The following is a 56093-nucleotide window of genomic DNA, read 5'->3' on the forward strand; positions in this document are numbered from 1 at the left end:
CTGGCCGACGTCACCGCGCTCGCGGCCGGCGCCCAGCACACGCTCGCCCTGCTCCAGGACCACACCCTGCGCGCCTGGGGCGCCAACGACAAGGGGCAGATCGGCGACGGCACCACCACCCAGCGCAACACCAGCGTGCCCGTTCCCGGCACCGCCGGCATCGAGGCCGTCGCCGCCGGCTCCGCCCACAACCTGGCCGTCCTGGCCGACGGCACCGTCCAGGCCTGGGGCGCCAACGACAAGGGCCAGCTCGGCGACGGCACCACCACCCAGCGCAACGCGCCCGTCCAGGTGCTCGCCAAGTCCGGCAGCGTCTCCATGGTCGCCGCGCCCTCGAACGGCAACTTCAGCCTCGCCCGCTGACGAGTGCTGACCGGCACCGACGAGTGCTGCCGACTCCGCCGACCCTGTCTGCTCCGCCGACCCTGCCGACCCTGCCGACCGATCGACAACCAGCTGATGTGGAAAGGCTGTTCATGACGACCACCCCCGCCGGCGGCCGGTGCCGCCGACTGCTGCGCCCCGCCCTCTCGGCCGGTCTGGCCGCCCTCACCGCGCTGAGCCTGGCCGCCGTTCCCGCCGGGACGGCGCACGCCCAGGAGAAGCGGCTGAAGTCCTGGGGCAACAACCGCGCCGGACAGCTCGGCGACGGCACCTGGACCGACTTCCGCACCACCGCCACCACCGTGCTCGGCCTCACCAGCGCCGAGGTCGTCAAGATCGCCGCCGGTGGCGGCGGCTCCGCGACCGGCCACGGCCTGGCGCTGCTCACCGACCGCACCGTCCAGTCCTGGGGCGCCAACGGCTCCGGGCAGCTCGGCGACGGCTCGGTGTTCAGCCACAACGCCCCCGGACAGGTCGTCAACCTCGCCAACGCCCGCGACATCGCGGCCGGCGGCTGGCACAGCCTCGCCCTGCTCGACGACCAGACCGTGGTCTCCTGGGGTCGCAACAACTACGGTCAGCTCGGCAACGGCACCAACAGCGACAGCAGCGTCCCGGTCCGGGTCGAGGGCCTCAACAAGGTCGTCGCGATCGCCGCCGGCCTGAACCACAGCCTCGCGCTGCGCGAGGACGGCACCGTCTGGGCCTGGGGCTACAACATCAACGGCCAGCTCGGCGACGGGACTTCGGCCAGCCGCAACGTCCCCGCCCCGGTCGGCGGCCTGACCGGCGTCACCAGGATCGCGGCCGGGTGCAACCACAACCTCGCCCTGGTCGGCCCGCCCACCGGCGGCACCCGGCCCACCAGCGGCAACGCCGTCAAGGCCTGGGGCTACAACGCCACCGGGCAACTCGGCGACAACAGCACCCTCAACCGCTACACCCCCGTCGACACCCAGGGCATCTGGCTCGGCGGCGTCTCGCAGATCGCGGCCGGCTGCAACCACAGCCTCGCCGTCACCGACAGCGACAACAAGCTGAAGGCCTGGGGCCAGAACACTTCCGGCCAGGTCGGCGACGGCACCACCGACTACCGGATCACCCCCGTCCCCGTGCCCGGCCTCAAGGGCATCCAGCTGGTCGCGGGCGGCCGCGAGCACACCGTCGTCCTACTCGGCGACAACACCGTCCGCTCCTGGGGCGCCAACGGCTCCGGCCAGCTCGGCAACGGCACCACCACCGAGAGCTCCACCCCCGTCACCACCCTCACCGCCCTCACCGGCGTCGACAAGCTCGCCGCGCCCGTCGGCGGCGACTTCAGCCTCGCCAACTGAGGCCCCGCGCCAGGACGTCGAGCGGCCCGCGCCATGCCGGCGCGGGCCGCTCAGACGCGTCGGGAGTGAAGTCTGTTGCCGGGCAAGGGCGGTGGGTCTTCGGAAGAGGCGGGCGGCGTCTGGGCGGGCGGCCCTCCGCTGTGCCACCCTGCTGGGGACGGGCCGGGAGACGGTTCGGCGGCCGATGTCGGGGGGCATGGTGGGAACGATCGGCGTGGTGTGCGCGGTGGTCGGACTGATCGGGGCCGGGCTGCTCCGATGGCTGCCCGTCCGGGGCCGGGCGGGTGGGCTGACGGCGGCCGAGGTCGCCGGCGTGCGGGGCGGTCCGAAGGCCGCGCTGGGCGTCGCCGTGGTGGAACTGCGGGTCGCGGGCGTGCTCGACGCCGGTCGGGACGGCCGCCTGCGCCGCCTGAAGCACAGCGGACCCGGCCGGAACGAGAGTGCGGTGCACCGGGCGGTGCGGGCGTCCCTCGGCCGGACCCTGTCGCCGGCCGACGTCGCCGTCACCCCGGCCGTGCGGCGGGCCGGTGACGAACTCCGCACCGACCTGGCCGGTCGCGGCCTGCGCTGCGGCCGGGCCCGACTGGCCCTCGCCGGGCTGCTCGCCCTCGCCGCCGCCGGCACGGCCGGGGCCGTCGCGGTACGGGGAGACCTCGGGACGGGCCTGCCGCCGGCCGTCCTCGCCCTCGCCGTCCTGGCCGCCCCCGCGCGGACCCTGGCCGGACACCGCCTGCTGCGCCGGTTGCGCCGCCGCCACCCCCTGCCCGCCACCGCCGCCGACGCGGCCCCCGAGGAGACCGGCCTGCTGGTCGCCCTGCACGGACGCCGCGCCCTGCGCCTGCTGCAACCGGAGTTCGCCGCCCGCACCGGCCTGCTCGGCGGCCGCACCGCCCGGGAGACCGTCGCCCGCACCGGCGGCGGCCCCTACGAGGGCGCCGGCACGGCGGGCACCTTCTCCGGTGACTTCTGATCCCCGCAAGAGAGTTGACGGTGCGTCGGACGGCCGGGAAGCGGCTTGACGGGCGACCGGTGACTCCATAGAAAGGGACTGCCACGAACTACCTCTGGGGGCAGGCATGGTGAGTCTCGACGACCCGGCGGCGTTCACCCGGTACGGGGCGGTCCTGTTCGACTGCGACGGCATGCTCGCCGACACCCGCCCCGCGCACTACCTCGCGCTCGCGGCCACCCTGGAACCGCTGGGCGTGCTCATCGGCCGCCCCTGGTACGCGCGGTACGCCGGGGCCTCCACCGCCGAGACGCTGCGCGCCGCGCTCCACCCCCTCGAACCGGGACCGGAGTTGATCGCCCGCCTGGTGGCCGAGTGCGGCGAGCGCTACACCGAACACCTCCCCGCCGTCCGGGAGATCACCCCGGTGACCGCCCTGGCCCGCACTCTCTTCGGCCACCTCCCCCTCGCCGTCGCCTCCGGCGGCACCCGCCGCACGGTCGAGGCAACCCTCCACCACCTCGGCCTGGACGCCCTGTTCACCACCGTGGTCACCCGCGACGACGTCGACTGGGGCAAACCCGCCCCCGACCTTTTCCTCCTTGCCGCCGAACGCCTCGGCGTCGCCCCGACCCGCTGCCTGGCCCTGGAGGACACCGACCGGGGCCTCCTCGCCGCCCAACGCGCGGGCATGGCCGCCCTGGACGTCCGGACGGGCCGGATCGGCCGCGCGTGAAGCGGCCGGCGCAGGCGTCGGCCAGTACTTCGACCGCTACGGCCACCACCCCGGCGGACCTGTGCGGCCCCACTACCGGCTCGATGTCCTGACGGCCCGTGAGCTTCCACCCGCGGCGGAGGAATCGATCAGTGCGGGGCGGGGTGGGGCAGGCCCAGGCGGGCGGCGAGGTACGGGGCGGTCGGGGAGGCGGGGGTGGCGGCGATCTCGGTGGGGGTGCCGGTGGCGAGGACGCGGCCGCCGCCGGCGCCGCCGGACGGGCCGAGGTCGATGACCTGGTCGGCGCCGGCGATCAGGTCGAGGTCGTGCTCGGCGACCAGGACGGTGGCGCCCGCGTCGACCAGGCGGTGCAGTTGGGCGGTGAGGACGGCGCTGTCGGCGGGGTGCAGGCCGGTGGTGGGCTCGTCGAGGAGGTAGAGGGTGCGGCGGCGCTGCGCGTGCTGGAGTTCGGCGGCGAGCTTCACCCGCTGGGCCTCGCCGCCGGAGAGTTCGGGGGCGGGCTGGCCGAGCCGCAGGTAGCCGAGGCCGACCTGCTGGAGGGTGGTCAGGACCCGGGCCGCGGCCGGGACGTCGGCGAGGAAGTCGGCGGCCTCGTCCACGGTGCGGGCCAGCACGTCGGCCACGGTCGAGCCGCGGTAGGTGATCTCCAGGGTCTGCGGGTTGTAGCGGCTGCCCGCGCAGGCCGGGCAGGGGCTCCAGGCGGTGGGCAGGAACAGCAGCTCGACCTCGATCGCGCCCGCGCCCTCGCAGGTCGGGCAGCGCCCGGCCGCGACGTTGAACGAGAACCGCCCGGGGCCGTAGCCGCGCGAACGGGCCTCCTCGGTGGCGGCGAACAGCTTGCGGACGGTGTCGAGCAGCCCCGTGTAGGTGGCCAGGTTGGAGCGCGGGGTGCGGCCCAGCGGCGTCTGGTCGAAGGTCACCACCCGGCCCACCACCGCGTCCTCGGCCACCCCCGCCCCGCCCGAGGCGGCCGCTGCGCCCGCCGCGCCCAGCAGGGTGCTCTTGCCCGCGCCGGACACCCCCGTCACGGCGGTCAGGACACCCAGCGGCACGTCCACGTCCACGCCGCGCAGGTTGTGCCGGGTGACGCCGCGCAGGCGCAGCACGCCCGAGGGGGTGCGGCCGCGCGGGGCGGGCGGGGGCGGCGGGTCGAAGAGGTGGCGGCGGGTGGCGGAGTCCGGGACCTCGCGCAGCCCGTCGACCGGCCCGCTGTACAGCACCCGGCCGCCGCCGGTGCCCGCGGCCGGGCCGACATCGACCAGCCAGTCCGCGCCGCGCACCACCGCCATGTCGTGCTCGACCACGAACACCGAGTTCCCGGCCGCCCGCAGCTGTGTCAGGACGTGCCGCAGCGCCTCGGTGTCGGCCGGGTGCAGGCCCGCCGAGGGCTCGTCCAGGACGTACACCACGCCGAACAGCCCGGAGCGCAACTGGGTGGCCAGGCGCAGGCGTTGGAGTTCCCCGGTGGAGAGGGTGGGGGCCGGGCGGTCGAGTGAGAGGTAGCCGAGGCCGAGGCGTTCCAGGGCGGCCAGCCGCTCCGCCAGGTCGGCGGTGAGCAGGCCGGCCGGGCCGTCCTGGGCGGTGAACGGGCGCAGCCGCTCGGCGAGTTCGGACGCCGGGAGCGCAGCGAGGCCGGTGATGTCGAGGCCGGCGAAGGTGACGGCCAGGGCCTCCGGGCGCAGCCGGTGGCCGCCGCAGAGCGGGCACGGGGACTGGGCGAGGAAGGCGGCGGCCTTCGCCCGGGCGCTCTCGCTGCGGGACTCGGAAAACGCTTTCAGCACCAGGCGGCGGGCACTGCTGTACTTGCCCTTGTAGGGCCGCTGGACCCGGCCGGGCTCGCGTTCCGGATGGACCGTCACCACCGGCTGCTCGTCGGTGAACAGGATCCACTCCCGGTCGGCGGCGGGCAGTTCGCGCCAGGGCCGGTCCAGGTCGTACCCGAGCGCGCCGAGCAGGTCCCGCAGGTTCTTGCCCTGCCAGGCGCCCGGCCAGGACGCCACCGCGCCCTGCCGGATCGAGCGGCTGTCGTCCGGGACGAGCGAACGCTCCGTCACCCGGTGCAGCACGCCCTGCCCGTGGCACTCCGGGCAGGCGCCGGCCGGCGTGTTCGGGGAGAAGGCGTCGGAGTCCAGCCGGGCCGCGCCCGGCGGGTAGTCGCCGCAGCGCGAGAGCAGCATCCGCAGCAGGTTGGACATGGTGCTGACGGTCCCGACGGTGGAGCGCGAGGACGGCACCGAGCGGCGCTGCTCCAGGGCCACCGCGGGCGGCATGCCGGTGACCGCGTCCACCTTCGGCGCCTCGACCTGCCGCAGCAGCCGCCGCGCGTACGGGGAGACCGACTCCAGGTAGCGGTGCTGGGCCTGGGCGAACAGGGTGCCGAAGGCGAGCGAGGACTTCCCCGAGCCGGAGACGCCGGTGAACGCCACCACCGCGCCGCGCGGCACCGCGACCGTCACGTCCCGCAGGTTGTGCACGCGGGCGCCGCGCACCCGCACCATGCCGTCGTCGAGGGAGTCGGAGCCGTTGCCGGTGGAGTTCACCGCGCCACGTTAACCCGTCGGCGGGCCGTCAGCTCGGAGCGGCACGAGTCTGAAACTTTCTGCAATCAATTGCCGTCGATGGGCGAGGAGCCGGGTGCTTCAGGGAGAGATATGGGCAGATTTGCGGGGGATGGTTAACCGGCAAGTGTGTCCGGCAGGTGTGAAAGCCAATGCAAGGAGGTGAAATTTCTTTCACTCATGTCTTGACGGGGCGTCGGATCGGGGTGGATGGTCTTCCCGTTCCTCAAGTCCCCCACCACCTTGGGAGATCCGACGATGACCACTGTCCGGAGAGACCGCACCGGCCGGAGAGCCGCGCCCGCCGCCGCCGCGGCGGCCGGGGCGCTGCTGCTCGGCGTGCTGCTGCCGCTGGGCGCGCAGGGCACCGCACAGGCCGCCGCCGCCCCCAACGGGGGCGACGTGATCGCCAACCTGTTCCAGTGGAACTGGAACTCGGTCGCCGCCGAGTGCACGAACGTGCTCGGGCCGAAGGGCTACGGGGCGGTGCAGGTCGCCCCGCCGCAGGAGTCGATCTCGGTGCCGGGCCACCCCTGGTGGGAGGTCTACCAGCCCGTCTCGTACGCCCTGAACAGCCGGATGGGCACGGACGCCCAGTTCCGCGCCATGGTGACGGCCTGTCACGAAGCGGGCGTGAAGGTGTACGCCGACGCCGTGATCAACCACATGGCCGGCAGCAACCAGAGCGCCACCACCGGGTACGGCGGCTCGGCCTTCAGCCCGGCGGCATACAGCTACGCGGCGGTGCCCTACGCCAAGTCGGACTTCCACGGCTCCCCGCCGTGCCCCAACGCCGACCTCGGCATCACCGACTGGAACAACGCCACCCAGGTCCAGTCGTGCCAGCTGCTCAACCTGGAGGACCTCGACACCGGGAGCGACTCCGTCCGCGGCAAGATCGCCGGCTACCTGAACACGCTGCTCGGCGCGGGCGTCGACGGCTTCCGGGTGGACGCGGCCAAGCACGTCGCCCAGGCCGACATGGGCAACATCGTCTCCCGGCTGAACGACACCAAGTGGGGCGGCCGCCCGTACGTCTACCAGGAGGTCATCCCGGGCGGCAGCGGCCAGCTCGCGCCCGCCGCCTTCGAGGGCAACGGCAGCGTGCTGGAGTTCACCTACGCCGCCAAGCTCGGCGAGCAGTTCAACGGCAACATCGCCAACCTGAGGACGTTCGGGCAGAGTTGGGGCTTCGAGCCGAGCGACAAGTCCGCGGTCATGGTGACCAACCACGACCTGGAACGCGACAGGACCACCCTGACGTACAACGACGGCGCCAAGTACGAGCTGGCGCACATCTTCGAACTCGCCTGGGGCTACGGCACCCCGCAGGTGTACGCGGGCTTCCGGTTCAACAACAAGGCGGACTCGCCGCCCGCCGACGGCAACGGCTTCGTCACCGACGTCAACTGCGCCAACAACACCTGGACCTGCACCGACCGCGACCGGGGCATCGCCAACATGGTCGGCTGGCACAACGCCACCCGCGGCGAGACCGTCGCCAACTGGTGGGACAACGGCAACAACGCGATCGCGTTCAGCCGCGGCAGCAAGGGCTGGGTCGCCGTCAACAACAGCGGCTCCGCCGTCACCCGGTCCTTCGGCACCGGCCTGGCCGCCGGCACCTACTGCGACGTCATCCACGGCGACCTCAGCGGCACCGCCTGCACCGGCCCCACCGTCGCGGTCGACGGCTCCGGCCGGGCCACCGTCACCGTCAACCCCGGCGACGCCGTCGCGCTGTACGCCGCGACCACCGGCACCGCCGGCCCCAGCCCCAGCCCGTCGCCGAGCGCCTCGCCCAGCACCTCGGCCTCGCCCAGCCCGTCGGCCTCGCCCAGCACCTCGGTCTCGCCGAGCCCGTCGGCCTCGCCGTCCAGCGGTACCGTGACCGAGCTGTTCAACGAGACGAAGACCACCGTGACCGGGCAGAACGTCTACCTGGTCGGCTCGATCCCCCAACTCGGCGACTGGGCCCCGGCCGCGGCCGTCCCGCTCTCCCCGGCCGGCTACCCGGTGTGGAGCGGCAGCGTCCAACTGCCCGCGAACACCGCCTTCGAGTACAAGTACATCGTCAAGGACGCCGCCGGGAACGTCACCTGGGAGAGCGGCGCCAACCACACCGCCAACACGGGAGCCAACGGCGGTACGCTGAACGACAGTTGGGGAAGCGTCGGCGGTCAGGTGACGGTGAACTTCGCCGAGACGAAGACCACCGTCTACGGCCAGAACGTGTACCTGGTCGGCTCGATCGCCCAGCTCGGCAGCTGGAACGCCGGTGCGGCACTGCCGCTGTCCAGCGCTTCCTACCCGGTCTGGAAGCTGGCGCTGAACCTGCCCGCGAACACCGCCTTCGAGTACAAGTACATCGTCAAGGACGCCGCCGGGAACGTCACTTGGGAGAGCGGCGCGAACCGCACCGGCAGTACCGGGGCGTCCGGCGGCATGACGCTCAGCGACACCTGGAAGTAGCGCCAGGGGTGCGTCACCTGCCGTCGGAGAGGCCGAGGGCCTGGAGGTCCACGCCGCCGTAGGCGTCGGTGACGTAGACGTTGGTCAGCCGGGGGCTGCGCCAGTTCAGGCTCCGGCCGGCCGAGAACGGCAGGTAGTAGGCGCCGTCGGTGACCTTGTGGTTCGCCTTCCGGTACAGCTCGGCGGCCTTCGCCGGGTCGGTCTGCAGGGCGGCCTGGTCGAACCAGCCGTTGATCTCCGGGTCGTTGATCCCGGGCAGGTTGTAGTTGCCGGTGCTCCTGATCCGGCGGCCGTCGGAGAGTTCCTGGAGGAAGGCCGCGCCGGACGGGTAGTCGGCGAGCCAGCCGTTCAGGACCAGCCCGTAGCTCTCCGCCTTGACCTGCTCGGGCGCGCCCGCGGTGGCGGAGTACTGGGCGGTTTTGAAGGTCGTGACCGTGACGGAGATCCCGACCGCCCGCAGCGAGTCCTTCAGCGCCGTCGCGGCCGCCGCGTCCCTGCTGTTGTCGGCCCGCACGGCCAGCGTGGCCGAGAACCCGTCCGGCTTGCCGCAGGCCGCGAGTTCGGCCTTGGCCTTCGCCTGGTCGGGCTGGCCGGCCCGGAGCCCGAACGGGTCGTAGTCGTCCCAGCCGGTGACGGTCGGCGGCAGCATCGAGCCGGCCGGGTCGCCGGTCTCCGGCCCGCCGCGCGCCGTCCGCATCGCCCCGGTGTCGGCCGCGTACAGCACGGCGTTGCGGCAGTGCTGGTTGTCGAACGGCGCGACCGCCGGGACCAGCGCGATGTAGCGCAGCGCGCCCGAGAACGGGTCGTCGGTGTTGGCCTTCAGCGCGTCGTCGGCCAGCACCTTCGCCCGGGTGGCGGGCTGCAGGCCGTTCTGGCCCAGGTCCAGGTCCAGCTGGCCGGAGAGCAGTTGGGCATCCAGGGCGTCCGCCGTGCTGACCACGGACAGCTTGACCCGGTCCGGCAACGCCCTGCGCAGCGGGTCGGTGGCCCGGTCCCAGGCCGGGTTGCGCTCCAACTCGTAGGCGGTGCCCGGCTGGACGGTGCGGAACCGGTACGGCCCCGAGGCCAGCGGTTTCTTCGCGTAGTCGGCCTTGGTGTCGGCCTGCTGCGGGACGGGCGAGGTGCTGCCCAGCGTCAGCAGGTAGCGGAAGTCCACGTTCGCCGCGGCCAGCGTGAACACCAGGGTCAGGTCGTCCGGCGTCCGCACCGACTTCAGCCCCAGCTTGTCCGGGGCCGAATCGCTGTACGGGCCACGGTAGTTCTGGCCCTGGTCGAGCGCCTCGACCAGCGCGGTCGGGCCGCCGGTGAAGGTGTCGGCGTCGAAGGGCCGCTCGATCGCGTACTTGACGTCCTTCGAGGTGATCGCCGTGCCGTCCTCGAACTTCAGCCCCGGCCGCAGCCGCACGGTGTACGTCCGGCCGTCCGCCGAGATCTCCGGCGGCCCGGCGGCCAGGTCCGGCACCACCTCGGCCCCGGCCTGTCCCGGCTTCCCCGCGTACGTGAACAGCGTTCGGGCGTACAGGCGTTGGAAGTTCCAGGTCGATCCGTAGTAGCTGTTCGCCGGGTCGAGCGAGTCCAGGTCCAGCGTGCTGCCGAGGTTGAGCGTGCCGCCCTGCCGGTCGGACGGGGCCAGCACCTGGCCGATCGCGGCGTTGTACGCCCGGGTGGCGGCCGCCTTCGTGCTCGCCGGAGCGGCGCTGCCACCACCGCTGCCGCCGCCCGGGTCGGTGTGGTCCGGCAGGGTGGCGATCACGATCGAGGTCGGCACCACCACGGCCAGCACGCCGAGCGCCCCGAGCAGCAGCGGGCGCCGCCGCTTCGTCGCCCCGGCGGCGGAGAGCGGCGGCCGGGCGGGCGGGGAAGCGGGCGGGGAAACGGGTGAGGAGGTGAGTGGGGAAGCGGGCGGGAGGTCGCGCGGCGCGAACGGGTTCGCGTCCCGGGGCGCGGGAACGGGAGCCGGGGTCGGGGTCGGGGTCGGGGTCGGATCCGGAACAGGTGTCGGGGCCGGTCCGGGCGGGGCGCCGGGCGTGGACCAGGGGGTGTGGCGGACGACGGGGCCCGGGGCCGGGACGGGGGCGGCGTCGCGGACGGTCGGGTGGTGCGGCGGCTCCGGGACGGGCGGCGGCGCCGGCACGGGGGCCGGGGACGCCAGGGCGGCGGTCAGCGTCCGGGCGGTCTGATCGGCCGTCAGGCGCAGCACCGGGTCCTTGACCAGCAGGCCGAGCAGGGCCGGGCCGAGCGCGCCCGCGTGCCGGGCGGCGCGCGGCGGCTGGGTCAGGATCGCCACGTACAGGGCGGTCAGCGTGCCGGCCGCGAACGGGGCCTCGCCCTCGACGGCGGTGTACAGGGTGGCGCCGAGTGACCACAGGTCACCGGCGGGCGCGGCGGGCTTGCCGTCGAGCTGCTCCGGGGCCATGTAGGCGGGCGTGCCGAGCAGGGTGCCGGAGCTGGTCAGCGCGACGGTGGCGTCCGCGATGCTGGCGATGCCGAAGTCGGTCAGCACCACCCGGTTGCCGCTGAGCAGGATGTTGTCGGGCTTCAGGTCCCGGTGCACCACGCCCGCCGCGTGCGCGGCCGCCAGCGCGTCCAGCACGGCCAGGCCGATCGCGGCGACCCGGGCGGCGGGCAGCCGCCCCTCCTCGCGGACGGTCGCGGCCAGCGAGGCGCCGACCACGAACTCCATCACGATCACTGGGGCGCCCTCGTGCTCGACCACGTCGAACACCGTGATGATCCCCGGGTGGTTGAGGCCGGCCGCGACCCGCGCCTCCCGCAGCACCCGCTGGAGCAGCAGCTCCCGCTGCTGTTCGTCCAGCCCGACCGGGAACAGGATCTCCTTCACGGCCACCTCGCGGTGCAGGGTCTCGTCCCGCCCCCGCCACACGCGGCCCATCCCGCCCCGCCCGACCGGCTCGATCAGCCGGTACCGTCCCCCGATGAGCCTGCCGTCCTCGACCGTCACGGCACCCACGATATCGGGACCCGACGAGCTGACGGGCCGTCATGATCACATCGTGACCGGCAGTCGAGGGGGCGGCGGGCGAGGCGGTGACGGTCGGTCCGGGGCTCAGCGCCGGTGGGTGCGGCGGCGCTCGCGGTGCAGCTCGACGAAGACCGCGACCTTGGCGCGCAGTGCCCACGGGTCGACCGGCTTGGGGATGAAGTCGACGGCCCCGGCGGCGTAGCCGCGCATCGAGTGGTCGGGGTCGCCGCCGATCGCGGTGACGAAGATGATCGGGATGTCCCGGGTGCGGGCCCGCCGCTTGATGTGGGCGGCGGTCTCGTAGCCGTCCATGCCGGGCATCTGCACGTCGAGCAGGATGACGGCGTAGTCGTCGGGGTCGAGCAGGGCGCGCAGCGCGTCCGGGCCGGAGGCGGCGGAGACCAGTTCGTGCCCGTTCGGGCCGAGGACGGCCTCCAGCACCAGCAGGTTCTCCGGCCGGTCGTCCACCAGCAGCACCTTCGGCGGCGGCCCCGGCTCCGGGTGGCGGACGCGCGGGGCGGGCAGCCCGGCGGTGTCCGCGCCCTGCTGCTGCTCGACCAGGGTGAGCTGGCGCTCCAGCACCGCGCAGCGCGCCTCGGCGAGCGCGGCGTGCTCCCGGGCCCGCGCCAACTCCTCGGCGAGGCGCGTCACTTCGAGGGCCAGCGCGTCGCGTTCGGCGAGCAGGGCGGAGCCGGTGGCGGTGCCGCCCTGGCCGGTGGCGGCGGGGGAGATGGTGGCCGGATCGGTGGCGGCGAGGGAGGTGTCGGCGGGCGTTCCCGCGTCCCGGTCGGCCTCCAGGCGGTCGAGCCGGGCCTCCAGGTCGGCGATCGACTGCCGGGTGTCGTCCAGTGCGTGGTCGAGCTGCTCCTCGCGCGCCCCGGCCTGCCGGGCCTCCCGGTCGGCGGCGTGCAGTTGGCCCTCCAACTGCTGGACGGCCCGGCCGATCGAGGCGCTGGTGCGCAGCGCGGCCCGGTGCTGCTGCTGGAGGCGCGCGCGGGCCGCCTCGTCGAGCCGGACGTTGCGGTCGTCGGCGAGGTTGCGCAGCAGTTCCTCGACGAACTCCCAGGGCGCGATCCGGCTGCCCGCCAGGTAGCGGGAGAGCGTCCCCGGGTTGAGGTAGCTGCGGCTGGCGTACCGGCGCACCGACACCCCGAGGGCGAGGAAGAGCCGACGCAGCGATTCGGCGAACTCCCGGCACTCCCGGTTGAGTTCGGCGTCCAGCGGCTGGAGCCCGCCGCCGTCCCGTCCGCCGTGCGGCCCCTGCGGGTCCGGGGTGTCCCGTCGCTCCTGCGCGTCCTGCGCACCCTGCCCGTCCCGCCCGCCGTGCGCGTCCTGCCCGTCCTGCCCGCCGTGCGCGTCCTGCCCGTCCTGCGCGGCGAATGCCGTCACCGGTACCTCCACCCGTTCCACCCGACCGTTCCGAAAGCAGCAGCCTGCCCTACCCCCGGCGCGTTGCGCGGGCCGCAACGCCTCCGGGGCGAGACCGGCGACAATACGGCAACGGGAGGTCGATTGACGATCAGTCAAATGTGCTGGAAGTGGCTGGAGTTGCGTCCGACCGCAGCGCGGTCAGCGGTGCGCCGCAGCGCAGGTTCCACCGCCCGGAGCGGCCGCTCAGCGAGGTCACCGTCAGCGGGGCGACGTCCAGGCGCCAGAACGCGGCGGGTGGCAGGGTCAGGGCGTGCACGGCGGCGGCGCGGACGACGGCCGGTTCGGCGACGGCGAGCAGGCGGCCCGAGTCGGCCGGGAGGGCGTCCAGCCAGGCGCCGACCCGGGCCAGCAGCGCGGTGACGCACTCGCCGCCGGGCGGGGCGAAGGCGGGGTCGGACAGCCAGGCGCCGATCGACTCCGGCTCGGTGGCGGCGAGTTCGGCCAGCGGGCGCCCCCGCCAGGCGCCCGCGTCCAGGTCGGCGAGGGCCGGATCGACCTGCGGCGACAGGCCCAGCGCCTCGGCGGTGAGTCGGCAGCGCGCGGACGGGGCCGTCAGCACCCGGTCGGCCCGGGGTGCGGCCAGGGCCCGGGCCGGGGCCAGTTCGGCAGCCGTCGGCGGCAGGCCGTCGCCGAACCGGGCCTCGCGCGCCGACGCGCCGAGCGCCGGTGCGACCAACATCACCCGGACCGTCACGGGCCCTCCCTCAAAGGATCATTCGTCCACGTCTTGGTGGCGTGATGTGCCGCGCCCCTTGGCGGGCCCGCCCGGAACGGTACCTTCTCGGCGGTACAACCCCATATCGACGACGGTGCGTGGAAGTCCGGTGAGAGCCCGGTACGGTCGCGCCACTGTGAACCCGGAAGCCGCCCCGGCGGCCGACGGGAAGTCAGACCCACCTCCGTCGTTCACGCTCCACGCGATCGGGACGCGAGTTCCCGCAAGGAGGTCCACCCCGCCATGGCTCACCCCGTCGCGCCCGCCGCCGTCACCACGCCGGCCATCACCCCCCTCTCCGTCAAGGCCGTCGCCCCGTGGGCGCTGTTCTTCGGCGTTCTGCTGCTCACCGTGCTCTACTTCGTCGGCGCCGAACAGGGCGCCACCTCGCTGATCTCCGGCGAGACCGTGCACGAGTGGGTGCACGACGGCCGCCACCTGCTCGGCTTCCCCTGCCACTGACCACGGGGACAGCGAGCACCTGAGATGAAGAACCACACCGTCCGCGACCTGCTGGTGCGCGGCATGCTCGCCGGACTCGGCGCCGGCGTCCTGGCCCTGATCGTCGCCTACCTGCTGGGCGAGCCCCGGATCGACGCGGCGATCGCCTTCGAGGACTCCCACGCCCACGAGCACGGCGAGGAACTGGTCAGCCGCACCCTGCAGTCCACCGCGGGCCTGGCCACCGGCATCCTGCTCTACGGCCTCGCCCTCGGCGGCATCGCCGCCCTCGCCTACTGCTTCGCCCTCGGCCGCACCGGACGGATCGGCCCCCGGGCCACCGCGCTGCTGCTCTCCGGCGCCGCCCTGGTCGCCGTCTACCTCGTCCCGTTCCTCAAGTACCCGGCCAACCCGCCGTCCGTCGGCGACCCGGACACCATCGGCCACCGCACCCTGCTCTACTTCCTGATGATGCTGCTGAGCGTGCTGCTCGCGGTCGCCGCGATCGCCGCGGGCCGACAGCTCGCCCCGCGCCTGGGCAACTGGAACGCCACCCTGGCCGCCGGTCTCGGCTACGCCGTGCTGATCGGCCTCGGGTACGTCCTGCTGCCCGCGATCAACGAGGTGCCGGAGGACTTCTCCGCCACCCTGCTCTGGCAGTTCCGCACCGCGGCCCTCGCCATCCAGCTCACCCTCTGGCTCTCCTACGGCCTGCTCTTCGGCCACCTCGCGGAGCGCCTCCTGCTCCCGAAGCCCGCCCGGACCACGCAGGCACCCACCGAGGCGGCCCCCGTCGCCGACTAGCCCACCCCGCAGGGCCGTTCCCGCCGTCACGGAGGGGGAGCGGCCCTGCGGCGTGCGCACGGCGTATCGCGGCGTACTGTCGGCGGCCTCCGCCATGGGTGCGCCGCGGAACCGGGCGGCGGTGCGGGGCGTCCCCATGGCGGACGGACGGAGCGAGGGAGGGCGCGGATGGTGGCGGCCCGGTATCTGTACCTGGTGCGGCACGGGGAGGCGTTGGCCGACGAGAGCGGGTTGTCGGCGAACGGGCGGCGGCAGGCCGCGGCGCTCGGGCGGCGGTTGGCGGGGCGGCCGATCGAGGCGGTGCACCACGGGCCGGCGGCCCGGGCGGCGCAGACCGCGCAGGTGGCCGCTGCGCAACTGGCGGGGGTCGGGACGGTGGTGGCCGAATGTGCCGGGGACTACGTGCCGCACCTGCCGGAGCGGGCCGAACTCCCGTCCGACAGCGCGGACTTCCTCCTCGGCTTCCTCTCCTGGGCCACGCCGGAGGACGCCGCGACCGGCCGGGCACTGGCCCGGGAGGCGGAGCGCCGCTTCACCGGACCGGTCGCCGGGGAGCGGGAGCGCCACGAACTGCTGGTCACCCACAACTTCCTGGTCGGCTGGCTGGTCCGGCACGCCCTGGACGCCCCGGCCTGGCGCTGGCTCGGCATCAACCAGGCCCACACCGGACTGACCGTGATCCGCTACGCCCCGGGCCGCCCGCCCGCCGTCCTGGTCCACAACGACCAGCGGCACCTGCCGCCGGACCTGGCTTGGACGGGCTTCCCGCCGGAGCAGCGGATCTGACGCCCCCGGGGCGCCGCCGGCTCAGTCCTCGGTGCGGCGCAGCAGGTAGCTGTCCATGATCCAGCCCTTGCGCTCGCGCGCCTCGGCCCGCAACTCCTTGATGCGGTCGGCCTGTTCGGCGAGCGGACCGGAGACCAGGATCTCGTCTTCGGTGCCCAGGTAGGCCCCGTAGTGGATGTGCACGCCCGCCGGGTCGATCCGCGCGTAGGCGTCCTGCCCGTCCAGCATCACCACGGCGTCCTCCGCGCCCGGCCCGAAGCCGTCGGCGGCCAGCCGCCGCCCCGTGGTGATCCGCACCGGCCGGGCGGTGCGGGTCAGCGTGGTGCGGTGCCGGGCGGCCAGCACCGAGACGCTGCTGATGCCGGGGACCACCGTGTACGCGAACTCCGTCCGGCCGCGGGCCAGGATCCGGTCCAGCACCGCCGTCACGCTGTCGTACAGCGCCGGGTCGCCCCAGACCAGCAGGGCGCCGGTCTGCCCGTCCGCCAGCTCCTCGGCGACGGCCCGCTCGACCAGGTCGGCCCGCCGGTCGCGCCACTCCTCGACGGCCTCCCGGTACGCGGGCGTGGACCGGTCGCGGGCCGGGTCCACCAGCTCGACCACCCGGTGCCCGGGGCGGCCGTGCTCGGCGATCATGTCCCGCCGCAGGCGGATCAGGTCCTGCCGCTCCTCGGGCTTGTCCAGGAGCAGGAACGCGTCGGTCCGGCCGATCGCCTTGACCGCCTCCAGGGTGAGGTGGTCCGGGTCGCCCGCGCCGATGCCGATGACGAGAAGGGTACGCATGCGGGTGATTCTGCCCGCTCGGTCGGCGCACGGGGCACGGGGGGCTCGGCGCACGGGGCACAGGGGTGGGGACGGAGGCGGCCCCGGACGTGTCGTGGCCGGGCGGCGGGGCGGCCGTGTGGTGGACTGGAGGTCGGCCGGTGCGCGGGGCTGGGCTCCGGCGGCCGGTCGTGCAGCGCCCGGACAGGAGCCACTCTCATCAGCAGTCGTCCGACGGGGCCCGGGCCCGAGCCGGTGCCGGCCACGCGTGCGGCCTCGCTGGCCGCCGCAGTCGTGCTGTACGCGCTGGTGGTCGTCCTGCAGGTCACCACCGACAGCTGGCACATCCCCTCGGTGCTGGTCGCGGTGCCCGCCGTGGCGGCCCTCGGGTCCGGGCCCGGCACCATCCTGGCCGCCGCCGCCGTCGCGGTCGCCACCCGCTGGGCCTTCGCCCTCGGCGAGCCCGGCCGGACCGCCACCGCCGTCGGCACCACGGCGGCCGTGCTCGGGATCGCCGCCCTCGGCTGCTTCGTGGTCCGCCGCCGGGAGCAGGCCGCCGCGCTGCTGGTCAGCATCACCTCGGTCGCCGAGAGCGCCCAGCGCGCCGTGCTGCGCCCGGTGCCCGCCGCCGTGGGCCCGGTCTCGATCGCCGCCGGGTACCGGGCCGCCGCCGAGCACGCCGGGATCGGCGGGGACTTCTACGCGGTCGCCGACACCGCCTTCGGGCTGCGGGCGCTGATCGGGGACGTCCGGGGCAAGGGCCTGGACGCCGTGACCACCGCCGCCGTCGTGCTCGGCGCCTTCTACGAGGCCGCCCACGACGAACCCGGCCTGGCCGCCCTCGCCGGGCGGCTCGACACCAGCCTGCGCCGCTTCCTCACCGACCCCGAGGCCTTCGCCACCGCCGCCCTGGTCGCCATCGGACCGGACGGCGCCACCTGCGCCCTGTCCTGCGGCCACCCGCCCCCGCTGCTGCTGCGCGGCGCCACCGCCGCCGAACTCCCGGCCGCCCCGGGCCTGCCGCTCGGCCTGGGGGTGCTGGCCGGGGGCGGCCCGGAGCCCGGACCGGCCGTCCGGCTGCGCCCCGGCGACGCGCTGCTGCTGTACACCGACGGGCTCACCGAGACCCGCGACCGGGCGGGCGCGTTCTACCCGCTGCTGCCCCGGCTGACCGCCCGCCCCGTCCCGGCCGCGCCGCAGGCCGTCGTGGACTGGCTCCAGCAGGACGCCGAGCGCTTCGCGGGCGGGGTGCGGGACGACGACTCGGCGCTGCTGGTGCTGGCCTGGGAGCCACCGGGGGACCGGTCGTGAACGCGTCCCGCCCCCGGTTCCGGACCCGGCCCCGGACTCAGTCGAACAGGGTGGGCCCGAGCGGGTGCCAGCCCGCGGGGCCGGGGAGCTGTGCGGCGGGCTCCGGGCCCCAGCTGCCGGGGGCGTAGCGCAGCGGCGGGTCGGTCGGGTCGAGGACGGGGTCGACGATCCGCCAGCACTCCAGGACGGCGGGGTAGAAGGCGAACGGCTCGGGGTCGCCGCTGACCGCGCCGCCGAGGATCGTCTCGTAGGGCTGTTCGAGGCGGCCGAAGAGCTTGGTGTAGTCGACGCCGATCGGCACCTGGACCGGCCCGTGGCCGTCCGCGCCCTTGGCGACCAGCAGGTCGGCGCGGATGCCGGTGTCGCCGTCGATCCGGAACCGGACCAGGTTGGGCGGGGCGTGGCCGTCCTGGCCGCGGAAGAGTTCCAGCGGCGGCCGGCGGAGCTCGACCACCACCTCGGTCGCGGAGACGGCCAGCGACTTGCCGCTGCGCAGGTGGAAGGGGACGCCGGCCCAGCGCCAGTTGTCGACGTACAGGGTGGTGGCGAAGTAGGTCTCGGTGACGGAGTCCGGCTTCACCCCGGGCACGTCGAGGTAGCCCTCGTACTGGCCGCGCACCGTGACGGCCGGGTCCATCGGGCGGACGGCGTGCAGGACCCGCCACTTCTCCAGGCCCTGGGCGGCGTAGTTGTCGCTGCTGGGCGGGTCCATGGCGAGCAGGGCGAGGACCTGCAGCAGGTGGTTCTGGACGACGTCGCGCAGGCAGCCGACGGCGTCGTAGAACGAGCCGCGGTCGGCGACGTCGAAGTCCTCGGCCAGGCTGATCTGCACGTTGTCGACGTAGGAGCGGTGCCAGATCGGGGCGAGCAGGGTGTTGGCGAAGCGGGCCACCATGAGCGACTCCACGGCGGCGTTGCCGAGGAAGTGGTCGACCCGCAGCAGGTGGTTGTCGTCGAAGTACCGGCCCAGTTCCTGCTGGAGCTCGCGGGCGGAGGCGGAGTCGTGGCCGAAGGGCTTCTCGACGACGAGGCGGGCGTCGCGGTTCAGGCCGGCCCGGGCGAGGGCGGCGGCGACGGTGGTGAACAGGCCGGGCGGGATCGCCAGGTAGTGGGTGGCGAAGCCGCGCCCGGCCAGCGCCGCCTTGAGCCGTTCGAAGGTCGCGTCCTCGGCGAAGTCGCCGGTGACGATGGACAGTCCGGCGGCGAAGCGGTCGAACACCTGCTCGTCGACGGTGGTGCCGGTGGCCTCGACGGCCGCGCGGGCGTGCCGGCGCAGCCGCTCGTCGTCCCAGTCGCCGACGGCGACGCCGACCACCGGGCAGGGGAGCCGCCCGGCGGCGCTGAGTTGGTAGAGCGCGGGCAGCAGCATCTTGCGGGCGAGGTCGCCGGTGATGCCGTAGAGCACCAGGACGTCGGAGGGTTCGAGCCGGGACGGGGGCAGCGCGGTGGCGGTCATGCGGGCGGGATCCGTTCTGATCGGCGACAAGGAGAGCGGGGGTCAGGGCCGTTCCGCGGGGACGGGGGCCTCGGTGTCGTGGCCGAAGCGGTGGGCCAGGTCGTCCTGGATCTGCTCGCTGTCCCGGCCGCGGGTCTCGGGCAGGTAGCGCCGGACGAAGACGAAGGCCCCGGCGCAGATCGCGGCGAAGATCCAGAAGGTCTGGCCCTGGCCGAGGCTGTTGGCCAGCGGCAGGAAGGCCAGGCTGACGACGAAGTTGGACACCCAGTTGACGGCGGTGGAGGCGCTGGAGCCGGCGGCGCGCACGGCGGGCGGGAAGATCTCGCCGATCAGGGTCCAGAACACCGGGCCCAGGCCGCCGGCGAACGCGGCGATGTAGACCACCATGAACAGCAGGGTCAGCCCGGAGGCCAGGTGCGCGACGAAGGCCAGGCCGAGCAGGAACACCGAGACCGCCATCGCGCCCAGCGAGATCAGCACCAGCGGGCGGCGGCCGACCCGGTCGACCAGCCGGATCGCCACCAGCGTCATCAGCAGGTTGATCACGCCGATCGCCACCGAGTAGAAGATCGAGTTGGAGGCGTTCAGACCGGTCTGCTCGATGATGGTCGGCGCGTAGTAGATGATCGTGTTGATGCCGCCGAACTGCTGGACGGCGGCCAGGGTCAGGCCGACGACCAGCGCGGGGCGCACGTCCGGGGCCCGCAGCCCCTGTCCGCCGTCGCCGGCCGCCGCCTGCTTGGCCTTGTCCTCGGCGATCCGCTGCCGGGCCAGTTCGACCACCTGGTCGGCGGTGTCGGGGCCGGTCACCTTGGCGATCGCGGCCCGGGCCTGCTCGATCTGCCCGCGGGCGATCTGCCACTGCGGGGACTCCGGCAGGAACCACAGTGCGGCGGCCACCAGGACCAGCGCGGGCACCGCGCCGCAGGCGAACATCTCCCGCCACCGGCCGCCGCTGGAGAACGCCATGTTCACCAGGTAGGCGACCAGGATGCCGATGGTGATCATCAGCTGGTTGAGGGTCAGCAGCCGGCCCCGGATCGAGGTCGGCGAGATCTCCGACAGGTAGACCGGGACCAGCGCGGAGGCGGTGCCCACCGCGAGGCCCAGCACGATCCGGGCCACCAGCAGCACCGCGTAGCCGGTGGAGAACACCGCGATCGCGGTGCCCACCAGGAACACCGCGCCGACCACGCCGAGCAGCCGGCGCCGCCCCCACCGGTCGGCGAGCCGGCCCGCGCCCAGCGCGCCGATCACCGAACCGATCAGCAGGACGCTGACCACGCTGCCCTGCTCGAAGGAGTTCAGGTGGAAGTCGTCGCGGACGTACAGCAGGGCCCCGGACACCACGCCGGTGTCGAAGCCGAACAGGAAGCCGCCGACCGCGATCGCGGCGGCCCACCACTGGATCTTCCGGAGGCCGGCCGGCGGGACCGCGGTGAGCGGCCCGTGCGTGCCGGGTTCCCGGGAGAAGCCCTGAACCATGTGTGACCTTTCTGCGGGCCCGGCCGGTCAGCCGGGCAGGACTCCCCAGGAGCCGGTGTACGACTCGCCGGGCGCGAGCCGGATCAGGTCGGTGCCGCTGGCGAACGCGTTCGGCGGCCCGGTCATCGGCTCGACGCCCAGGCCGCGGCGCCACCGGTCGTGCGGCACGTTGTCGGCCGTGTACACCTCCAGCCACGGCTGGGAGCGGTCGGACCAGAAGCGCACGGCACGCCGGGAGCCGGCCAGCCGGACCCAGGCCCGGCCGTCGCCGTCGCGCTCCAGGTCGGTGAAGGCCCGGTCGATCGGCAGGTCGCCGATCCGCCGGGGCGCGGTGAAGTCGTAGGGGCTGCCGGCCACCGGCTGGGTCGGCCCGTCGGGGAGCATCCGCTCGTCCACGGGTTGGAACCGGTGCCCGGGCAGCTGCAGCTCGCAGTCGTCGACGGGCTCGCCGACGGTCAGGTACGGGTGCATGCCGTGCGCGTAGGGGGCGGTCCGGGTGCCGGCGTTCCGGGCGGTGAGGCGGACGGTGAGGCCGGTGCCGGCGTCCAGGGCGTAGGCGGCGGTCAGGTCGAGGCGGAACGGGTAGCCGGTGGAGCCGGTCAGCCGGTGGGTCAGGGTGATCCGGTCGGGCCCCTGCTCGGCGACCTGCCAGGGCGCCCACCTGGTCAGCCCGTGGATCGCGTTGCCCAGCTCCGGCTCCGACAGGTCGAGCTGGTACGTCCGCCCGTCGAAGGCGTAGCGGCCGTCGCGGACCCGGTTGGGCCAGGGGATCAACAACTGCCCGAACGCGGCCGGGGCGGGCTCGTCGGGCCCGTAGGAGAGCAGCAGCGGCTCCCCCCGGTGCAGGAGTTCGCGCAACCCGGCGCCCGATTCGGTGACGGTGGCGTGGAAGTCGCCGGCCACGAGGCGGTACTGCGCCCCGCTGGTCTCTGTGCTCATACCTGGATGGATAGCCGGTGCCCGCCGCGACACGGCCTGCCCGTCGGCACGGTCCCCGGGTCGGGTGAACTCCTTGGCCCGTCCGGTCCCCACCGGGTGTGGGACGACGGCGGACGCGGGACCTGTCCGGTTCCCCGCGCCGGGACGGGGCGGTGGCTCTGGAGGGGTGGCGTGGGCGGGGTGCGGCGGCGGATGCGCGGGCAGCTGTGGCCGGTGCTCCAGCAGGCGGTGGCCTGCGCCCTGGCCTGGTGGGCGGCGCGGCTGCTGTTCGACCACCACCTGCCGCTGTTCGCCCCGATGGCCGCGGTGGTGGCGCTGAACACCCCGGTGGGCGGCCGGGGCACCAACGCGGTCCGGGTGGTGCTCGGCGTGGTGTGGGGCGTGCTGATCGGCCAGGGCGCGTACACGGTGTTCGGCCACCACTACGGGGCCCTCGCGGTGGGCTGCGCGGTGCTGCTCTCCCTGCTGGTGACGCTCGCGCTGGACGGCGAGCGGGTGACGATGGCCCAGGCCGCGGCCAGTGCGGTGATCGCGCTGGCCTCCGGTCGGGAGGCCGGGATCGACCGGGTCCTGGACGTGCTGGTCGGGGCCGGCGTCGCCCTGGTCTTCAGTCAACTGCTCTTCCCCGCCCACCCGTTGAAGCTGCTCCGGGCTGCCGAGGCGGAGACCTTCCACGGGCTGGCGGGCCTGCTGCGGCTCGGCGCGCGGGCCGACGCGGGCGACCCGGACCTGCTGCTGCCGCTGGAGTCGCACGCGCTGTACCGCCTGCTGACGGACGTGGACCGGGCCAGGACCGACATGGTCGAGGTGGCCCGGCGCACGCCCCGCTGGCGGCGGCAGCGGCACTCGGTCCGGGCGTCGAGCGGCGCGGCCCTGCGCCTCGGCGTGCTCGCCAACAGCTGCTTCACCCTGGCCCGGTTCACGGCCGACGCCGAGGGACCGGACCGGCAGGCCCTGCTGCCCGTGGTGGAGGCGCTGGCCCGGACCCTGTCGGCGTACGCGGCGGCCGAGCCGGGCCGGGCCGCCCGGGAGGCCTGCGTGCGGGGCGCGCTCGCTGCGGCGGCCCAGGCGCCGCCGCAGCAGGGCCCGCCGACCGAGGCCGTCCGCCTGGCCGTGTGCGACCTGCTGGTGGTGGCCGGGGTCGCCGCGGACGCCGCCGCGACGGCCGTCGACGCCCGGGCCCCGGACGCGCCGCAGGCACCGCCCGCCGCCTGACGGCCCGTCGGCGCTCTGACGGCCCCTCGGCCTCCCGGCGTCCCGGCAGCTGCTCAGGCCGCGGGGGGCGTCTCGCGGGCCACGATCAGGCGGTCCCCGGCCCGGACGGTGCCGATGCCGGGGTCGCTGTAGCGCAGCGGGCGGCCGTCGCGGACCACGGCGAGCACCGGTTCGGCGAGCCGGCGCGGGTCCTGCCCGACCTCCTCGGGGGCGGGCCGCCGTTCGGCGACCTCCAGGCCGAGTCCGGCGGACAGCAGGTCCTCCAGGACGGTGCCGACGTCCGGGCTGAGCGAGGCGACCCCGAGCAGGTGGCCCGCGGTGTCGGCGGCGGTGATGACGTTGTCGGCGCCGCTGTCGCGCAGCAGCGGCGCGTTCTCGGCGTGCTCCACGGACGCGGTGACCAGCGCGCCCGGGTTCATCCGGCGGGCGGTCAGGGCGGCGAGGACCGCGGTGTCGTCCCGGGTGGTGGCGATCAGCACCCGGGCGGCCCGGCCGAGTTCGGCCCGCGCCAGCACCTCCGTCCGGGTGCCGTCGCCGACGATCCCGACCAGGCCGTGCCGGTTGGCGTCGTCGACCGCCGCGGCCGAGGTGTCGACGACGACGATGTCGCGCGGGGCCACGCCGCGGGCCCGCAGGGTCGCCGCGGCCGCCCGGCCCTTGGTGCCGTACCCGATCAGGACGGTGTGCCCGTGCACCCTGCGCCTCCAGGACTGTTCGCGCCATTGGGCCCGGGTGCGCTCGGTCAGCGCCCGGAACGTGGTGCCCACCAGGACCAGCAGGAAACCGAGCCGCAGCGGGGTGATCACCAGGGTGTTGACCAGCCGGGCGGTGCCGCTGACCGGGACCACGTCGCCGTAGCCGATCGTGCTCAGCGTCACCGCCGCGTAGTAGAAGCTGGTCAGCCAGTCGACCGGCTCACCGTCCGAGTCCCGGTAGCCGGCCCGGCCGAGGAACACCACCACCGCGGCCACCAGGACGATCGCCAGCACCAGGGCCAGCCGCCACAGGATCAGCCCCACCGGACCCCGGACCCGGTAGGGCATCCGCAGGCGCGACTGCTGCGGGCCCGCGCCCTCGCTGTGCTCCACCACGCTCCGAGTCTGCGGGAGACCCGCGGTCCCGGCGATCGCGCCGGCCCGTCCTCGTCCCCGGCTTGGCGGCGTACCCGTGCCACGGTGGGGGAGCGGGCCCGGCCCGGCGGGCCGTCACCACGCCCGCGGGGCGGGCACCGTGCCCCGGCGGATCGCGGCCGCCTGCTCCGGGGTGAACGGGGCCCGGAGCAGCAGCTGCTCCTGCTGGCGGGCCCGGAACAGGTCGGCGACGAAGTTCATCCGGTCGGCCAGCAGGACCCAGTCGCCGGCGGCGCTGCCCGCCAGGGTGTTCGGCGTCCGGTCGATGTCGTACAGCAGGGCCTTGAGCTCGACGTTGCGCAGCCGGGTCAGCGGCGCCGGGAAGGGCGACCGGGACGGGCCGACACCGCGCACGTCGGAGCCGATCCGCTGGGGGACCAGGCGGCCGGTCGTCGCGAAGTCCGCGGCGGGCAGGGCCAGGTCCATCAGCTGCCGGGTGATCACGGCCTCCCAGGAGCGCCGCAGGAAGCCGAGCAGCGGGACGCCCGCGGGCAGGGCGAGCGCCCCGGCGATCGCCTGCTGCAGCCGGATCTGCTCGTGCAGGCCGACCCGGAGGTTGGCGAGCAGCACGTGCTCGGCCCGCTCGCCCGGGTCGGTGGCCAGGAAGGCCCGGCCGTAGCTGTGCACCGCGGCGATCAGCAGGTCCTGGCCGCCGTCCTCCGCGGGCCCCGGGCGGAGCGGGGCAAGGCAGCGCTCCACCGCCCGTCCGTGGACGAGCTCCGGCGGGCCCGGGCGGCCGAACTCCTCGGCCAGGTCGGCGAACAGCGGCCCGAGGTCCCGGAAGACCAGCAGGTTCCCGTCCGCCACGTGCGCCGCCACCTGCCGGACGATCCGCTCCGGCAGCTCCCCGAGCGGGCGCAGCGGCGCCGGGGCCCGCCGGGCGAGGGCGACGGCGGCCCGGACCGCCGCCGGGGCGCTCTCCCCGCGGATCGACCGCCCGGCGGTGTGCGACGCCCAGGCGCCGAACGCGCACCAACTCACGTTCTCCCGGCCCAGGACCCGGGCCGTCGCCACGGCCAGCTCGTGATAGGCCAGCGTGATCCGCAGGTTCCGCAGCACGGGGTCGCCCAGCGCCGCGATCTCCGCGATCTCCCCGGCCGGGACCGCGATCCGCTCCAACTCCTCCACGGCCCCACCCTAGAGCGCCGGGACCCACGGGATCGGCCGGATCGGCGAGGACGGCACCCGAACCGGTCGGGGGGCGGTTCGACGGCGGCCGGGACCGACGGCATAGAGTGCTGCCTCGTGCCGCAGCTGGAGATATCCGACCTGATCACCGCAGTCGACCCGGAGAGCGGCCGACGGCTGCCGGTACGGCGCGCCGAAGCGGTCGAACTGCTGCGCGCCGACGGCGACCTGCGGGCCGCCCGGCTGGTGGCCGAACTGCCCGCCGACCGGGACGGGGTGCTGGACCCGGACGCCGTGGACCGCCTGCTGATCCGCGTGCACACCGAACTCCAGCGCCTCAGCGAGGAACTCCGGATCGGCCGGCGGCTGGTCCACCTGATCGGCCCGCTGAGCACCGCGATCCGGGCCACCGGCCACCCCGGGCCGTTCCGCCTGGTCGACATCGGCTGCGGGCTGGGCTTCCTGGTCCGCTGGCTGGCGGCCACCGGTGCCCTCGGCCCGGACGTCGAGCTGGTCGGGGTCGACCTCAACGCCGCCCTGGTCGGCGAGGCGGACCGGCTGGCCCGTGCCGAACGGCTCGACTGCCGCTTCGTCCACGGCAACGCCTTCGCCCTGCCGGAGGCCGCCACCGTCTACGTCTCCACCGGCGTGCTGCACCACTTCCCCGAACCCGCGCTGGCGGAGTTCTTCCGGGCCCAGGGCGAATCCCCCGCGATGGCGTTCTGCCACTACGACATCGCCGCCACCGGCCTCGCGCCGATCGGGGCCTGGGTGTTCCACCGCGCCCGGATGCGCCACCCGGTGGGCCGCCACGACGGCGTCGCCTCCGCCCGGCGGGCGCACGGCGACGAGTCCCTGCTGCGGGCCGCCGCCGCGGCGCCCGGCATGCGACCGCTGCTCTACGAACCCCGGCGGGTGGCCAACCCCTTCTGCACCACGCTGCGCCCGGTCCTCGGCGTCCGCCCGCACCTGGAGGCACCGCTCCGGCAGGCCCTCGGCCAGGCCTCCCGCCGCCTCCTCGACGCCGAGCAGTTCGCCCGGGTCGCCCGGTGACGCCCGCGCTGCCGCTCGCCGTGCTCGGCCTGGTCGACGCGGCGTTCAGCGGTTTCCGGGCCTACGCCGGCCGCGACGCCCGCATCCGCAAGCACCGTGCCAACCTGCGGGCCGCGCTGCGCGGGCTGGCGGTCGGCGCCGTCCTGCTGCTCGTCCCCGCGCTGGCCTCCGTGCTCCTGCTGCTCACCGCGGCCGACCCGGCACGCGCCTACGCGACCCTGGCCGCCGGCGGCCTCGGCTACCTGCTTCCGCTCACCGGCTACGCCGCCGCCGTGCTGCTCTCGCTCGCCGCGTACTTCCTCCTGCCGTTCCGCGCCAGCACCCTCGCCATGGTCGTCGGCCTCGGCCCGCTCACCTTGCTCCGCCCCCCGGCCGTCGCCGTCGCCTGCCTGGCTGCCCTCCTCAACGGCGGCCTGCCCTCCCTTCTGGTCGGCGCCCTGGCCGCCGCGGCAGCACTGTCCGTCGAACCGGTCGTGCACCGCCGCTGGTACCGCTAGACCCTGCGCGACCGGCCGGGAACCGCCGCACGGGGTCGCCCTCCAGGGAGGTGCTAGCGGGCGAGCAGGGCCTCGACGGCGGTGCGCACCTGGGTGGTGACGGTTTCGGGGGAGGTGGTGTCGAGCTTGCCGTCGAGGTGGAGGAAGGCCAGGCCGTGGACGACGGCCCAGACGGCGGTGGCGAGGGCGTCCGGGTCGGCGTGCGGGTAGACGCCGGTGACGATGGCGCGGACGTACTGCCGCATGGCGGCGGTCGCGGCGGCCCGGTCCGGGTCGGTGGGGTCGCAGGGCTCGGCGAACATCGCCCGGAACAGGGCCGGGTGGTCGAGGGCGAACCGGACGTAGGCGACGGCGACCCGGGACAGGTCCTCGGGGGTGCGCGGCGCGGGGTGGGCGGCCGTCAGCGCGACGGCCAGTTCGCCGTAGCCCTCGGCGGCCACCGCCGAGACCAGCGCCTCGCGGTCGGCGTAGTGCCGGTAGGGGGCGGTCGCCGAGACGCCCGCCCGGCGGGCGACGGCGCGCAGCGAGAGGGCGGCGCTGCCGTCCTCCTCCAGCAGTTCGCGGGCGGCGCGCAGGCACGCGGCGCGCAGGTCGCCGTGGTGGTACGGGGTGCTGGTGCTCGTCATCGGCCGCTCTTCCTGACCTTCTCGCATGTGAACGATGTTCACATTCTAGTCGGAGGGCCCGCCGGGGAAGCGCGCCGCCGGCCCCGGGGAGCGGGGCCGGCGGACGGTGTCAGGCGGGGTGGGCGAAGGAGGCGGCGAGGCGGGGGAGGTAGTCGGCGAGGACGGGGGCCCAGCAGCCGTAGTTGTGGCCGCCGTCGCAGCCGGGGGACAGCGAGGCGCCGTTGCCGTAGTTCACCAGGCGGCTCGACACGCCCAGTTGGGCCAGCCGGTGGTGAACGGTGGCGGAGGCCAGGGCGGTGAAGTGGTCGATCGGGCCCTGGTCGCCGGTGTAGAGGGTGGTGTCGGTCTCGGCCAGCCGGGCCAGGTTGCCGAACGCGGCCGGGTCCAGCTCGTTCCAGACGTGGTCGGCGCCGAACACCGGGTAGGGCGAGCCGAAGATCGCGTCGCTGTCCACGTAGGGACCGTAGCCGGTGCACTGCCCGGTGCCGGCGGGGCTGGAGGTGCTGACCGCGCACCACGCGCCGGTCAGGTTCAGCTCGGTGGCCAGCACCGCGGCGCGGATCTCCGCCATCCCGAAGTCGATGCCGCCGGACAGCGAGGCGACGTGGCCGAACAGCTCGGGCCGGGCCTCGGCGTAGTGCAGCGCGCCGTAGCCGCCCATCGACAGGCCGACCACGGCCCGGTGCGAACGGTCGGTCAGGGTACGGAGGTTGGCGTCGACGAACGGGACGACCTGCTCCAGGTGGAAGGTCTGCCAGTCGGCCGCGCCGACCGCCGTCCGCTGCATCACCCAGTTCGCGTACCAGCCCTTCAGGCCCCCGTCCGGCACCACGGTGATCATGTCGTCCGAGTGCAGGGCGGGCGCGGCCGAGGCGTCGTCCACGGTGCCGCCGCCCCCGTGCAGGAAGTACGTGACGGGCCAGCGGCGGCCGGGGTCGGCCGCGTAGCCGCGGGGGAGCAGGATCCGGATCCGGTGCGTCCCGCCGAGCCGGGCGGTGCTGACGGTGATCGTGAAGTCGGTGCCGGAGCGCACCTCGGGCGCGCCGACCTGGGTGAGGCCGAAGCCGTCGGCCAGTGCGGGCGGGGTGTCGTCCTGGGCGTGGGCGGGCGCGGCGCCGAGCAGCGCGGCCAGGGCCGCGGCGGCGGTGGCGACGGCCACCGTCCGGGCCCGGCGGTACCAGGCGGTCGGGGTGGGGAACACGGCGGGGAACACGGGCGGCTCCTTCGGAGTCGGGTCGGTGGTGCAGGGGGGAAAGCAGGGTGGGAAGAAGGGGGATCAGAGCGCGCAGTAGGCGTCGGCGGTGGCCTTCGAGGTGTCCTGCTGGCCCTTGGTCGGGCCGATCAGGTGGAACTCGCTGTTGACGCGGACGATCTCCTTGCTGCCGTCCTCGCTCGCGTACCAGTCGCTGTAGTAGCCGAGGACGGCCCCGTTGTGGCCCCAGACCCACTGGCCGCAGGGCAGCCGGAAGTGGGCGATGCCCAGGCCGTAGCCGACCGTCCCGTCGGTGCCTGTCGGCACCGTGGTGGTGAGCTCGGCCTGCTGCGCGGGCGGCAGCAGCCGGCCGGTCAGCAGGGCCCGGCCGAAGTCGGCCAGGTCGTCCAGGGTCGACACGATCGCCCCGGCCGCCCCGAACGCCTGTACGTCGGAGGTGGTGGCGTCCAGGATGGCGATCCCGACCACCGGGTACTCGTAGCCGTGCAGGTAAGTGCCGTGCAGCGTCGGGTCGGTGGTGGGGAAGGTGGTGTGCCGCAGGCCCAGCGGCTCGATGATCCGGTGCTGGACCTCGGTGGCCGGGTCGTTCCCGGTGACGGCCTTGATCACCATCCCGGCCAGCACGTAGTTGGTGTTGGCGTAGCTCCACTGCTGCCCCGGCCCGGCGGTCGGCGCGTGCTGGGCCAGGGCCAGGTCGACCAGGGTCTGCGGCGCCCAGGTGCGGGTGGGCTGGGCGTTGAGCGCGTAGGAGAGCGCGAACCCGCTGTCCTTGGCGTAGTCGGGCAGCCCGGAGGTGTGGTTCAGCAGCTGGCGCACGGTGATCCGGCCGCCGTCGTAGCCGTTCGCCGCCACCGCGCCGGGCAGCCAGCGGGCGACGGTGTCGTCCAGCGACAGCCGCTGCTCGGCCTCCAGTTGCAGCAGGACGGTGGCGGTGAACGCCTTGGTGTTGCTGCCGATCCGGAACTGCGCGGCGGGGTCGGCCGGCACCCGGGTGGACAGGTCGCCGACGCCCGCGTGCACGTACTGGGCGGTGTCACCCTGGCGGACCAGGCCGATCACGGCCGGGTAGCCGTCGGCGACGCCCTGCAGGGCGCCGGCCTGGAGCAGGGCGGCGGCGGTCGGGGTGCCGGCCTGCGCGGTGCCGGTGCCGGCCGCGGCGGCGAGCAGTAGAGCGGCCCCGGCGGCGGCGAGGCGGAGGGACTTCATCGGAATCGGACTCCTCGGGCGGTGGGCGGGCCCGGCGCAGCTCCGGGGACGGGCCCCGGGACCGGACGTGCTCCGATGCTGCGGACCGGGCGGCCGGGACGGACAGGCCAGCGACCGGTCATCGCTGACCGCCCGTCATGGCCGGGTCAAGGGGCCCGCCCTGACGGCCCGTGGGCCGCTACGGGTCCGGGGCGGCCGCCGGGAAGACGGCCGGGGCGTAACCGGGGTGGTCGCGGCGGTACGCGTGGCCCAGGTGGTGCTGGAGCCGCAGGTGCCGGAACTGGTACACCGCACCGCTGCGCCGCAGCACGCCGCGCCGGTAGGCGTCGTCCAGGAAGGCGGCGGGCCGCCAGGGGAGCCGGCCGGTCAGCGGCAGCCAGCACCGGGACAGCACCAGCCACTGGCCCCAGGCGGTGAAGGCCAGCAGGTAGGCGGCGGTGCCGCCGAGCCCGCCGACGGTGCCGATCAGCAGGCCGTCCGCCAGGTTCCAGCTGAGCGGCCCGAGCAGGCCCCGGAACGAGACGGCGACCAGCCGCCCGCCGAGCGCGATGGCCAGGGTGAGCGCCGGGGCCAGCACCAGGAACCGGCGGACGACGGTGGCCCGGTTCGCGGCCAGCAGGCCGGCGGGGGTGGCGGCCGAGGCGGTGTCCACGGGGGCCTCCAGCGCGGCGGTCAGCCCGAACACCAGCCCGGCGGCGGTGCCGAAGATCAGCCCGAAGCAGAACATGTCGATCAGGGTGCCCACCAGCAGCGGCGGGCGGGCCGGACCGCTCCCCGCGTACAGCGCCCGCTCCAGGGCGATCGCGCACGCGCACCCGACGCCCATCAGCGACCCGCCGAGCAGGCCGTGCAGGAACTGGGTGGCGAAGGTCCGCACCGGCCGCCGGACCAGGCCGGTCCCGGGTCCGCCGCGGGGGCCGGGCAGCCGCAGCCGGAACCGGCTCGGCTCGAACAGCGCCTCGCCGCCGAGGGCGAGCAGCAGCGCGTAGATCGCCCCGAAGGCCAGCCCCGCGATCGGCCCCATCAGGGCGCCCTGGAGCAGCACCTCGGACGGCCCCGCCTGCGGCGTGCACAGGCCGACCAGCCAGTCGGCGACCGCGACGCACAGCGCGGTGGACGCCATCACCACGGCGGTGCGGGTCGAGCGCGGCAGCGCGTCGCACAGCCGCCACCAGGCCAGGTCCTGCCGCTCGGGGCCGAGCCCGTCCAGCTGGTGGGCGAGCCGGGCCAGCCAGTGCCCGGCCCGGCCGGCGTCCCACTCCGGGGTGCGGCGCCGGGCCCCGGTGGCGTCCCGCTCGGGCACCTGCCGCCGGTAGACGGCCGGTACGAAGTCCGCCAGCAGGTGCTCCTCCAGGGCCCGCCCGGTCGGGAACCGGTCCGCGTCCAGCAGCTCGGCCGGGTCCCGCTCCGGGGACTCGCTGTAGACCGCCCGGGCCAGCACCACCATCAGCGGGGTGGTCAGCACCGCGGCCAGCCGCTCCGCCGCCGGGGTCCGTCCGGCCCCGACCTCCGCCAGCACGGCGTCCCAGCGCGTTCCGTTGCCGGGCGTGCCGTTGCCGGGCGTCCCGTTGCCGTGTGCTCCGTTCCCGGGTGTTCCGTTTTCGGGCGTTCCGTTTTCGGTGCTGCCGGTCACCGCCCGGTCCGTCCGGGGCAGGTAGTGCACCAGGTCCTCCGGGGCGAGGTCGGCCAGCTCGACGGTCGCCGCCCACAGCAGCGGGGCCCGGACCTCCCGGACGGCCTCGGCGAACTCGGCGCGCCGACTGGTCAGCACCAGCGGCAGCGCGCTGGCGTTCAGCGCCCGCAGCGCCTCGCCGCGCAGCCCCTCCGCGATCTCGTCGAACCCGTCCAGCACCGGCAGCACCAGCTCGGCGTCCACCAGCGCGGCGGCCAGCGTCGACCCGGACGGGCCCCGGCGGGCCAGGTGCGGGTGCTCGCGCAGCAGCCGGTCCACCAGCCAGTCCCGCAGCGCGGTGGCCGTCGGGTCCCAGGACCCCAGGCCGAATACCACCGGCACCCGCCCCGCGGCGGCCGACGATCCCAGGTGGTCCAGCAGGAACCGCACGGTCAGCACCGTCTTGCCCGAGCCCGCCCGGCCGAGCACCACCAACCGCCCCGACGGGACGCGCCGGTACAGCCCCAGCACGCCGCGCAGGTCGCCCGCCAGCTCCAGCGGACCGGGCGCCTCCCCCGGCCCGAGCCGCTGCACGTTCTCCGGACGGTCCGTCAGCTCGGCCGGGCCCGGCCGCCAGCGCACCGGCAGCGGGAACGGGTCGTGGACCCGGCGCTGCGCCTCCTCCCGCTGCCAGCGGCGGCGCACCTCGGCCGCCAACTCCCGCGCCGGACCGGCCAGGTGGGCGTCCAGTACAGGTGCGGGGGCGGACGGTCCAGGCTCCGGTTTCGCTTCGGCGTCCGGTTCGGCGTCCGGTTCGGCCTTCGGTTCGGCGTCCGGCTCGGCATCCGGTTCGGTTGCGGTGCGGGGCGCGGAGAGCAGCCGGGCCAGCAGGCGGCGGTCTTCCGCGTCGATGTCCAGCGCGTCGGCCAGCAGGTGCACGGTGCCCAGCCGGTGGTCGGTGGAGCCGCCGCGCTCCAGCCGCCGGATGGTCCGGACGCTCACCCCCGAGCGCTCCGCCGCCTGCTCCTGCGTCAGCCCCGACCGATCGCGCAACCGGCGTAACAGCGCGCCGAGTTGATCTGCCACCGGAGACCTCCCCCTCACCTACCTACCCGCCAGTACGGACCCGGGCGAGCCTACCGGGGGCGACCGGCCACCGATGGCCGGTCGCCCGACCTGGCCGATTGCCGCCCGCCGCGCCACGATCGCTGCCCCGGCGGACGGTCGTCGCCCCGGTGGGCGGTCGCCGACCACGACGCACGGTCGCGGACCACGACGGACGGTCGCGGAGCACGACGGACCCCGGTGGACGGTTGCGGACCCCGGCGGAGCGCGACAGGAGGAGTCGACGTGGCACACCGCTACTGGTGCGGCGAGTGCGGGCACCGGACGCCCTGGCTCGGCGCCGCCGACGCCGAGCGGCGGCACCTGGCGCACTACGCCGCCCGGCACCCCGGCACCGCCCCGGGCGGCCACGTCCAGACCCGCCGCACCCTCGGCGGCTGCGCCTGCCTCGGCCTGACCGTGCTGCTCCTGCTGCTGCTGGCCGTCGCCGCCGCCCGCCTCCGCTGACGGCTCGCCGGCGGGCCCGCGCGGGCCGGAATGTTCCGGGGGAGCGGGGAGTTGACAGCGGGACAGGACCCGGTGGAACACGGAAGGCGGTGGCACGATGGTGCGTGCGGTGTGGAACGGGGCGGTACTGGCCGAGTCGGCGGAGACGGTGCTGGTCGAGGGGAACCACTACTTCCCGCCGGAGGCGCTGAACCGGGAGTACTTCGCCCCCAGCGACACCACCACGGTCTGCTCCTGGAAGGGCACCGCCCGGTACTGGACGGTCGCGGTGGACGGCGCCGAGAACCCGGACGCCGCCTGGTACTACCCGGACCCGAAGCCGGAGGCCGAGCACGTCCGCGACCGGGTCGCGTTCTGGCGTGGGGTGGAGGTCGTCACGGCCGACTAGCCCGGTCGCCCCGGTCGCTCTCGCGGGCCAGCGCGGCCAGCCGTTCGGCGTCCGGGGTGCCGGGCTCGGCGGACCAGAGCACCACCTGCTGCTCCGGCGCGCCCGCGTAGCGGAAGGTGTCCCAGTCCAGGGTGAGGACGCCGACGGCGGGGTGCGCGATCCGCTTGCTGCCGAAGTCCTGGTGGGCGACCCGGTGTTCGGCCCACCAGGTGCGGAACTGCCGGTCGGCGACCGAGAGTTCGCCGACCAGCGCGGTGAGGGCCGGGTCGGCGGGGTCGGCCCCGGCCTCCATCCGCAGCACCTCCACGCAGGTCCGGGCGACGTCCTCCCACTCCGGGTAGCGCTCGCGCAGCACCGGGTCGGTGAAGACCAGCCGGATGTAGTTGCGCTCGGCCTCCGGCACGGCCCCGAAGTCGCGCAGCAGCGCCGCCGCCAGCGGGTTCCAGCCCAGGATGTCCAGCCGCGGCCCGAAGACCAGCGCGGGGGTGTCGGAGAGCTGCCCGAGCAGCCGGGCCAGGTGCGGGTGGACCCGCAGCCGGGCCGGCCGTCGCGGCGCCGCGCGCCGACCCGCCCCGGCGGCCCGGCCGAGCAGTTCGGCGGCGTACGCCCGCTGGCTGCCGTCCAGCCGCAGCTCCCGGGCGAGGGCGTCCAGCACCGGCGGCGACGGGGCCAGCCGCCCCTGCTCGATCCGCACGTAGTAGTCGGTGCTGATCGCGGCGAGCTGCGCCACCTCCTCCCGGCGCAGGCCGCGGACCCGGCGCCGGCCCGGCCCGCGCTCGGGCAGGCCGACCTGGGCGGGGGTCAGCTCGTCCCGGCGGTGCTTGAGGAAGGCGCCGAGCTCGCGGAGGTGTACGGAATCGACCACGCTCCCAGGATGGCACCGGCGGCGGCCCCGCTGCCTGGGAGAGATCCCTCCCAGGATACGGTCCGACCTTCCTCGGCCCCCGCCCCCGGGCGGAGGGTGGAGCACGGGGCCGGCAGCCGGCCCGCCCCGTGATCCCAGGAGCAGCAGATGCGCACCGATGTCCACTTCCCCACCAACGGCCTGCGGCTGGCCGGCCACCTGTACCTGCCCGAGGACGCGGCGGGCCCGCTCGCCGCGGTCGTCGTCGGGCACCCCACCACCGGTGTGAAGGAGCAGGCCCCGGCGGTCTACGCCGCGCACCTGGTCGCCGCGGGCTTCGCCGTGCTGACCTTCGACGCGGCTTTCCAGGGCGAGTCCGAGGGCGAGCCGCGCGGCCTGGAGGACCCGTTCCAGCGCGCCGAGGACTTCCGCGCGGCGGTGTCCTACCTGACCACCCGGCCCGAGGTCGACGCCGAGCGGATCGGCGTGATGGGCGTGTGCGGCTCGGGCGCGTACGTGCCCTACGCCGCGCAGACCGACCACCGGATGAAGGCCGTCGCGGGCGTCTCCGGCACCGACGTCCCGAGCTTCTTCCGCGGCGCCGACCCCGAGGGCTGGCGCCGGATGGTCGCGGACTCCGGGCGGCTGCGCAGCGCCGAGGCGGCGGGCGAGCCCGCCGCGACCTTCCCCGTCCTGCCGGAGCGGGCCGACGCCGACACCCCCGCCCCGACGGCCGAGTTCGTCGACTACTACAAGACGCCCCGCGGCGCGCACCCGCGCTCCACCGGCGACCTGGTGGTGCGCAGCGCCGACCTGCTCGACCAGTTCGACTCCTTCGCCGACGTCGCCAAGATCGCGCCCCGCCCGCTGCTGATGATCGCCGGCACCGAGGCGGTCACCCGCGGCTTCTCCGAGCGGGCGGTCGCCGACAGCCCCGGCAACGCCGAGCTCCTCCTGATCGACGGCGCCACCCACGTCGACCTCTACGACCGCGAGCAGTACGTCGCCCCGGCCGCCGCCGCCCTGGTCGCCTTCTTCCGCACCCACCTGGGCTGAACGCGACCTCCCCGGGCGCGCCCCCGGCGGTGGCAGGATGCCGGGCACGGCGGAGCGGAGCGCGGCGGGATTCCGGGCCGGGCAGACCGGGCTGGTGGTGGAGGTGCCGGAGGCGGAGGCGGTCGTCGCGCGGTGGCGCGAGCGGTTCGACCCCGGGGCCGGTTCGGCGGGCGGTTCGCGGAGCGCGTGCCGCACCTGACCGTCGCCCGGCACCCGGACGCCGCGCTGCTGAACCGGATCGAGGCCGACCTCGCCGTCCGGCTGCCCGTCACCGCGCGGATCGGGGCCGTGCGGCTGATGGTGCACGACGGCGCCCGGTGGCGGCGGTGTGCCTCGTTCCCGCTCCGGGCCCGGTTGGTGGCGGGGTGGCGGGGTGACGGGGCGTCAGGGGCGGTGGGTCGGGAGTGCGCCCCCGGCGTGCGGGGTGGAACGAGCGCTGTTGCGGCCGCCGGTGCCACCGTTGCCGTGGCCGGCTCCCGTGGGCCCGGGGTCGGTTCTCTCCGTCGGCCCCGTCTCGGACGGCGGTGTCGTACGTCGGCGAACGGGTGGCCCGGGCCAGGGTCGAGGGCGGTCGGTCGGGTGGTGCCGGAGGTGACGCCCGGTCGGGTGGTGTGCGCCGGGAGGGGCGTGCAGATGGGAGGTGAGCGCCGGGTGTGCACCGGTGCGCCGGTGGGGTGGGCGGGGCGGTGGAGAGAATCCCCGCCACACGCGGTCCGCCGGGAGCGGGCCGGACCACCTCCGGGGAGAAGGGCAGCGCCGTGGCGAACGCGTTCCAGCGCATCAAGATGACCGAGATGTTCGAGGCCTTCGACACCGACCGGAACGGCTACCTGGACCAGCACGACTTCCGGGCGCTGGCCGACCGCTGGCACCGGCTGCCCCGGGTGGCGGGCGATCCGGAGCTGACCGTCCGGGTGGAGCGCCTGATGATGGGCTGGTGGGACCTGCTCGCGGCCGCCGCCGACGCCAACGGCGACGGGCGGGTCGACCTGGCGGAACTGCTCGCCATGGTGGACCGCCTCCCGGAGCTGCGCGACACTGTCCTGGCCACCGCCGACACCGTCTTCGACGCGGTGGACGAGAACGGCGACGGGCGGATCTCCCGCACCGAGCACCGCCACCTGGTCGACCTCTGGCACGGCCGCCCCACCGAGACCGGCGACGTCTTCGACCGGCTCGACCTGGACGGCGACGGCTACCTGAGCCGCCCCGAGTTCCGCGAGCTGTGGGCGCAGTTCTGGATGAGTGGCGACCCGGCGGAGCCCGGCAACCTGCTCTGTGGCCCGCTCCCGGTCGGCAGTTGACGCCGGGTCGGGCGGTGCGCGGCCGGCTCCGGTGGAGGGCTCCGGGCCGGGCCGGCCGCGCGGTGACGGGCCGTCAGTCGCCGTCCGCCCCCGGGGTCGGGGCCGGTGCGGCGGCGGGGGCGGCGGCCGGGGTGCGGGTCAGCAGGCGGAGCAGGACGGCCGCGGCCGCGGCCAGCAGAGCGCCCGTCAGCAGGGAGTGCTGGGCGTAGGAGGCGAACAGGGCGACCGGGCCGAGGGCGCGCGGGAGCAGCGGGAGCAGGGCGAGCAGTCCGACCAGGGCGGGGCGTCCGGTCCGGGGGAGGCCCAGGCCGGCGGCCAGCAGCATCGCGGCGTCGAGCACCAGGGTGTCGAACAGGCCCGGGACCGCGCCGACCACCGCCACGACGCCGAGGCCGCCCGCGACGGAGCGCGCGGCGGTGCGCCGGTCGGGGCGCTCGGTCAGGCGCAGCGGGGCCAGCCACAGGAAGAGGCAGACCACCAGCGGGCCGCCGAGGGTGCCGAGCAGGTGCGAGGTGCTCGCGCCGATCCAGCTGTGCGCGTGCAGGACGGTGGCGGCGGCCGCCGTCCCGACCGCGGCGGTGGCGAGCAGGCGGGTGGTGGTGACCCGGCCGAGCAGCAGGGCGAGCAGCGCCAGGGCCGTCAGCGCCTGGCCGAGCCAGGCCAGGCGGTCGCCGCCCGTGAGCAGCGGCCCGTCCGGGGGCAGCAGTTGGTGGCCCAGGTCCCACTGCCGGCGGAGCAGCAGGCCGGTGCCGGCGGCCAGGGCGACGGTCAGCACCAGCGGGGCGGCCCCGGTGGCGGCCCGGCCGAACGGGCGGTCCGCGCCCAGGCCGAGGCGCAGGCGCAGGCCGTGGGCGGCGAGTTGGGCGGCCTCGGCCAGGACGCCCGCGCGCGGCCGGTCGGCCATCGAGGCCAGCGCGGCCTCCGCCAGCTCGGCCCCGTACCGCTCGCGGTAGTGCGCCGGGTGGAGCCGGAGGGCCCACGTCAGCAGTCGTTCGCCGGTCATCCCGTTGCTCCCTGCACTCGCGGGGCCTGCCGCATCCGGCGGCGGGCCTCCATGGCCACGGCTTCCATCCGGCGGACCTCGGCGTCGAGGTCGGCCCGGCCCTGCTCGGTCAGGGCGTACACCCGGCGGGCCCGCCCGTCGACGACCTCCTCCCGCTCGACCCGGACCAGGCCCTGGGCGAGCAGGCGGTCGAGCGCGCCGTAGAGGGTGCCCGCGCGGAGGCGGACCCGGCCGTCGGAGATCCGGGTCACCTCGCCGAGCAGGGCGTACCCGTGCCGGGGCGCGTCCGCGAGGGCGGCCAGCAGCAGGAGGGTGGGCTCCCGCATCGGCTGGCTGTGGCTGCTGCGTTCACTCATGCACCCTGTATATACCGGATGACTGACTATGGTCCAGTGCGATCGGCCCGGGAGGGACGGGGGTTGACGGTGGATCAGGGTGCGCGGCCGGCCTCCGGGATGCTGCGGGCGGATGTTCGGATGATCGGTCCAGAGTCGAACTCCCTTGCGGGTAAGGGGGGTTGGCCGAAAATGACGTGTGCGACCGGCGGGGCGCGGTTTCGGACACCCCTGCCGGGGCCGTCGCCCGGCGGCCAGCGCCGATGGCCGGAGCGGGCCCGGCGAGCGTCCGGGGTGGCGCAAAAGCGCTCTTGCGGGGCGCGCGGGCGGGCCAGCAGCATGCACTCCCGGTGATCACGGTCGCACCGTCGGTCGCCCGCGGGCGGGCCCCGGCGCGGCGCGGTGCCCTCCGGCACCGGCGCCCCGGTCCGCCGCCGCCCGCGTCCCCTCGTGGCCGAGCAGAAGAGGTAGCCGTGCGATCCACCACCCAGGCGTCCCCGTCCCGCCGCAGACCCGGGCCGGCCCGGGCCGTCGCCGGGGCGCTCGCCCTCGCCCTGGCCGGGTTCACCGCCCCCGTGCTGTCGGCCGCCCCCGCGCACGCGGCCGGACCGGCCGGGCCGCTCGCGTACGTGGCCGACGCCGGGCGGGGCGCGGTGACGGTGGTCGACGCCGCCACCCGGCAGCAGGTCCGGCAGATCGGCGTCGGCGCGGACCCGGCCCGGGTGGCGGCCGCCCCCGACGGCGGCCGGGTCTACGTCACCGACCGCGGCGGCGCGCCCGTCTCGGTGATCGGCACGGACACCGGCACCGTCCTCGGCACCGTCGCCACCGGCGGCGCCACCCAGGCCGCGGCCGTCGCCCCCGACGGCGCGCACCTGTACGTCGGCGACTGGAACGGCACCGGCCGGGTGTCGGTGATCGACACCGCGACCCGGGCCGTCACCGCGACCGTGCCGATCGGCGCCACCGCCGAGGACGCCGCGGTCTCGCCCGACGGCAAGGAGCTGTACCTGACCCAGTCCCGGGGCGTCACCGTGGTCGACACCCGCAGCAACACCGTGACCGCGACCGTCGCCCTGCCCGGCTCGCCCCGCCGGGTCGCCTTCGCCCCCGACGGGCGGCACGCCTACGTCACCGCGTACGACACCGGCGTGGTCGCCGTCCTCGACACCGCCACCCGCACCGTCGGCCGCGAGATCCAGCTCTACGCGGGCACGGTCGGCGTGGCCGTCGCCCCCGACGGCGCGCACGCCTACGCCAGCTCCGAACTCGGCCCCACCGTGGCCGCGTTCGACACCGCGACCGGCCAGGTCGGCCCGATCGTCGAGACCCCCGACAGCCCCGGCGCGCTCGCCCTCACCCCCGACGGCACCCGGCTCTGGGTCGCCAACCCGCAGAACGGCTACCTGACCGTGGTGGACGTCGCCACCGCCAGCGTCGTCGACCGGGTGCACGCGGGCGACCGGCCGGTGGACGTGGTGGTGGCCGCGCCCGCCCCACCGGCCCCGCCCGCGCGGGCCGACCTCGCCGTCGGGCTGACGGCGGTGCCCGCGCCCGCGCTGCTCGGCGGCCGGATCGACTACACGCTGACCGTCGCCAACCGCAGCACCGCCGCGACCGCCGCGGCGACCGTCTCGGCCGCCGTCACCCCGGTCACCGTCACCGCGACTGCACTGGGCGCCGGCTGCACCGCCGCGCCGGGCGCCGTCACCTGCGCCTTCCCCGCGATCGCCCCCGGCGCCACCGCGACCCGGACCTTCAGCCTCCCGCTCGGCCTGCTCGGCACCGCCTACCAGGTGACCGCCACCCGCACCGCCTCCACCCCGGCCGACCCGGACCCGTCCAACGACAGCGCGAGCCGCAGCTGCGCGGCGCTCACCGCCCTGATCGTCAACTGCTCCTGACGGAACCGGTGTTGACGCCCCGCTCGGCCCCTGGTCCGGGCGGGGCGCTCGGCTTTTTCGGGGGCGGGAGCAGGGAGATCTCGCGCGCGGGCGATCGCTGTTCCGACCGTCGGCTTCCGCCGGGAGGAACGGCGCTGACGACCGTTCGGCCGCCGGTGGGACGCTCGTCCTTCCGGGGCCGGGCCCGACGGTTCGCCGACCTCGGCGTGCAGGTTCGCCACGGCGACCGTGCCGAACCGGCCACCCCGCCGGGCGCCTTCGCGGGCACCGATCCGCCGTCGGCGGCCGGACGCCTGCCGGCGCCACCGGCCGGGCGGGGCGGGGTGGTTGTCGGAGGTCTCTGGCATCCTCCGCGCATGGAGATGACCGTGCAGGTGACGATCGACTGCTCCGATCCGCAGCGCATGGTGGCGTTCTGGGCGGAGGCCCTGGGCTACGTGCCGGAGCCCGCGCCGGACGGGTACGCCACCTGGCGCGCCTACTGGACGGCCCTGGGCGTCCCGGCGGAGGAGCTGCCGCCCGGGGCCGGGGACGTTCCGGAGTCGATCGTCGACCCCGCCGGGCGCGGCCCGCGGGTGTGGTTCCAGCAGGTCCCGGAGCCGAAGACCGCCAAGAACCGCTGGCACTTCGACCTCAAGGTCGGCGGCGGCCGCGACGTCCCCCGCGAGGTCCGCGCCCGCCGCGTCACGGCCGCGGTCGAACGGCTGACCGGCCCCGGCGCCACCGTCCTGCGCATCAAGGACGACCCGGACACCGGCTTCTACGCCGCGGCGATGCAGGACCCCGAGGGCAACGAGTTCGACATCGTCTGAACCGGTGGCGACCGTCCGAGGGCCGGTCGCCCACCGGCGGCACCGGCTACTGCTCGTACGGGAAGCGGGCGAGCGGGGCCGGCCGGGCGAAGAAGGTCTTGGCGCGGGTCAGGGCGCCGGTGTCGGCGAGGACCTGGCCGGGGGCGCTGCCGTTGCCGAGCAGGACGCCGCCGAAGTGCATCTTCAGGTAGGCGGCGGAGTGGTGGAGGGTCAGTTCGAGCGGGCGGGCGACCTCCTGCTCGGCGTGGGCCATCGCGGTGACGCCCCACAGGGTGCGGCCCGCCATGGTGGCGCGGAAGTCGTGCCCCGGGGTGCGCAGCCAGCGGGACCAGTGGTCCAGGTAGCGCTTGGTGGGCGTGGAGACCGAGTACCAGTACAGCGGCGAGGCGATCACCAGGTCGGTCGCGGCGAGCGTCGCGTCCAGCAGCAGGCGCTCCGCGCCCGGCGCGACCTCGGCGCCGCCCGAGCCGTGCCGCACGTCGGCGTAGTCGGGCAGCTCCAACTCGGCCAGCCGCAGCCAGCGCTGCTCGGTGCCGGACGGCAACTGCTCGGCGGCGGCCCGGGCCAGCGCCTCGGTGTTGCCGTCGGCCCGGGTGCTGCCGAGCAGGAAGAGGAAGGAACGGGTCGTCATCTGCGCCTCCGGTGCTGGTCCTTGCACAGTGTGGATACCTGCGTGTGCAGGCATCAATCGGCCGCGGCCGCCCGGCATTCCGGGGGCCCGGGGCGGCCGGTGATCCCCGTGCGGTGCGGCTGCGAACAACCCTGGAATCGGCCGATGATCGAGATCCTCGCCGGCACCGACGTGCTGTACCGGCCGCACCTCGACCTCGCCACCGTCACGCTGAACGGCGTGGCCCTCGGGGCCCCGGCCGCCGACGTCCCGCGCCGGAGCATCGAGGAGGCCAACTCCGCGCTGGTCGCCCGGTACCGGGGCGGGAGCGACAGCGAGAGCGAGTACTGGGACGCCTGGGGCAACCGGGTGAGCCTGATCAACTTCGGTGACTTCGAAGGGAATTCGGCCCCGTGACGGGTCGGCCCAGGCGGGCGGCGAGCTCGCGCAGGTAGTGGGCGGCGTCCGGGACGGTGTGCCGGGAGGTCGGGGTCAGCCGCCCGGGTAGCGGGACCACCAGTGGGGGTCGCGGCCCGGGATGTATTCGCTGCCGGCCGGGGAGTCGGTGAGTTCCTGGAGCAGGTCGCGGGCCAGGGTGTCGAGTTCCCAGACGAGTTCGAGGCGGCTGAGCAGGGGGACGGGCAGGGCGTCGACGCCGTGGGCGGCGCCGAGGAGGGCACCGGCCGTGGTGGCGACGGACGAGCCGTCCGGGGCGGTGGCCGCGTGGCGCAGGGCGGCTTCGACGGTGTCGCGGCCGGGGCGGCGGGTGACCACCAGTAGGGCGCCGAGGAGGGCGGAGACGGCGGTGGCGTCGGGGGCGAGTTCGGGGAGCAGGGCGGGCGCGGCCGGGTCGCGGAGCAGGGCCAGGACGTCCGTCGGGCTCGCGCCGTTCGGCAGCGGGAGGCGTTGCAGCAGGCCGTGCAGCGGGTGTTCGGGCCCGGCCGGGGCAGTCGCCCAGGTCCGGAACGGGTCCGGGGTGACCAGGCAGTGGCCGACGAGTTCGGCCGCGGCGAGCGCCGCCTCCTGGGCGTCCGGCGCGCCGTGGGTGAGCGCGGCGGTGTCCCGGACCACCTTCTCCGCCCACTCGCCCTGCCCGCGCAGCAGCCAGAGCAGTCCGAGCGGCAGGCCCCGGGTGAGGGCGTGCGCGCCCCGGCTCGGCCGGACGGCGGCGGGCACGCCGGGCCGGGGCTCGGGCCCGGTGAGGGCGTCGACGGTCGCGGGCGCGGACCCGCGACGCTCGCGCAGCGCCGGGACCTGGGCGAGCCATCCGTCGGTCCGGGTCGCCGGGCGGACGCCCTGGAGGACGGCCCACCGGCCGTAGGCGCTGCCGATCACCGACGGCTCGTGGCAGATGCCCCGGTGGTTGCGCCGGACCGAGCCCCGGATCGTCCCCTCCACCGTGAACGCGGTCAGCTGGGTCGCCACGCCGATCCGCAGCGGCCCGGCGGCCGGCCACCGGCCGCGCACCACTCCCGCCGCGTCCCCGAGCGCCGCACCGAGCAGCAGTCCGCGCACCCGGGCCTGGTCCACCTCCACCGGCAGTGCCATGTCGCCGCCCCCCGTTCCCGTTCCCGTCAGCCGTCCGAGAACGACACTCCATCACAGTGCCGGAGGGGAAGGGGGAGCGGGGCCGGGAGAAGGCGCGGGGCAACGGCGACAGGGGCGGGGCAGTGCCGTGCCGTCGCCCCCGTTCCCGTCAGCGGTCCGGGAGCGAGAGTCCCTCACCGGGTCGGCGGGGAAGGGGGAGCGGAGGCGGGGCGCGGCAGCCGTGTCGCGGCGGGGTGGGGGAAGGCGCGGGGCAGTGCCGTGCCGTCGCCCCCGTTCCCGTCAGCGGTCCGGGAGCGACAGTCCCTCACCGGGCCGGAGGGGAGTGGGGCCCGGGCCGGGGCGTGGCAGCGGGGTTCAGGCGCCGTGCGGGACGATGGCGACCGGGGCGAGGCAGTGCTTGACGGCGGCGTGGGCGACCGGGCCGAGGTGGTGGCCGGGGCGGCCGACGACGACCAGGGCGGCGCTGTCGGCGGCCTCCAGGACGGCCCGGCCGGCGCCGCCGAGGGCGGTCTCGACGGTCAGCTCCACGTCCGGGTGGGCGGCCGCCAGGCCCGCCGTGACGCGGGACAGCTCCTCGCGGAGGGCGGTGTCCTGGACCTCGGTGTCGGTGATCGGCGGCACCCAGCCCGGGACGGCCGACCAGAGCGGCACCATGTCCCACCCGTGCACGGCCCGGACCCGGCCGCCGAGCCGTCCGGCCCCCTCCAGGGCGAAGTCGACCGCGGCCGCGGACTCCTCGCCGGCCAGGCCCACCACCACCTCCGGCGCTCCCGCCGGGGTCGGGGCGGTCCCCTCGCGGACCAGCACCACCGGCCGCCCGGCCCGGGCCGCGACGGCCAGCGCCACCGAGCCCGCCAGCATCCCGGACAGGCCGCCGGGCCCGTGCGAGCCCAGCACCACCAGGTCGTAGTGCTCGGCGACCGCGACCAGCGCGTCCGCGGGGTCGCCCGCGCCGGTCCGGGTGAACACCACCAGACTGGGGTGGCGCGACGTCAGGTCGACGGCCAGCGACTCCAGTTCGGCCAGCTCGGCGGAGTGCGCCGGGTCCAGTGACTCCTCCGCCTCCGGATCGTTCAGGCCCAGCCACGGCCAGGCCCGGAACACCGTCAGCTCCGCGCCCCGGCGTCCCGCCTCGGCGGCGGCCCACTCCACCGCGGCCCGGGACTGCGCCGAACCGTCGTACCCGGCGACGATCCCGGGCGCCGTCTCCTGCGCCGTCTCCGGCAGTGCCCCCGGCCCTGTCTCCGGGACCGTTTCCGGCGCCGTCTGCGGGGCGGTCCCCGGCAGGGCCTCCCGGGTCGCTCCCGGCACCGTCGGCTGCGTCGTCGGCTGCATCATGCGCGTGTCCTCTCCTCCCGACGGCCCGTCCGCCGTCCCCGCCCGGCGCGCGACTCGGCCCCGGGCACCGCCTCGGCTACCCCGGGCGGGCCGCCGCATGCCGGTCCCCGTGATCTTCCGCCCGCCGGGCGCCCCGTCCGGCGTAGCGTGCTCCCCATGACCGCCGAAACCGCCGACCCGACCACCGAGCCGACCGCCGAGCCGACTGCCGGAACGACCGCCGAGCCGAGCGCCGAGACCGCGCGCAACACCGAGACCGTGCGCCGCTACCTGCGGGTCTTCGAGACCAGGAACGTCGCCGAGCTGGCCGAACTGGTCGCCGAGGACGTGCTGGTGCACGGCGCGGGCATCCACGGGCGGGGGCGGCACCTGCCCGAGGGGGCCGTGCTGACCCCCGGACTGTCGAACTGCCGGGTCCGGGTCGACGACCTGGCCGCCGCGGGCGACCGGGTCACCGTGGCCTTCACGCTCACCTACACGCACGACCGGACCGGCCGCGACCTCACCATGACCGGGCTGAAGTCCTACCGGTTGGCCGGGGGCCGGATCGTCGAGTTCTGGGGCGAGACCGACCTGTACGGGCTGCTCCGGCAGGCCGGGCTGGTCCCCGAGCGGATACCGCCGTTCTGAGCACGCCCCGGCGGGGCCCGGGTTTGCGCCACGCGGGTGAGCGTGCCGGGCCCCGGGGCCGAGGTCCCCGGGGGCGGGTGGGGCGGATGCCACAGTGTCGGACGTCCGATCATCCGACCGAGGACGGTGCGCAGCGGTGTCCCGTGCAATCCCCCGATCCTGGCGGGCCGCCGCCCTGCTGGTGGCAACCCTGCTGCTGGCCCCGGCAGTTCCGGCCGCCGCCGACCCCGTTCCGGCGGCCGGGCCCCAGGTGTCCGGAGTCCTGGTGCCCGGAGTCCTGGTGCCGGCGGGCGGGTCGGCGGGCGGTGCACCGGTCGGGGAGGACGCGCTCGACCGGCTGGCGAAGGACGTCGAGGACGCCCGGCACGCCGCCGAGGCCGCCGAGCAGCGCTACACGGCCGCCGCCGGGCAGTTGACGGACCGTCGGGCCGCTGCCGGGGCCGCCACCGCGCAGGCCGAGACGGAGCGCGGGCGGGTCGCCGAGGCCGAGACGGAGGCCGCCCGGATGGTCGGCGCGCAGTACCGCAGCGGCGGACTCGGCCCGCTGGCCCGGCTGTTTCTCGCCGACCGCCCCCAGGACGTCCTCGACCGGCGGCAACAGGACGGCTCGCACGACCGCAGCGCCGCGAACGTGCTGCGCGAGCTCCAGGACGCCCGCAACCGGCTGGTGCTCGCCGCCGAACAGGCCCGGCAGGCCGAGCAGTCGGCCGCCGCCACGGCCGCCGACGCCCAGCGGGCCCTGGACGAGGCGAAGGCGCTGGCCGCCCGGACCGAGCAGCTCCTCGCCTCCGCGACCGCCGAACAGCTCGCCCTGCTCGAACAGCGGGAGGGCGCGCTCGCCGACCGGGCCCGCGAACAGCTGCTCGCCGCCGGGGCGTTCGGGCCGGACGGGGAGGCCTCCCCGGCGGGCCGCAAGGCGATCGAGTTCGCCCTCGCCCAGCGCGGCAAGCCCTACCTCTGGGGCGGCACCGGCCCCGACGCCTTCGACTGCTCCGGCCTCACCTCACAGGCCTGGCGGGCCGCCGGCCTGAGCATCCCGCGCACCAGCCAGGAACAGTGGGCGGGCCTGCACCGGGTCGCCCTGCGCGACCTCCGCCCCGGCGACCTGATCATCTACCACGCCGACGCCGGCCACGTCGCGCTCTACCTGGGCGGCGGCACCGTCGTCCACGCCCCGCACACCGGCACCGTGGTGAAGCTCGCCCCGATCACCATGCTCCCCATCCTGGGCGCGGTCCGCCCGGACGCCTGAGAGCAGGATCTTGGGCAGACGGAGCATTCAGGGGGATCGGGGGCGGCAAAGGTGAGGTTCCCCTGGTCTTGGGCAGCGGGTTTCTGCGTTGCGGGGGTGGGGTCCTGCCGGGGCCCGGCTCGGGTTTCGAGGGGGGCGAACCGGCTCTGCACCGCGGCGTTGTCGGTGTCCGCAGCAGCTCTGAGGGGCACATCCGGGGCGTAGCCAGTGCATTCAACATCCGCACGCTTTCAACAGTTCCTGCTTTGCGCCCCTGTACCGCCCTGGCCACGGGAGTGGATTACTGGTCACGGAGCGGCCCGCACGCACGGTAGGAGCCGCCCGAAGCTCCGGTGACCGCTCCGGCGCGGCACGAAGCAGAGCCAAGGAGACCAGGTGACACCGCCGCTTCCCGGGGAGCCGATCCCCGGCCTGTACTGCCCTCCCGTAGCCGAACCGGATGCCGCCCTGGTGTCCGAGGTGGACTCCCGGATCGCCGCCTGGGTACGGAAGGAGGACGTATGTCCGCCGCAGTGGCGGGACGGCCTGATCGGTTTCGCGGTCGGCCGGGCGGTGGTCCTGCAGTACCCCGACAACGCGAGCATCGACCACCTGATGGCGGCGGCCGAACTGCTGGCCGCGGAGAACGTCGTCGACGACTGCTACGTCGAGGACTTCGGCGGCTCGCCCGAAGGCCTGGGCGCCCGGCTGGTGATCGCCCAGAGCGCCCTGGACCCGGCCCGCCTGGCCGGCAGGTACCAGGCCGATTGGGAACGTGGTGTCCAGGGGGACGAGGCGCTCCGGAGCTACCGGACGGCGATGCGGGACTTCGAGGCGATCGCCACGCCGCTCCAGGCGGACCGGTTCCGGCACGACATGTGCCGATTGCACCTCGGCTACCTGGCCGAGGCGACCTGGAAGCTGGACGGTCGGGTCCCGGCGGTCTGGGAGTACCTGACCATGCGCCAGTTCAACAACTTCCGCCCGTGCCTGACGATCACCGATGCCATCGCCGGCTACGAGCTGCCCGCCGAACTCTACGCCCTGCCCGATGTCCAGCGGGCCGTGGCCCTGGCCTGCAACGCCACGACCATCGTCAACGACCTGTACTCGTACACCAAAGAGCTGCACATGCAGCATCCCCACCTGAACCTGCCCATCGTGATCGCGGCCGAGACCGGCGACCACCGGACCGCCTACCTCCGTGCCGTCGAGGTCCACAACGACCTCCTGCGCTCCTTCGAGGACACCGCAGGGCACCTGTACGGCCAATACCCCTCCTTGGACCGGTACTTGGGCGGCCTCACCGCGTGGGTGCTCGGAAACCACCGCTGGCACCAGACCAACACCAGCCGCTACACCCTCCCCGACTTCTGGGACTGAAAGGACGACCCGCGCATGGCCACCGTCATCCCCCACAGCCGCTACCAGCAGGACATCGCCAACTACTGGAACGCCGAGGAGCGCCCGGTCAACCTGCGCCTGGGCGACGTCGACGGCCTCTACCACCACCACTACGGCGTCGGCGATGTCGACTGGTCGGTCCTGGACGCCCCCGAGGCCGAGCAGGACCAGGCCGTCATCAACGAGATGCACCGGTTGGAGACCGCCCAGGCCCACCTGTTGATCCGCCACCTCGGCCAGGTCGAGCCCGAACAGCGCATCCTCGACGCCGGCTGCGGGCGCGGCGGCACCTCCGTCCTCGCCCACCAGGCCTTCGGCTGCCACGCCGACGGCATCTCGCTCTCCTCCAAGCAGGTCGACTTCGCCAACCGCCGCGCCCGCGAGCTCGGCATCGACGACAAGGTGCGCTACCACGTCGGGAACATGCTGGAGACCGGCTTCGCCCCCGGCGCCTACCAGGCCGTCTGGAACAACGAGTCCACCATGTACGTGGACCTCAAGGACCTCTTCGCCGCCCACTCCAAGCTGCTGGCCCGGGGCGGCCGCTACGTGACCATCACCGGCTGCTACAACGACGTCTACGGGCAGCCCTCCAAGGCCGTCTCCACCATCAACGCGCACTACGAGTGCAACATCCACGCCCGCTCCGAGTACTTCGCCGCGATGGCGGCCAACCGCCTCGTCCCCGTCCACGTGGAGAACCTCACCCCCGCCACCATCCCCTACTGGGAGCTGCGCACCCACTCCTCCGTCACCACCGGGATCGAGGAGGCCTTCCTGAGCTCCTACCGGGACGGCAGCTTCCAGTACCTGCTGATTGCCGCCGACCGGATCTGACCGACACCCGGTTCACCCCGGAGGCGCGGAACGGGCCGGCGGCACCCGGGGACCCGCCGTCGGCCGGCCGCCGCCGACCCCGGCGACGCGACCCGCCCGGGCCAGCAGCCGTCGGGCCGCAGGCTCACGCTGGTAGGAACGCAACCGCCGGCGGAGCTCCCGGAACGCGACGTCGCCGCGGGCCGAGGCGACCAGGGGATAGTCGTCCAGAAACCCCTCCCAGGTCGAGCATGCCAACTCCACTTGTCCTTGGGACAATTGGAGACAGGCCAGCCGAGCGGTGGTGAGCATCCTGGCCCGGCGTTCCTGCGGTGGGCGCAGCCGCAACGATGCGGCCAGCGCGCCGCAGGCCGCCGGAAGGTCCCCCGCCGCCGCCAGCACCTCCGCCTGCTGGTGGGAGAACGCCGCGAGGTGGTAACCACCGAGCAGCGCTTCCCGACCGTCAGCACGGTCCAGCAGGCGCTGTGCCCGGCCGAGGACCTCCAATGCTCGCCGGCGCTCACCCGCGCCGGCGAGCGCGAGGGCCTCCTGGCCGAGGACGAAGGCCCCCGTCTCGTCCGGCAGGCAGGGGACACCACGCGAGGATTCCTCGGCGAACTGCAGCGCAAGCCGCACGTTTCCCAACTGGTGGGCCTGCACACTCATCTGACGAACGGCGATGGCGTACCGTCCACGGTCACCGGTCTCCGAGGAAAGCTGCACGGCGAGCTGAAAGTAGGCCTGTGCGACGCCGTGCAGGTTCTCGTCGAACGCCATGAACCCCGCCAGATAGGCGAGATCTCCGCCGGCTTGGCGAAAACGCCGTCCGACCGAAGACGAAGCGGAGCCCCCGAGGCGCTCCGCGATGTCGACGGAGAGGTAGGAAGCAAGAGCCGGACGCCACCTGGCACCCCCGAATGTCTCGTCGGCATGCGCGAAGAGAGCCACCATCGATTCGGCCGAGCGCACGTGCGTGAGACTCAGGCGTCCGGTGCCACCCGCTGGCGCCCGACCGGATTCCGCCTCCGGAAAGCCGGTCGTCGGGGAGTAAGGCAGGCGGCGCAGTACCCGCTGCGCGACGAGCCCTTCCCGTGCCAGCTCACGGAGGCGCTCCCGCGCCCCGGCGGCGGGCGATCCGACCTCGGCGGTGGACGGACCCGCCAGTCCGATGTGTTCGAGCTGGACATCACGCTGCAGGCGCTGCGACAGCACTCTGCAGATGAATTCGCCGACCTGCCCGCGCGGCCTGGAGCCGGCCAGCCAGTGCGCCACCGTCGTGCGGTCGAAGTGGAGCTCGAGGGCACTTCGGAGGGCTTCCGCGTTGACGGCCTGCGCGAACGCCTGACCGGTCCAACCGGTCTCTTCGAAGAGTGCACGGAGTTTCACATTTGGCGCTCGATGAGATTTCACGACACCCCCTGATCGAATTCAACCGGCAAAGGCTTTCAAAACCTCCGTCGCACACGGTGGTTCCGCTCCGCTGGGGGGCGAGAGCGCAGTGGACACTGTGAACGCCCTCCGGGACAAGTGCAAGTAGGACCGATGACGGGACGTCACTCACGACGGGAAAGGGAGCGGCAGATGGGCACGCTCGCCACCGATCACGACGAACACCGGACCGGGCTCCTCCTGGAGCAGGCACGCGACCTCGTCGATACCCTGCTGCGCTCCTCGCTCCAGGAGTTGCCGCCCAGAATGCTGCTCGTCTGCGGCTATCAGCTCGGCTGGTGGGACGCGCACGGCGTGGAGAACCCCGGTCGGACGGGGAAGGCCCTGAGGCCGGCACTCGCGCTGGCCGCGGCCAGGGCCACGGGTGGGCGCGCGGCCGACGCGGTGCCCGCCGCCGCCGCTGTGGAGCTGGCCCACAACTTCTCGCTGGTCCACGACGACGTGGTGGACCGGGACGAGACGAGACGCCACCGCCCAACCGCCTGGAAGGCATTCGGCACGACCGACGCGATCATGGCCGGCGACGCCATGATCGCCGTGACGCCGCTGGTCCTGGCCCACCACGACCACCCCTCGCTGAAGCACGCGATACGCCGCCTCGGAGCTGCGGTGGCCCGACTCTGCGAGGGCCAGCACCTCGACTGTGCTTTCGAACGGCGGCCGGCGGTCACCGTCGCCGAGTGCCTGGAGATGGCCGAGGCCAAGACCGGTGCCCTCCTCGGCGCCTCGTGCGCCCTCGGAGCGCTGGCCGCCGACGCTCCCCACAACGTCGTCGTGGCCCTCGACGCCTTCGGCCGCCAAATCGGCCTGGCCTTCCAGTTGGTGGACGACCTGCTGGGAATCTGGGGCGAACCGGCAGTCACCGGCAAGCCGGTCGGGGCCGACCTGCGAATCCGCAAGAAGTCCCTCCCGGTGGTTGCCGTCCTGGCCAAGCAGACGGAGCCCGCCCGCAGGCTGCGCGCCCTCTACTCGGCCGACCGGCACCTGAGCGCCGCCGAGGTGGCCCGGGCGACCGAGCTGCTCGAGCAAGCCGGAGGCCGGATCTGGGCCCGGGAACAGGCCCGCCGCTACCTCCTGGCCGCCCTCGACCTCCTCGACCGCGTCCTACTGCCGGGAGGCGACTGCTCCGACCTGCGCGCGCTGTCCACCCTGATCATCCGGAGGAAGCTGTGACCCCCCAGGACGACAAGCAACTCCCGCACCGGACCGTGCTGTTGGCCTCCCCCCGATCCTTCTGCGCCGGTGTCGAACGGGCCATCGACGCCGTCGAGCGGCTGCTGGACGCCCCTGGACGCGAGGCCCCGGTCTACGTCCGCAAGCAGATCGTGCACAACACCCACGTGGTGGCAGGGCTGGCCGCACGCGGTGCGGTCTTCGTCGAGGAGCTGGACGCTGTCCCGCCCGGCGCCACCGTGGTCCTCTCCGCCCACGGCGTCTCGCCCCGGGTGCGCGAGCAAGCCCGGCAGCGCCACCTGACGGTGGTGGACGCCACCTGTCCCCTTGTCGCCAAGGTGCACTCCGAGGCCCGCCGCTTCGCCGCCCGGGGCGACACCGTGGTACTGATCGGGCACGCCGGCCACGAAGAGGTCGAGGGCACGCTCGGCGAGGTCCCGGAATCCACCGTACTGGTCCAGAACGCTGCGCAGGCGGCCGGGTTGACCGTGCCCGATCCGGCCAAGGTGTCCTATCTGACCCAGACCACCCTGGCCCTGGACGAGACCGCCGCAGTCATCGGGGCGCTGCGCGAGCGCTTCCCGCTCCTCCAGGGACCGCCCGGGGACGACATCTGCTACGCCACCACCAACCGCCAACTCGCCGTCGAGGCAGTGGCCCGCCGCGCCGACCTGGTGCTGGTGGTCGGCTCCGCGAACTCCTCCAACTCGGTCCGGATGGTCGAAGTGGTCCGCCGCGGCGGCACCGAGGCCCACCTGATCGAGGATGCTTCGGCGATCGTCCCGGCCTGGCTGGACCGCGCCCGGGTGGTCGGCCTGTCCGCCGGCGCCTCCGCACCGCCCGAGCTGGTGACCGAAGTGATCAAGGCACTCGGCGCCCACGGCCCCGTCACCGTCGAGGAATTGACCACCACGGTGGAGGACGTCACCTTCCAACCGCCCGCACCGGTCAGGGACCAACCATGACAGCACCCACCACCCTCGGCACGCCCCCGGGCCAGCAGCCCCCGGACCTGCTCGGCGGGCTCACCGGCCCCGATGACGTCAAGAACCTGCCCGCCGAGTCCCTGCCGCTGCTCGCCGAGCAGATCCGGGCCCTGCTGATCGAGAAGGTCACTGCCGTCGGCGGCCACCTCGGACCCAACCTCGGCGTGGTGGAGCTGACCATCGCCCTGCACCGGGTCTTCGCCTCCCCGTACGACACCCTGCTCTTCGACACCGGCCACCAGGCTTACGTGCACAAGATCCTGACGGGGCGCCAGTACGAGTTCGACACCCTGCGCCAGCCCGGCGGCCTCTCCGGCTACCCCAGCCGGGCCGAGTCCGCGCACGACGTGATCGAGAACAGCCACGCCTCCACCGCCCTGTCCTACGCCGACGGCATCGCCAAGGCCCGTGCCCTCGACGGGGGCAGCGGCCGCGCGGTGGTCGCGGTGGTCGGCGACGGCTCGCTCACCGGAGGCCTCGCCCTGGAGGCGCTCAACAACCTCGGTGCCGCACCGCAGCGGCCGGTGATCGTGATCCTCAACGACAACACCCGCTCCTATGCCCCCACCGCCGGAGCACTCGCCGCCCACCTGGCCGCCCTGCGCGACGGCACAGCGACCGGCAACCTCTTCGAACAGCTCGGCCTGGCCTACCTCGGCCCGGTGGACGGCCACGACCTGCCCGCACTCGACCTGACGCTCCGCCAGGCACGCTCCCTCGGCAGGCCGGTGGTCGTGCACGCGGTGACCGAGAAAGGCCGCGGCTACCTGCCCGCCCTGGCCGACCAGGACGAGAAGATGCACGCCGTCGGCGTCCTCGACCCGCTCACCGGCCACCCCAAGTCCGCCGCCCGGCAAACCTGGACCGAGGTGTTCGCCGACCACGTCGTCCAGCTGGGCGATCACTACACCGACCTGGTCACGGTCACCGCCGCGATGTCCGGACCCACCGGCCTGTCCCGCTTCGCCGCCCGCTTCCCCGAGCGCTGCCACGACGTCGGCATCGCCGAACAGCACGCGGTGGCCAGCGCCGCCGGCCTGGCCACCGCCGGGGCCCGGGCCCTGGTCGCCGTCTACTCCACCTTCCTCAACCGGGCCTACGACCAGCTCCTGATGGATGTCGCCCTGCACCGCCTGCCTGTCACCTTCGTGCTCGACCGCGCCGGGATCACCGGCCCCGACGGGGCCAGCCACCACGGCATGTGGGACGTCCCCCTCCTGGCCTCCGTCCCCGGCATGCGGGTCGCCGTCCCGCGCGACCCGAGCTCGCTGCGCGAGCTGCTCACCGAAGCGCTCGACGACCAGGAGCACCCCACCGCCCTGCGCTTTCCCAAAGCCACCGCCGGCGCCGACATCCCGGCCGTGGAGCGGACGGGTCCCATCGACGTCCTCTTCCGCTCCGCCGTCCAGGAGGTGCTGCTGGTCGCGGTCGGACCGCTCGCCGCCGAGTGCCTGGAGGCGGGACGCTACCTCGCCTCGACCGGAATCGGCACCACCGTGGCGGACCCGCGCTGGGTACTGCCCGTCCCCCGCGAACTGCTCGACCTCGCCACCCGTCACCGCCTGGTGGTCACCGTCGAGGACAACGTCCGCAGCGGCGGAGTGGGTGATGCCCTCGCCCGCGCCCTCGCCGACCGCGGCTCACGGATACCCGTCACCACTCTCGGCCTGCCCGACCGTTTCCTTCCGCACGGCCCCCGGCCCCAGCTGCTGGCCGCCGCCGGCCTGAGTGCCAAGCCGATCGTCCACGCCGTCCTCTGCGCCCGCGCCGACCGCGCCCACCCCTTCACCTGACACCCCCTCGTCCCACCCCGTGCAGCACGCCACCCGTTCCCCTCACCACGGACCGACGGAGACACGATGCACCTGCCCGGAACTCCCCTGCCCCGCCGCCCCTCCCGCCAGATCCGCGTCGGGTCCGTACCGGTCGGGGGCGGCGCGCCCATCTCGGTGCAGACCATGACCACCACCCTCACCGCCGACGTGGACGCCACCCTTCGGCAGATCGCCGAGATCACCGCCGCGGGCTGCGACATCGTCCGCGTCGCCGTCCCCTCCCAGGACGATGCCCGCGCCCTGCCCGAGATCGTCCGCAAGTCCCCCCTCCCGGTCGTCGCCGACATCCACTTCCAACCCCGCTACGTCTTCGCCGCCATCGACGCGGGCTGCGCGGCCGTCCGGGTCAACCCCGGCAACATCAAGGCCTTCGACGACAAGGTGAAGGAGATCGCCCGGGCCGCCTCCGCCGCAGGCATCCCGATCCGGATCGGGGTCAACGCCGGCTCCCTCGACCAGCGACTGCTCGTCAAGTACGGCAAGGCCACACCCGAAGCGCTGGTCGAGTCCGCCCTGTGGGAATGCTCGCTCTTCGAGGAGCACGGCTTCCGTGACCTCAAGATCGCCGTCAAGCACCACGACCCGCTCACCATGATCGCCGCCTACCGGCAGCTCGCCGACGCCTGCGACTACCCGCTGCACCTCGGCGTCACCGAGGCGGGCCCCGAACTCCAGGGCGCCGTCAAGTCCGCTGTCGCCTTCGGCATCCTGCTCCACCAGGGCATCGGCGACACCATCCGGGTCTCCACCTCCGCCCCGCCGGTCGACCAGGTCAAGGCCGGCAACCACATCCTCCAGTCCCTCGGCCTGCGCCCGCGCAGGCTCGAGATCGTCTCCTGCCCCGGCTGCGGCCGCCTCCAGGTCGACATCCACCGGCTCAGCCGCCAGGTCGAAGCCGCTTTCGAAGGCTTCCCCGTCCCACTCCGGGTCGCCGTCATGGGCTGCGTGGTCAACGGACCGGGCGAGTCGCGCGAGGCCGACCTCGGCGTCTCCTCCGGCAATGGAAAGGGGCAGATCTACGTCAAGGGCGAGATCGTCCGCAGCGTGCCGGAATCCCGCATCGTCGAAGCCCTGTTGGAGGAGGCGGTACGCCTCGCCGGACAGAACGATCCCTCCGAATGACCACCGCCCCAGGGCCCGCGGTTCCCCGGCTTCCGTGCGAACCGCGCCAACGCCCCGGGCCCGACGGACACCGGAGATCGAGCCGCGGTGATCCCCGGGTCGACCGGACCGGTCGGCACGCTCGCCGTGGAGCCGGTCGCCCGGTGCACCGATCGGCTGAGGACCACCGGTCCGGCTGCCGCCGGCCGCGATCCGGCGCTCCCGGCCGAACAGGCCCCTCGTCGCCGACACCGCGGTCGGCGCCCTCGGCGCGACGGTGTGCGGTTCGGGGCCGAGCTGCGCGTTCCTCGCCCCGGACATCTCGCACGCGCTGCTCGTCGCCCGCGAGTTGCGCCCCAAGGCTTCCGGGCGGTCGTGGTCGCCGGGCCCGTCCGGGGCCCGGCAGTCGTCCGCCCGTAGCGGCGCGCATCCGCCATCCGGATGATCGCCTTCGCGCCGAACAGGGCCGGGCGAAGCTTCTTCCCTCCTTGATCGTTGTCACTCCCGGAAATCTTCTGCGTCGATTTCGTGATGGAGGACCTGTGAAGCGGACGAAACGATTCGCGTCGTGGTGGGGCGGCGGAGCCACCGGGGAGGACGAGGTCCTGGTCGCCCGGGAGTTCGACCATCCGCAGTACGGCAGGACGGCCTGTCCCGCGGCCGACCTGGTCGTCAGCTGGCTGAAGAGGTCGGGCGTACCCGCAGCGACGGCATCGGCCAAGGGCCTCGGGGGCGACGGGCAACTGCGCTGGCTCAGCTTCGCCTACATCGACCCGCGGCTGCGGACGATCGGACTGGCTGTCGCCGCCCCCACCCGCTCCCCGCAGCGCCAGCACGACGCCCGCAAGGCCCTGCTGGCCTGGCAGCGCACGCTCGGCACCCGGCGGATCCTGCTTCCCCGGCTCCCGGCCCCCGGCGTCCCCGCCCAACGCGGCGTACCGGGCCTCCTGCCCGACCCGGCGTCGGCCGCCCAGGATTTCCTCGACGAAGGGGACTCCGTCCTCGTCCTCGGCGCACCCACCCCCGCCTTGCGAAACCTGCACCCCGACGCGAGGCAGCACGTGCTCTATGCCGAGCACGCGCACGCGCTTGCAGAATCGTTCCTATGCGAAGTGGACGGCGAACGGCTCTCCTTCGTCATGGCACCCGACGTGGTGACCGAACAAGCCGCCGACCTCCTGCGCGTCGCCCGTACCCACGTGCCCCACCTGCGTGGCCAGCACCCCGACCATTGGCCCTACCATGCCTCCGACCGGCTCAACACCCTGCGCCTGGCCCTCAGCGGCGCCGACGAGGTCTGGCTGCTGTCCTCGCCCGGTCCCCGCCACCCGCTCCTCGACGCAGCGCTGCGCCACAACCCCACCCCCGTGCGGGAGTTGAGAGGCCCCAACGACATCGGGGAACACTGGCTGACCCTGGGGCTCAGAACGATCGCCCTGCTCACCACCGACCTCACGGACCCGGGCGACCACCGTCGTCACGAAGTCCTCACCACCCTCTCCGGCACCGGTCCCCTCAGCGTGGTCAC

At 74.9% G+C, this 56093-nt stretch carries 50 protein-coding genes (2 of these 50 only partly in view); 29 read left to right on the top strand and 21 right to left on the bottom strand.

Features of this window, described 5'->3' with window-relative positions; all coding sequences use genetic code 11:
* The 4 genes from ACIOHG_RS17930 to ACIOHG_RS17945 all read left to right on the top strand — a co-directional run.
* Positions 1-363: the 3' portion of an RCC1 domain-containing protein gene (locus ACIOHG_RS17930; RefSeq protein ID WP_400951319.1), read on the top strand. The gene continues 885 nt to the left of window position 1, outside the view; the window shows 363 of its 1248 coding nt (coding positions 886-1248); the start codon falls outside the window, past its left edge; it ends in the stop codon at positions 361-363.
* Between the two features lie 113 nt (positions 364-476).
* Positions 477-1718: an RCC1 domain-containing protein gene (locus ACIOHG_RS17935; RefSeq protein WP_400951322.1), complete on the top strand. Its 1242-nt coding sequence runs from the start codon at positions 477-479 to the stop codon at positions 1716-1718.
* A gap of 196 nt (positions 1719-1914) precedes the next feature.
* Complete coding sequence (locus ACIOHG_RS17940) at positions 1915-2688, top strand: TIGR04222 domain-containing membrane protein (RefSeq protein ID WP_400951325.1); 774 nt, start codon at positions 1915-1917, stop codon at positions 2686-2688.
* 106 nt (positions 2689-2794) lie between these two features.
* Positions 2795-3403: an HAD family hydrolase gene (locus ACIOHG_RS17945; RefSeq protein WP_400951328.1), complete on the top strand. Its 609-nt coding sequence runs from the start codon at positions 2795-2797 to the stop codon at positions 3401-3403.
* A gap of 128 nt (positions 3404-3531) precedes the next feature.
* Here ACIOHG_RS17945 and ACIOHG_RS17950 read toward each other — a convergent pair whose 3' ends face one another.
* Complete coding sequence (locus ACIOHG_RS17950) at positions 3532-5901, bottom strand: ABC transporter (protein ID WP_400951689.1); 2370 nt, start codon at positions 5899-5901, stop codon at positions 3532-3534.
* A gap of 318 nt (positions 5902-6219) precedes the next feature.
* Between ACIOHG_RS17950 and ACIOHG_RS17955 the strand changes: the two genes are divergently transcribed.
* Positions 6220-8433, top strand: a complete 2214-nt coding sequence (locus ACIOHG_RS17955; protein ID WP_400951330.1) for a carbohydrate-binding module family 20 domain-containing protein — start codon at positions 6220-6222, stop codon at positions 8431-8433.
* 13 nt (positions 8434-8446) lie between these two features.
* On the opposite strand, the gene ACIOHG_RS17960 is transcribed toward ACIOHG_RS17955, so the two are convergent.
* The 3 genes from ACIOHG_RS17960 to ACIOHG_RS17970 form a co-directional block, all read right to left on the bottom strand.
* Positions 8447-11395, bottom strand: a complete 2949-nt coding sequence (locus ACIOHG_RS17960) for an ABC transporter substrate-binding protein (protein WP_400951331.1) — start codon at positions 11393-11395, stop codon at positions 8447-8449.
* A 105-nt stretch (positions 11396-11500) separates the two neighbouring features.
* On the bottom strand, positions 11501-12805 hold the full coding sequence (locus tag ACIOHG_RS17965; RefSeq protein ID WP_400951334.1) for a response regulator: 1305 nt from the start codon (positions 12803-12805) through the stop codon (positions 11501-11503).
* Positions 12806-12935: 130 nt separating this feature from the next.
* Positions 12936-13526 carry a histidine phosphatase family protein gene (locus ACIOHG_RS17970; protein WP_400951337.1) on the bottom strand — a complete coding sequence of 197 codons (591 nt, stop codon included), beginning with the start codon at positions 13524-13526 and terminating at the stop codon, positions 12936-12938.
* 279 nt (positions 13527-13805) lie between these two features.
* On the opposite strand from ACIOHG_RS17970, the gene ACIOHG_RS17975 reads away from it, so the two are divergent.
* The 3 genes from ACIOHG_RS17975 to ACIOHG_RS17985 all read left to right on the top strand — a co-directional run bounded on the left by ACIOHG_RS17975 (position 13806) and on the right by ACIOHG_RS17985 (position 15593).
* On the top strand, positions 13806-14024 hold the full coding sequence (locus ACIOHG_RS17975; protein ID WP_400951340.1) for a CbtB-domain containing protein: 219 nt from the start codon (positions 13806-13808) through the stop codon (positions 14022-14024).
* A gap of 24 nt (positions 14025-14048) precedes the next feature.
* Positions 14049-14807, top strand: coding sequence for a CbtA family protein (locus ACIOHG_RS17980; protein WP_400951343.1), 759 nt, complete (start codon positions 14049-14051; stop codon positions 14805-14807).
* Positions 14808-14975: 168 nt separating this feature from the next.
* Entirely contained in the window at positions 14976-15593 is a 618-nt protein-coding gene (locus ACIOHG_RS17985; RefSeq protein ID WP_400951346.1) for a histidine phosphatase family protein, read from the top strand.
* Between the two features lie 21 nt (positions 15594-15614).
* Here the strand turns inward: ACIOHG_RS17985 and cobF are convergent, their stop codons facing one another.
* On the bottom strand, positions 15615-16376 hold the full coding sequence (gene cobF / locus ACIOHG_RS17990; protein ID WP_400951348.1) for a precorrin-6A synthase (deacetylating): 762 nt from the start codon (positions 16374-16376) through the stop codon (positions 15615-15617).
* 234 nt (positions 16377-16610) lie between these two features.
* Here cobF and ACIOHG_RS17995 point away from each other — a divergent pair, with 234 nt between their 5' ends.
* Complete coding sequence (locus ACIOHG_RS17995) at positions 16611-17666, top strand: PP2C family protein-serine/threonine phosphatase (RefSeq protein ID WP_400951350.1); 1056 nt, start codon at positions 16611-16613, stop codon at positions 17664-17666.
* A gap of 37 nt (positions 17667-17703) precedes the next feature.
* Here the strand turns inward: ACIOHG_RS17995 and zwf are convergent, their stop codons facing one another.
* Genes zwf through ACIOHG_RS18010 form a run of 3 tightly spaced genes read right to left on the bottom strand, consistent with a single transcriptional unit; the run spans position 17704 to position 21546 of the window.
* Entirely contained in the window at positions 17704-19122 is a 1419-nt protein-coding gene (gene zwf / locus ACIOHG_RS18000) for a glucose-6-phosphate dehydrogenase (protein WP_400951352.1), read from the bottom strand.
* A 42-nt stretch (positions 19123-19164) separates the two neighbouring features.
* On the bottom strand, positions 19165-20607 hold the full coding sequence (locus tag ACIOHG_RS18005) for a sugar porter family MFS transporter (RefSeq protein WP_400951355.1): 1443 nt from the start codon (positions 20605-20607) through the stop codon (positions 19165-19167).
* A gap of 27 nt (positions 20608-20634) precedes the next feature.
* The gene (locus ACIOHG_RS18010; protein ID WP_400951358.1) at positions 20635-21546 is read right to left on the bottom strand and encodes an aldose 1-epimerase family protein; all 912 of its coding nucleotides are present in this window, start codon (positions 21544-21546) and stop codon (positions 20635-20637) included.
* A gap of 192 nt (positions 21547-21738) precedes the next feature.
* Here ACIOHG_RS18010 and ACIOHG_RS18015 point away from each other — a divergent pair, with 192 nt between their 5' ends.
* Positions 21739-22761, top strand: coding sequence for an FUSC family protein (locus ACIOHG_RS18015; RefSeq protein ID WP_400951361.1), 1023 nt, complete (start codon positions 21739-21741; stop codon positions 22759-22761).
* A gap of 53 nt (positions 22762-22814) precedes the next feature.
* On the opposite strand, the gene ACIOHG_RS18020 is transcribed toward ACIOHG_RS18015, so the two are convergent.
* Both ACIOHG_RS18020 and ACIOHG_RS18025 read right to left on the bottom strand, forming a co-directional pair.
* Positions 22815-23852 (bottom strand): potassium channel family protein, encoded by a 1038-nt coding sequence (locus ACIOHG_RS18020; RefSeq protein ID WP_400951364.1) that lies wholly within the window; start codon positions 23850-23852, stop codon positions 22815-22817.
* Positions 23853-23966: 114 nt separating this feature from the next.
* Positions 23967-25019: a hypothetical protein gene (locus tag ACIOHG_RS18025; RefSeq protein ID WP_400951366.1), complete on the bottom strand. Its 1053-nt coding sequence runs from the start codon at positions 25017-25019 to the stop codon at positions 23967-23969.
* A 117-nt stretch (positions 25020-25136) separates the two neighbouring features.
* Here ACIOHG_RS18025 and ACIOHG_RS18030 point away from each other — a divergent pair, with 117 nt between their 5' ends.
* Together ACIOHG_RS18030 and ACIOHG_RS18035 are read left to right on the top strand one after the other, a co-directional pair.
* On the top strand, positions 25137-26072 hold the full coding sequence (locus ACIOHG_RS18030; RefSeq protein WP_400951369.1) for a class I SAM-dependent methyltransferase: 936 nt from the start codon (positions 25137-25139) through the stop codon (positions 26070-26072).
* Positions 26069-26569, top strand: a complete 501-nt coding sequence (locus ACIOHG_RS18035; protein WP_400951371.1) for a hypothetical protein — start codon at positions 26069-26071, stop codon at positions 26567-26569. Before ACIOHG_RS18030 ends, ACIOHG_RS18035 begins: the two co-directional genes overlap by 4 nt.
* 53 nt (positions 26570-26622) lie before the next feature.
* Here the strand turns inward: ACIOHG_RS18035 and ACIOHG_RS18040 are convergent, their stop codons facing one another.
* The 4 genes from ACIOHG_RS18040 to ACIOHG_RS18055 all read right to left on the bottom strand — a co-directional run bounded on the left by ACIOHG_RS18040 (position 26623) and on the right by ACIOHG_RS18055 (position 32330).
* Positions 26623-27195: a TetR/AcrR family transcriptional regulator gene (locus ACIOHG_RS18040; protein WP_400951373.1), complete on the bottom strand. Its 573-nt coding sequence runs from the start codon at positions 27193-27195 to the stop codon at positions 26623-26625.
* Between the two features lie 109 nt (positions 27196-27304).
* A complete protein-coding gene (locus ACIOHG_RS18045) occupies positions 27305-28408 on the bottom strand; it encodes an alpha/beta hydrolase (RefSeq protein ID WP_400951376.1) in 1104 nt (367 codons plus the stop codon).
* A 63-nt stretch (positions 28409-28471) separates the two neighbouring features.
* A complete protein-coding gene (locus ACIOHG_RS18050) occupies positions 28472-29614 on the bottom strand; it encodes a serine hydrolase domain-containing protein (protein WP_400951378.1) in 1143 nt (380 codons plus the stop codon).
* A 178-nt stretch (positions 29615-29792) separates the two neighbouring features.
* Positions 29793-32330, bottom strand: coding sequence for a helix-turn-helix domain-containing protein (locus ACIOHG_RS18055; protein ID WP_400951381.1), 2538 nt, complete (start codon positions 32328-32330; stop codon positions 29793-29795).
* A 246-nt stretch (positions 32331-32576) separates the two neighbouring features.
* Here ACIOHG_RS18055 and ACIOHG_RS18060 point away from each other — a divergent pair, with 246 nt between their 5' ends.
* On the top strand, positions 32577-32798 hold the full coding sequence (locus tag ACIOHG_RS18060; RefSeq protein WP_400951383.1) for a hypothetical protein: 222 nt from the start codon (positions 32577-32579) through the stop codon (positions 32796-32798).
* 97 nt (positions 32799-32895) lie between these two features.
* The gene (locus tag ACIOHG_RS18065) at positions 32896-33186 is read left to right on the top strand and encodes a DUF427 domain-containing protein (protein WP_400951386.1); all 291 of its coding nucleotides are present in this window, start codon (positions 32896-32898) and stop codon (positions 33184-33186) included.
* Here ACIOHG_RS18065 and ACIOHG_RS18070 read toward each other — a convergent pair.
* The gene (locus tag ACIOHG_RS18070; RefSeq protein ID WP_400951389.1) at positions 33173-34051 is read right to left on the bottom strand and encodes a helix-turn-helix domain-containing protein; all 879 of its coding nucleotides are present in this window, start codon (positions 34049-34051) and stop codon (positions 33173-33175) included. The two genes, ACIOHG_RS18065 and ACIOHG_RS18070, sit on opposite strands and share 14 nt — an antisense overlap.
* Before the next feature lie 147 nt (positions 34052-34198).
* Between ACIOHG_RS18070 and ACIOHG_RS18075 the strand changes: the two genes are divergently transcribed.
* The 3 genes from ACIOHG_RS18075 (at position 34199) to ACIOHG_RS18085 (ending at position 36390) form a co-directional block, all read left to right on the top strand.
* Entirely contained in the window at positions 34199-35086 is an 888-nt protein-coding gene (locus ACIOHG_RS18075; RefSeq protein WP_400951391.1) for an alpha/beta hydrolase, read from the top strand.
* 37 nt (positions 35087-35123) lie between these two features.
* A complete protein-coding gene (locus tag ACIOHG_RS18080) occupies positions 35124-35285 on the top strand; it encodes a hypothetical protein (protein ID WP_400951394.1) in 162 nt (53 codons plus the stop codon).
* A 559-nt stretch (positions 35286-35844) separates the two neighbouring features.
* The gene (locus tag ACIOHG_RS18085) at positions 35845-36390 is read left to right on the top strand and encodes an EF-hand domain-containing protein (RefSeq protein ID WP_400951397.1); all 546 of its coding nucleotides are present in this window, start codon (positions 35845-35847) and stop codon (positions 36388-36390) included.
* A gap of 73 nt (positions 36391-36463) precedes the next feature.
* On the opposite strand, the gene ACIOHG_RS18090 is transcribed toward ACIOHG_RS18085, so the two are convergent.
* Positions 36464-37393 carry a hypothetical protein gene (locus ACIOHG_RS18090; protein WP_400951400.1) on the bottom strand — a complete coding sequence of 310 codons (930 nt, stop codon included), beginning with the start codon at positions 37391-37393 and terminating at the stop codon, positions 36464-36466.
* A complete protein-coding gene (locus tag ACIOHG_RS18095) occupies positions 37390-37749 on the bottom strand; it encodes a PadR family transcriptional regulator (RefSeq protein WP_400951402.1) in 360 nt (119 codons plus the stop codon). The genes ACIOHG_RS18090 and ACIOHG_RS18095 overlap by 4 nt, the downstream gene beginning before the upstream one ends.
* A 452-nt stretch (positions 37750-38201) precedes the next feature.
* Between ACIOHG_RS18095 and ACIOHG_RS18100 the strand changes: the two genes are divergently transcribed.
* Positions 38202-39632, top strand: a complete 1431-nt coding sequence (locus tag ACIOHG_RS18100; protein ID WP_400951405.1) for a beta-propeller fold lactonase family protein — start codon at positions 38202-38204, stop codon at positions 39630-39632.
* A gap of 356 nt (positions 39633-39988) precedes the next feature.
* Entirely contained in the window at positions 39989-40444 is a 456-nt protein-coding gene (locus ACIOHG_RS18105; protein ID WP_400951408.1) for a VOC family protein, read from the top strand.
* 46 nt (positions 40445-40490) lie between these two features.
* Here the strand turns inward: ACIOHG_RS18105 and ACIOHG_RS18110 are convergent, their stop codons facing one another.
* On the bottom strand, positions 40491-41075 hold the full coding sequence (locus ACIOHG_RS18110; RefSeq protein WP_400951410.1) for a flavodoxin family protein: 585 nt from the start codon (positions 41073-41075) through the stop codon (positions 40491-40493).
* Between the two features lie 144 nt (positions 41076-41219).
* On the opposite strand from ACIOHG_RS18110, the gene ACIOHG_RS18115 reads away from it, so the two are divergent.
* Positions 41220-41471 (top strand): hypothetical protein, encoded by a 252-nt coding sequence (locus ACIOHG_RS18115; protein WP_400951412.1) that lies wholly within the window; start codon positions 41220-41222, stop codon positions 41469-41471.
* 75 nt (positions 41472-41546) lie between these two features.
* Here the strand turns inward: ACIOHG_RS18115 and ACIOHG_RS18120 are convergent, their stop codons facing one another.
* Together ACIOHG_RS18120 and ACIOHG_RS18125 are read right to left on the bottom strand one after the other, a co-directional pair.
* Positions 41547-42602, bottom strand: a complete 1056-nt coding sequence (locus ACIOHG_RS18120; protein ID WP_400951415.1) for an ADP-ribosylglycohydrolase family protein — start codon at positions 42600-42602, stop codon at positions 41547-41549.
* A 354-nt stretch (positions 42603-42956) separates the two neighbouring features.
* Positions 42957-43940, bottom strand: a complete 984-nt coding sequence (locus ACIOHG_RS18125; RefSeq protein WP_400951418.1) for a universal stress protein — start codon at positions 43938-43940, stop codon at positions 42957-42959.
* 156 nt (positions 43941-44096) lie between these two features.
* Here ACIOHG_RS18125 and ACIOHG_RS18130 point away from each other — a divergent pair, with 156 nt between their 5' ends.
* From ACIOHG_RS18130 to ACIOHG_RS18145, 4 genes are all read left to right on the top strand, one after another.
* Positions 44097-44570 carry a nuclear transport factor 2 family protein gene (locus tag ACIOHG_RS18130; RefSeq protein WP_400951421.1) on the top strand — a complete coding sequence of 158 codons (474 nt, stop codon included), beginning with the start codon at positions 44097-44099 and terminating at the stop codon, positions 44568-44570.
* A 136-nt stretch (positions 44571-44706) separates the two neighbouring features.
* A complete protein-coding gene (locus tag ACIOHG_RS18135; RefSeq protein ID WP_400951423.1) occupies positions 44707-45822 on the top strand; it encodes an NlpC/P60 family protein in 1116 nt (371 codons plus the stop codon).
* 375 nt (positions 45823-46197) lie between these two features.
* Positions 46198-47184 carry a family 2 encapsulin nanocompartment cargo protein terpene cyclase gene (locus tag ACIOHG_RS18140; protein WP_400951425.1) on the top strand — a complete coding sequence of 329 codons (987 nt, stop codon included), beginning with the start codon at positions 46198-46200 and terminating at the stop codon, positions 47182-47184.
* A 15-nt stretch (positions 47185-47199) separates the two neighbouring features.
* Positions 47200-48042 (top strand): geranyl diphosphate 2-C-methyltransferase, encoded by an 843-nt coding sequence (locus tag ACIOHG_RS18145; protein ID WP_400951428.1) that lies wholly within the window; start codon positions 47200-47202, stop codon positions 48040-48042.
* A 12-nt stretch (positions 48043-48054) separates the two neighbouring features.
* On the opposite strand, the gene ACIOHG_RS18150 is transcribed toward ACIOHG_RS18145, so the two are convergent.
* Positions 48055-49407: a hypothetical protein gene (locus ACIOHG_RS18150; RefSeq protein WP_400951431.1), complete on the bottom strand. Its 1353-nt coding sequence runs from the start codon at positions 49405-49407 to the stop codon at positions 48055-48057.
* Positions 49408-49602: 195 nt separating this feature from the next.
* Between ACIOHG_RS18150 and ACIOHG_RS18155 the strand changes: the two genes are divergently transcribed.
* The 5 genes from ACIOHG_RS18155 to ACIOHG_RS18175 form a co-directional block, all read left to right on the top strand.
* Entirely contained in the window at positions 49603-50643 is a 1041-nt protein-coding gene (locus ACIOHG_RS18155; RefSeq protein ID WP_400951434.1) for a polyprenyl synthetase family protein, read from the top strand.
* Positions 50640-51608 carry a 4-hydroxy-3-methylbut-2-enyl diphosphate reductase gene (gene ispH / locus ACIOHG_RS18160; RefSeq protein WP_400951437.1) on the top strand — a complete coding sequence of 323 codons (969 nt, stop codon included), beginning with the start codon at positions 50640-50642 and terminating at the stop codon, positions 51606-51608. The genes ACIOHG_RS18155 and ispH overlap by 4 nt, the downstream gene beginning before the upstream one ends.
* On the top strand, positions 51605-53422 hold the full coding sequence (locus ACIOHG_RS18165) for a 1-deoxy-D-xylulose-5-phosphate synthase (RefSeq protein ID WP_400951440.1): 1818 nt from the start codon (positions 51605-51607) through the stop codon (positions 53420-53422). The genes ispH and ACIOHG_RS18165 overlap by 4 nt, the downstream gene beginning before the upstream one ends.
* A gap of 66 nt (positions 53423-53488) precedes the next feature.
* Positions 53489-54586 (top strand): flavodoxin-dependent (E)-4-hydroxy-3-methylbut-2-enyl-diphosphate synthase, encoded by a 1098-nt coding sequence (gene ispG, locus ACIOHG_RS18170; protein WP_400951443.1) that lies wholly within the window; start codon positions 53489-53491, stop codon positions 54584-54586.
* 521 nt (positions 54587-55107) lie between these two features.
* A protein-coding gene (locus ACIOHG_RS18175) for a hypothetical protein (RefSeq protein WP_400951446.1) crosses the window boundary here: on the top strand, positions 55108-56093 show its 5' portion. The gene runs 55 nt beyond the window's last position; 986 of the gene's 1041 nt are visible here — the first part of the coding sequence; it begins with the start codon at positions 55108-55110; its stop codon lies off the right edge, out of view.

Source organism: Kitasatospora sp. NPDC088134 (assembly GCF_044741705.1).
Taxonomy (GTDB): domain Bacteria; phylum Actinomycetota; class Actinomycetes; order Streptomycetales; family Streptomycetaceae; genus Kitasatospora.

Bases quoted from the DNA above. Each gene is read 5' to 3' on its own strand.
- ACIOHG_RS17955 (WP_400951330.1), top strand. From the start codon at position 6,220: ATGACCACTGTCCGGAGAGACCGCACCGGCCGGAGAGCCGCGCCCGCC.
- ACIOHG_RS18005 (WP_400951355.1), bottom strand. From the start codon at position 20,607: ATGGTTCAGGGCTTCTCCCGGGAACCCGGCACGCACGGGCCGCTCACC.
- ACIOHG_RS18105 (WP_400951408.1), top strand. From the start codon at position 39,989: ATGGAGATGACCGTGCAGGTGACGATCGACTGCTCCGATCCGCAGCGC.
- ACIOHG_RS17950 (WP_400951689.1), bottom strand. From the start codon at position 5,901: ATGGTGCGGGTGCGCGGCGCCCGCGTGCACAACCTGCGGGACGTGACG.
- zwf (WP_400951352.1), bottom strand. From the start codon at position 19,122: ATGACCGCCACCGCGCTGCCCCCGTCCCGGCTCGAACCCTCCGACGTC.
- ACIOHG_RS18130 (WP_400951421.1), top strand. From the start codon at position 44,097: ATGACCGCCGAAACCGCCGACCCGACCACCGAGCCGACCGCCGAGCCG.
- ACIOHG_RS18015 (WP_400951361.1), top strand. From the start codon at position 21,739: ATGCGCGGGCAGCTGTGGCCGGTGCTCCAGCAGGCGGTGGCCTGCGCC.
- ACIOHG_RS18065 (WP_400951386.1), top strand. From the start codon at position 32,896: ATGGTGCGTGCGGTGTGGAACGGGGCGGTACTGGCCGAGTCGGCGGAG.
- ACIOHG_RS18155 (WP_400951434.1), top strand. From the start codon at position 49,603: ATGGGCACGCTCGCCACCGATCACGACGAACACCGGACCGGGCTCCTC.
- ACIOHG_RS18090 (WP_400951400.1), bottom strand. From the start codon at position 37,393: ATGACCGGCGAACGACTGCTGACGTGGGCCCTCCGGCTCCACCCGGCG.
- ACIOHG_RS18125 (WP_400951418.1), bottom strand. From the start codon at position 43,940: ATGATGCAGCCGACGACGCAGCCGACGGTGCCGGGAGCGACCCGGGAG.
- ACIOHG_RS17940 (WP_400951325.1), top strand. From the start codon at position 1,915: ATGGTGGGAACGATCGGCGTGGTGTGCGCGGTGGTCGGACTGATCGGG.
- ACIOHG_RS18165 (WP_400951440.1), top strand. From the start codon at position 51,605: ATGACAGCACCCACCACCCTCGGCACGCCCCCGGGCCAGCAGCCCCCG.
- ACIOHG_RS17985 (WP_400951346.1), top strand. From the start codon at position 14,976: ATGGTGGCGGCCCGGTATCTGTACCTGGTGCGGCACGGGGAGGCGTTG.
- ACIOHG_RS17980 (WP_400951343.1), top strand. From the start codon at position 14,049: ATGAAGAACCACACCGTCCGCGACCTGCTGGTGCGCGGCATGCTCGCC.
- ACIOHG_RS17970 (WP_400951337.1), bottom strand. From the start codon at position 13,526: ATGTTGGTCGCACCGGCGCTCGGCGCGTCGGCGCGCGAGGCCCGGTTC.
- ACIOHG_RS18080 (WP_400951394.1), top strand. From the start codon at position 35,124: ATGCCGGGCACGGCGGAGCGGAGCGCGGCGGGATTCCGGGCCGGGCAG.
- ACIOHG_RS17975 (WP_400951340.1), top strand. From the start codon at position 13,806: ATGGCTCACCCCGTCGCGCCCGCCGCCGTCACCACGCCGGCCATCACC.
- ACIOHG_RS18115 (WP_400951412.1), top strand. From the start codon at position 41,220: ATGATCGAGATCCTCGCCGGCACCGACGTGCTGTACCGGCCGCACCTC.
- ACIOHG_RS18110 (WP_400951410.1), bottom strand. From the start codon at position 41,075: ATGACGACCCGTTCCTTCCTCTTCCTGCTCGGCAGCACCCGGGCCGAC.
- ACIOHG_RS18145 (WP_400951428.1), top strand. From the start codon at position 47,200: ATGGCCACCGTCATCCCCCACAGCCGCTACCAGCAGGACATCGCCAAC.
- ACIOHG_RS17935 (WP_400951322.1), top strand. From the start codon at position 477: ATGACGACCACCCCCGCCGGCGGCCGGTGCCGCCGACTGCTGCGCCCC.
- ACIOHG_RS17945 (WP_400951328.1), top strand. From the start codon at position 2,795: ATGGTGAGTCTCGACGACCCGGCGGCGTTCACCCGGTACGGGGCGGTC.
- cobF (WP_400951348.1), bottom strand. From the start codon at position 16,376: ATGCGTACCCTTCTCGTCATCGGCATCGGCGCGGGCGACCCGGACCAC.
- ACIOHG_RS18095 (WP_400951402.1), bottom strand. From the start codon at position 37,749: ATGAGTGAACGCAGCAGCCACAGCCAGCCGATGCGGGAGCCCACCCTC.
- ACIOHG_RS18075 (WP_400951391.1), top strand. From the start codon at position 34,199: ATGCGCACCGATGTCCACTTCCCCACCAACGGCCTGCGGCTGGCCGGC.
- ACIOHG_RS18050 (WP_400951378.1), bottom strand. From the start codon at position 29,614: ATGAAGTCCCTCCGCCTCGCCGCCGCCGGGGCCGCTCTACTGCTCGCC.
- ACIOHG_RS18120 (WP_400951415.1), bottom strand. From the start codon at position 42,602: ATGGCACTGCCGGTGGAGGTGGACCAGGCCCGGGTGCGCGGACTGCTG.
- ACIOHG_RS18010 (WP_400951358.1), bottom strand. From the start codon at position 21,546: ATGAGCACAGAGACCAGCGGGGCGCAGTACCGCCTCGTGGCCGGCGAC.
- ispG (WP_400951443.1), top strand. From the start codon at position 53,489: ATGCACCTGCCCGGAACTCCCCTGCCCCGCCGCCCCTCCCGCCAGATC.
- ACIOHG_RS18040 (WP_400951373.1), bottom strand. From the start codon at position 27,195: ATGACGAGCACCAGCACCCCGTACCACCACGGCGACCTGCGCGCCGCG.